Annotated in this window: 49 protein-coding genes and 1 riboswitch (1 of these 50 running past the window's edge); of the genes, 37 read left to right on the forward strand and 12 right to left on the reverse strand. The window is 65.5% G+C overall.

Translation table 11 applies throughout. The annotated features are described in order from the left end of the window. Positions 1 to 104: 104 nt before the first annotated feature. The gene (gene crcB, locus XarbCFBP7408_RS16875; RefSeq protein ID WP_099801706.1) at positions 105 to 506 is read right to left on the reverse strand and encodes a fluoride efflux transporter CrcB; all 402 of its coding nucleotides are present in this window, start codon (positions 504 to 506) and stop codon (positions 105 to 107) included. A gap of 109 nt (positions 507 to 615) precedes the next feature. Further along, a riboswitch (Fluoride riboswitch) is annotated at positions 616 to 683 on the reverse strand. Between the two features lie 2 nt (positions 684 to 685). After that, positions 686 to 2,059, reverse strand: coding sequence for a replication-associated recombination protein A (locus XarbCFBP7408_RS16880; RefSeq protein WP_104563941.1), 1,374 nt, complete (start codon positions 2,057 to 2,059; stop codon positions 686 to 688). A gap of 237 nt (positions 2,060 to 2,296) precedes the next feature. On the opposite strand from XarbCFBP7408_RS16880, the gene xopZ reads away from it, so the two are divergent. Next, positions 2,297 to 6,463 (forward strand): XopZ family type III secretion system effector, encoded by a 4,167-nt coding sequence (gene xopZ, locus XarbCFBP7408_RS16885; RefSeq protein ID WP_104563981.1) that lies wholly within the window; start codon positions 2,297 to 2,299, stop codon positions 6,461 to 6,463. A gap of 119 nt (positions 6,464 to 6,582) precedes the next feature. Here xopZ and lolA read toward each other — a convergent pair whose 3' ends face one another. The 3 genes from lolA to XarbCFBP7408_RS16900 form a co-directional block, all read right to left on the reverse strand. Next, the gene (lolA, locus tag XarbCFBP7408_RS16890; RefSeq protein WP_104563942.1) at positions 6,583 to 7,212 is read right to left on the reverse strand and encodes an outer membrane lipoprotein chaperone LolA; all 630 of its coding nucleotides are present in this window, start codon (positions 7,210 to 7,212) and stop codon (positions 6,583 to 6,585) included. 107 nt (positions 7,213 to 7,319) lie between these two features. Beyond that, complete coding sequence (locus XarbCFBP7408_RS16895; protein WP_104563943.1) at positions 7,320 to 9,263, reverse strand: DUF3857 domain-containing transglutaminase family protein; 1,944 nt, start codon at positions 9,261 to 9,263, stop codon at positions 7,320 to 7,322. A gap of 405 nt (positions 9,264 to 9,668) precedes the next feature. Beyond that, entirely contained in the window at positions 9,669 to 12,026 is a 2,358-nt protein-coding gene (locus XarbCFBP7408_RS16900; RefSeq protein ID WP_104563944.1) for a DNA translocase FtsK, read from the reverse strand. Between the two features lie 282 nt (positions 12,027 to 12,308). Between XarbCFBP7408_RS16900 and trxB the strand changes: the two genes are divergently transcribed. The 4 genes from trxB (at position 12,309) to infA (ending at position 15,748) form a co-directional block, all read left to right on the forward strand. After that, positions 12,309 to 13,277, forward strand: coding sequence for a thioredoxin-disulfide reductase (gene trxB / locus XarbCFBP7408_RS16905; protein WP_104563945.1), 969 nt, complete (start codon positions 12,309 to 12,311; stop codon positions 13,275 to 13,277). 60 nt (positions 13,278 to 13,337) lie between these two features. Next, positions 13,338 to 14,456 (forward strand): GNAT family N-acetyltransferase, encoded by a 1,119-nt coding sequence (locus tag XarbCFBP7408_RS16910; protein WP_104563946.1) that lies wholly within the window; start codon positions 13,338 to 13,340, stop codon positions 14,454 to 14,456. A gap of 243 nt (positions 14,457 to 14,699) precedes the next feature. Further along, positions 14,700 to 15,449 (forward strand): leucyl/phenylalanyl-tRNA--protein transferase, encoded by a 750-nt coding sequence (aat, locus tag XarbCFBP7408_RS16915; RefSeq protein ID WP_104563947.1) that lies wholly within the window; start codon positions 14,700 to 14,702, stop codon positions 15,447 to 15,449. Positions 15,450 to 15,529: 80 nt separating this feature from the next. Further along, entirely contained in the window at positions 15,530 to 15,748 is a 219-nt protein-coding gene (gene infA / locus XarbCFBP7408_RS16920) for a translation initiation factor IF-1 (protein ID WP_104563982.1), read from the forward strand. A gap of 284 nt (positions 15,749 to 16,032) precedes the next feature. On the opposite strand, the gene clpA is transcribed toward infA, so the two are convergent. Further along, positions 16,033 to 18,315: an ATP-dependent Clp protease ATP-binding subunit ClpA gene (gene clpA, locus XarbCFBP7408_RS16925; RefSeq protein ID WP_104563948.1), complete on the reverse strand. Its 2,283-nt coding sequence runs from the start codon at positions 18,313 to 18,315 to the stop codon at positions 16,033 to 16,035. Positions 18,316 to 18,457: 142 nt separating this feature from the next. Next, entirely contained in the window at positions 18,458 to 18,778 is a 321-nt protein-coding gene (clpS, locus tag XarbCFBP7408_RS16930; RefSeq protein WP_016901748.1) for an ATP-dependent Clp protease adapter ClpS, read from the reverse strand. An 89-nt stretch (positions 18,779 to 18,867) separates the two neighbouring features. Between clpS and XarbCFBP7408_RS22825 the strand changes: the two genes are divergently transcribed. From XarbCFBP7408_RS22825 to XarbCFBP7408_RS16955, 6 genes are all read left to right on the forward strand, one after another. Continuing rightward, positions 18,868 to 19,032, forward strand: a complete 165-nt coding sequence (locus XarbCFBP7408_RS22825; RefSeq protein ID WP_181106746.1) for a hypothetical protein — start codon at positions 18,868 to 18,870, stop codon at positions 19,030 to 19,032. Then, positions 19,029 to 19,487, forward strand: coding sequence for an NUDIX hydrolase (locus tag XarbCFBP7408_RS16935; RefSeq protein ID WP_104563949.1), 459 nt, complete (start codon positions 19,029 to 19,031; stop codon positions 19,485 to 19,487). Before XarbCFBP7408_RS22825 ends, XarbCFBP7408_RS16935 begins: the two co-directional genes overlap by 4 nt. Beyond that, positions 19,484 to 20,620, forward strand: coding sequence for a tRNA 2-thiouridine(34) synthase MnmA (gene mnmA / locus XarbCFBP7408_RS16940; RefSeq protein ID WP_104563950.1), 1,137 nt, complete (start codon positions 19,484 to 19,486; stop codon positions 20,618 to 20,620). The genes XarbCFBP7408_RS16935 and mnmA overlap by 4 nt, the downstream gene beginning before the upstream one ends. Then, on the forward strand, positions 20,620 to 21,234 hold the full coding sequence (gene hflD / locus XarbCFBP7408_RS16945; RefSeq protein WP_104563951.1) for a high frequency lysogenization protein HflD: 615 nt from the start codon (positions 20,620 to 20,622) through the stop codon (positions 21,232 to 21,234). The genes mnmA and hflD overlap by 1 nt, the downstream gene beginning before the upstream one ends. A 60-nt stretch (positions 21,235 to 21,294) precedes the next feature. Further along, positions 21,295 to 22,572 carry a methyl-accepting chemotaxis protein gene (locus XarbCFBP7408_RS16950; RefSeq protein WP_181106748.1) on the forward strand — a complete coding sequence of 426 codons (1,278 nt, stop codon included), beginning with the start codon at positions 21,295 to 21,297 and terminating at the stop codon, positions 22,570 to 22,572. 84 nt (positions 22,573 to 22,656) lie between these two features. Continuing rightward, positions 22,657 to 22,941, forward strand: a complete 285-nt coding sequence (locus XarbCFBP7408_RS16955; RefSeq protein WP_104563952.1) for a hypothetical protein — start codon at positions 22,657 to 22,659, stop codon at positions 22,939 to 22,941. Positions 22,942 to 23,837: 896 nt separating this feature from the next. On the opposite strand, the gene XarbCFBP7408_RS16960 is transcribed toward XarbCFBP7408_RS16955, so the two are convergent. Further along, positions 23,838 to 26,624: a sensor domain-containing protein gene (locus tag XarbCFBP7408_RS16960; protein ID WP_181106750.1), complete on the reverse strand. Its 2,787-nt coding sequence runs from the start codon at positions 26,622 to 26,624 to the stop codon at positions 23,838 to 23,840. A gap of 120 nt (positions 26,625 to 26,744) precedes the next feature. Here XarbCFBP7408_RS16960 and XarbCFBP7408_RS16965 point away from each other — a divergent pair, with 120 nt between their 5' ends. Both XarbCFBP7408_RS16965 and XarbCFBP7408_RS16970 read left to right on the forward strand, forming a co-directional pair. Beyond that, positions 26,745 to 28,877 carry a PAS domain S-box protein gene (locus XarbCFBP7408_RS16965; protein ID WP_181106751.1) on the forward strand — a complete coding sequence of 711 codons (2,133 nt, stop codon included), beginning with the start codon at positions 26,745 to 26,747 and terminating at the stop codon, positions 28,875 to 28,877. A 3-nt stretch (positions 28,878 to 28,880) separates the two neighbouring features. Continuing rightward, positions 28,881 to 30,602, forward strand: coding sequence for an EAL domain-containing protein (locus tag XarbCFBP7408_RS16970; RefSeq protein ID WP_104563954.1), 1,722 nt, complete (start codon positions 28,881 to 28,883; stop codon positions 30,600 to 30,602). Between the two features lie 149 nt (positions 30,603 to 30,751). On the opposite strand, the gene XarbCFBP7408_RS16975 is transcribed toward XarbCFBP7408_RS16970, so the two are convergent. The 4 genes from XarbCFBP7408_RS16975 to flgA form a co-directional block, all read right to left on the reverse strand. Further along, complete coding sequence (locus tag XarbCFBP7408_RS16975) at positions 30,752 to 31,978, reverse strand: ATP-binding protein (RefSeq protein WP_104563955.1); 1,227 nt, start codon at positions 31,976 to 31,978, stop codon at positions 30,752 to 30,754. A gap of 150 nt (positions 31,979 to 32,128) precedes the next feature. Next, positions 32,129 to 32,461, reverse strand: coding sequence for a hypothetical protein (locus XarbCFBP7408_RS16980; RefSeq protein WP_024939614.1), 333 nt, complete (start codon positions 32,459 to 32,461; stop codon positions 32,129 to 32,131). Between the two features lie 15 nt (positions 32,462 to 32,476). After that, positions 32,477 to 32,788, reverse strand: coding sequence for a flagellar biosynthesis anti-sigma factor FlgM (gene flgM, locus XarbCFBP7408_RS16985; RefSeq protein WP_016901729.1), 312 nt, complete (start codon positions 32,786 to 32,788; stop codon positions 32,477 to 32,479). Between the two features lie 66 nt (positions 32,789 to 32,854). Next, a complete protein-coding gene (gene flgA / locus XarbCFBP7408_RS16990) occupies positions 32,855 to 33,499 on the reverse strand; it encodes a flagellar basal body P-ring formation chaperone FlgA (protein WP_102584546.1) in 645 nt (214 codons plus the stop codon). A gap of 290 nt (positions 33,500 to 33,789) precedes the next feature. On the opposite strand from flgA, the gene XarbCFBP7408_RS16995 reads away from it, so the two are divergent. The 24 genes from XarbCFBP7408_RS16995 to XarbCFBP7408_RS17120 form a co-directional block, all read left to right on the forward strand. Then, positions 33,790 to 34,734 (forward strand): chemotaxis protein CheV, encoded by a 945-nt coding sequence (locus XarbCFBP7408_RS16995; protein WP_104563956.1) that lies wholly within the window; start codon positions 33,790 to 33,792, stop codon positions 34,732 to 34,734. Positions 34,735 to 35,083: 349 nt separating this feature from the next. Beyond that, entirely contained in the window at positions 35,084 to 35,485 is a 402-nt protein-coding gene (gene flgB, locus XarbCFBP7408_RS17000) for a flagellar basal body rod protein FlgB (protein ID WP_104563957.1), read from the forward strand. A gap of 3 nt (positions 35,486 to 35,488) precedes the next feature. After that, positions 35,489 to 35,896 (forward strand): flagellar basal body rod protein FlgC, encoded by a 408-nt coding sequence (flgC, locus tag XarbCFBP7408_RS17005; protein WP_005914451.1) that lies wholly within the window; start codon positions 35,489 to 35,491, stop codon positions 35,894 to 35,896. Between the two features lie 37 nt (positions 35,897 to 35,933). Further along, positions 35,934 to 36,605 carry a flagellar hook capping FlgD N-terminal domain-containing protein gene (locus XarbCFBP7408_RS17010; RefSeq protein WP_104563958.1) on the forward strand — a complete coding sequence of 224 codons (672 nt, stop codon included), beginning with the start codon at positions 35,934 to 35,936 and terminating at the stop codon, positions 36,603 to 36,605. A gap of 31 nt (positions 36,606 to 36,636) precedes the next feature. After that, positions 36,637 to 37,860, forward strand: coding sequence for a flagellar hook protein FlgE (gene flgE, locus XarbCFBP7408_RS17015; RefSeq protein WP_104563959.1), 1,224 nt, complete (start codon positions 36,637 to 36,639; stop codon positions 37,858 to 37,860). 150 nt (positions 37,861 to 38,010) lie between these two features. Then, a complete protein-coding gene (gene flgF / locus XarbCFBP7408_RS17020; protein ID WP_005921307.1) occupies positions 38,011 to 38,766 on the forward strand; it encodes a flagellar basal-body rod protein FlgF in 756 nt (251 codons plus the stop codon). An 882-nt stretch (positions 38,767 to 39,648) separates the two neighbouring features. Continuing rightward, the gene (gene flgG / locus XarbCFBP7408_RS17035) at positions 39,649 to 40,434 is read left to right on the forward strand and encodes a flagellar basal-body rod protein FlgG (RefSeq protein WP_016901723.1); all 786 of its coding nucleotides are present in this window, start codon (positions 39,649 to 39,651) and stop codon (positions 40,432 to 40,434) included. A gap of 38 nt (positions 40,435 to 40,472) precedes the next feature. Next, the gene (gene flgH, locus XarbCFBP7408_RS17040; protein WP_104563960.1) at positions 40,473 to 41,165 is read left to right on the forward strand and encodes a flagellar basal body L-ring protein FlgH; all 693 of its coding nucleotides are present in this window, start codon (positions 40,473 to 40,475) and stop codon (positions 41,163 to 41,165) included. Positions 41,166 to 41,175: 10 nt separating this feature from the next. After that, entirely contained in the window at positions 41,176 to 42,294 is a 1,119-nt protein-coding gene (locus tag XarbCFBP7408_RS17045; protein ID WP_104563961.1) for a flagellar basal body P-ring protein FlgI, read from the forward strand. A gap of 1 nt (position 42,295) precedes the next feature. Next, the gene (flgJ, locus tag XarbCFBP7408_RS17050; protein ID WP_104563962.1) at positions 42,296 to 43,486 is read left to right on the forward strand and encodes a flagellar assembly peptidoglycan hydrolase FlgJ; all 1,191 of its coding nucleotides are present in this window, start codon (positions 42,296 to 42,298) and stop codon (positions 43,484 to 43,486) included. A gap of 11 nt (positions 43,487 to 43,497) precedes the next feature. Then, positions 43,498 to 45,372 carry a flagellar hook-associated protein FlgK gene (flgK, locus tag XarbCFBP7408_RS17055; protein ID WP_104563963.1) on the forward strand — a complete coding sequence of 625 codons (1,875 nt, stop codon included), beginning with the start codon at positions 43,498 to 43,500 and terminating at the stop codon, positions 45,370 to 45,372. After that, complete coding sequence (gene flgL / locus XarbCFBP7408_RS17060; RefSeq protein ID WP_104563964.1) at positions 45,372 to 46,577, forward strand: flagellar hook-associated protein FlgL; 1,206 nt, start codon at positions 45,372 to 45,374, stop codon at positions 46,575 to 46,577. The genes flgK and flgL overlap by 1 nt, the downstream gene beginning before the upstream one ends. Positions 46,578 to 46,894: 317 nt before the next feature. Continuing rightward, entirely contained in the window at positions 46,895 to 48,094 is a 1,200-nt protein-coding gene (locus XarbCFBP7408_RS17065; RefSeq protein ID WP_104563965.1) for a flagellin, read from the forward strand. A 272-nt stretch (positions 48,095 to 48,366) separates the two neighbouring features. Continuing rightward, on the forward strand, positions 48,367 to 49,692 hold the full coding sequence (gene fliD, locus XarbCFBP7408_RS17070; protein ID WP_104563966.1) for a flagellar filament capping protein FliD: 1,326 nt from the start codon (positions 48,367 to 48,369) through the stop codon (positions 49,690 to 49,692). Positions 49,693 to 49,843: 151 nt separating this feature from the next. Next, complete coding sequence (fliS, locus tag XarbCFBP7408_RS17075) at positions 49,844 to 50,257, forward strand: flagellar export chaperone FliS (protein ID WP_104563967.1); 414 nt, start codon at positions 49,844 to 49,846, stop codon at positions 50,255 to 50,257. Between the two features lie 8 nt (positions 50,258 to 50,265). Next, entirely contained in the window at positions 50,266 to 50,559 is a 294-nt protein-coding gene (locus tag XarbCFBP7408_RS17080) for a hypothetical protein (RefSeq protein ID WP_104563968.1), read from the forward strand. Next, positions 50,559 to 51,125, forward strand: a complete 567-nt coding sequence (locus tag XarbCFBP7408_RS17085) for a PilZ domain-containing protein (protein ID WP_104563969.1) — start codon at positions 50,559 to 50,561, stop codon at positions 51,123 to 51,125. Before XarbCFBP7408_RS17080 ends, XarbCFBP7408_RS17085 begins: the two co-directional genes overlap by 1 nt. 69 nt (positions 51,126 to 51,194) lie before the next feature. Then, positions 51,195 to 51,827 carry a response regulator transcription factor gene (locus tag XarbCFBP7408_RS17090; protein WP_003482986.1) on the forward strand — a complete coding sequence of 211 codons (633 nt, stop codon included), beginning with the start codon at positions 51,195 to 51,197 and terminating at the stop codon, positions 51,825 to 51,827. Between the two features lie 220 nt (positions 51,828 to 52,047). Beyond that, the gene (gene rpoN / locus XarbCFBP7408_RS17095) at positions 52,048 to 53,448 is read left to right on the forward strand and encodes an RNA polymerase factor sigma-54 (protein ID WP_104563970.1); all 1,401 of its coding nucleotides are present in this window, start codon (positions 52,048 to 52,050) and stop codon (positions 53,446 to 53,448) included. Between the two features lie 8 nt (positions 53,449 to 53,456). Further along, positions 53,457 to 53,840 carry a response regulator gene (locus XarbCFBP7408_RS17100; protein WP_016904817.1) on the forward strand — a complete coding sequence of 128 codons (384 nt, stop codon included), beginning with the start codon at positions 53,457 to 53,459 and terminating at the stop codon, positions 53,838 to 53,840. After that, positions 53,833 to 55,317, forward strand: a complete 1,485-nt coding sequence (locus XarbCFBP7408_RS17105; RefSeq protein WP_104563971.1) for a sigma-54 dependent transcriptional regulator — start codon at positions 53,833 to 53,835, stop codon at positions 55,315 to 55,317. Before XarbCFBP7408_RS17100 ends, XarbCFBP7408_RS17105 begins: the two co-directional genes overlap by 8 nt. Before the next feature lie 118 nt (positions 55,318 to 55,435). Next, positions 55,436 to 56,545: a DegT/DnrJ/EryC1/StrS family aminotransferase gene (locus tag XarbCFBP7408_RS17110; RefSeq protein ID WP_104563972.1), complete on the forward strand. Its 1,110-nt coding sequence runs from the start codon at positions 55,436 to 55,438 to the stop codon at positions 56,543 to 56,545. A gap of 64 nt (positions 56,546 to 56,609) precedes the next feature. Further along, entirely contained in the window at positions 56,610 to 56,834 is a 225-nt protein-coding gene (locus XarbCFBP7408_RS17115) for an acyl carrier protein (RefSeq protein ID WP_104563973.1), read from the forward strand. Between the two features lie 5 nt (positions 56,835 to 56,839). Continuing rightward, on the forward strand, positions 56,840 to 57,671 hold the 5' portion of the coding sequence (locus XarbCFBP7408_RS17120; protein ID WP_104563974.1) for a ketoacyl-ACP synthase III. 209 nt of this gene lie beyond the right edge of the window; only the first 832 of its 1,041 coding nucleotides appear in the window; the start codon lies at positions 56,840 to 56,842; the stop codon falls past the right edge of the window.

Consider the following 57,671-nt stretch of genomic DNA (forward strand, 5'->3'; position numbering starts at 1 on the left):
CCGGAAACCTTGGCCGGTTTGCACTTTGTTGTCTTCACGATTCTGATGCTTGGAAATGCAGCCACGCTCTTTCAAAGTTCATAACACGCTCTAGGCGGCCGCGCTCAGCGCGTCACCAGCCATTGACCGATCCGCGCACCTGCGAAGACCAGCGCCAGTCCAGCCAGCAAGGTCACCGCCAGATAGATGCCGATCATCGTCGAGCGGTCGGTGCGCGCGAATACCAGGCACTCCATCATCAGCGACGAAAACGTGGTCAGCCCACCGATCACCCCAACGATCAACAAGGCCCGCAGCGGCCAGCTCGATGGCCCGCGCGCATCCAGCCAGACCAGCAACACGCCGGCAACGAACGACCCGAGCAGGTTCACCGTCAGCGTTCCCCACGGGAAGACGGTACCGAAGCGTTGGATCAACGAGGCACCGATCGCAAAACGCAAACCGGATCCCAGTGCACCACCGGTCATGGCCAGCAACAGCTGTTGCCACCACACCGGTGCGTTCATGCGCGTACCCCGCGACCGGAGCGTGCTTTCGAAAAAATAGTGTGCGACATCGGCGTCATCCTTCCTGAGTCAAGAGCGATGCCGGGGCACAGGCCTGCCGCCCCGGCGGGGGTGGGCAGGCATCATCAGCGCGCGGGTGCGTGCGGTTCGAGGAGGAATGCCATCTCCTGTGCGGCCGATTATGCCGCGGGCTTGCCGGCCTTGTCAGCCCGTGCCTGCGCGCGCGCCTCGCGCAGCCGATCGAGCTTTTCCTTCAGCTTGATCTCCATCCCGCGCGGCACCGGGTTGTAGTACACGCGCTCGCCCATGGCATCCGGGAAGCCGGTCTGATCCAGCGCGATACCGCCCTCGGCATCATGGTCGTACTGATAATCCTGGCCGTAACCCAGCGTCTTCATCAGCTTGGTCGGTGCGTTGCGTAGATGCAGCGGCACCTCCTGCGTGCCGGTGGCGCGCACTTCGGCCTTGGCCTGATTGAAGGCAGCATAGCCGGCGTTGGATTTGGCAGTGCTGGCCAGATACAGCACCAGCTGTGCGAATGCCAACTCGCCTTCCGGGCTGCCGAGGCGCTCGTAGATGTCCCAGGCTTCCAGCGCCATGCTCTGCGCGCGCGGATCGGCCAGTCCGATGTCCTCGATCGCCATGCGGGTCAAGCGACGCGCCAGATACGCCGGGTCGCACCCGCCATCGAGCATGCGCGTCAGCCAGTACAGCGCTGCATCCGGGTTGGAGCTGCGCACGGACTTATGCAACGCCGAAATCTGGTCGTAGAACTGCTCGCCGTTCTTGTCGAAGCGGCGCGTACGGTCGGCCAGCACCTGCAGCAACGTCTGCGGCGTAATCTCGCCACCCTCGCCTGCCGCCAGTTCCGCAGCAATTTCCAACAGCGTCAGGGCCCGACGCACATCGCCGTCGGCGGCGCTGGCGATTTCCAGCAGCGAAGCTTCGCTGACCTGGATCGTCTCGGTCCCCAAGCCGCGCTCGGCATCGCGCAAGGCACGCTGCAAGGCCTCGACGATGTCCTGCGGCGACACGCCTTCCAGCACATGCACGCGGCAGCGCGACAACAACGCTGAGTTCAACTCGAAGGACGGGTTTTCAGTGGTCGCACCGACGAACAGAATCGTGCCGCGTTCGATATGCGGCAAGAACGCATCCTGCTGCGCCTTGTTGAAGCGATGCACCTCATCGACGAACAACACGGTGCGGCGGCCACCGGCAAAACGCTGCGCCGCCTCTGCCAGCACCTGCCGCACTTCCGGCAGGCCGGACAGCACGGCCGAGATCGCCTTGAATTCGGCGTCTGCGTAGCGCGCCAGCAACAAGGCCAATGTGGTCTTGCCGCATCCCGGCGGACCCCACAGGATCATCGAGTGCACGCGCCCGGATTCGACCGCGCGCCGCAAGGCGCTGTCGGGAGCCAGCAAGCGCTTCTGCCCCACCATCTCGTCAAGCGTGCGCGGCCGCATCCGCTCTGCCAGGGGCCCCATGGCGCTGCGATCGACATGCAGCAGATCGGGTGTGATCGAGTCGGGACGTTTGGCTTTGCTCACCCCTTCATTCTACCGCCTGCGCCTGAGGGACGCTCCACAACGCAGTGTTCGACCATCGCTGGCAGCGACGCCGACGTTCTCTTTCCAAGCGACCACTTCGCGCAGGTGCACCGCATCGAATGCGCAGCGCAATACTGTTACTCAGTAACAAGTGATCGCATGTCATCGCTTGCCTGCACCCGCATCGGCCGCGAGCTGCGCCAGCGCAAGCGGAACGTTCAGCGTACGGATTTCACCATGCCCCGCATTCCGCTTCGCCCCTCTGTCATCACCGCTTGCCTTCCCGGGATGGCCGAGACCATCTCGCATCCATCCAGACCTTCGGCGAAGCGGCAGACGCACAACAAATTGGCGACTCCGGACCCATGCGCGTTCGAGGCGGAACTGATCCAGGCCCAGGACGATCCGCTGGGTTGGTCCGCGACGCTGCTTGAGCAAGCGAGACAGCCAAGCGTCTTGGAGCCCGGATTGAAGACCGCCCCCAAACGCAAACATGCTCTCCCGCGGCCCTGCAGGAAGGCCGCAGAGCGATTGGGCCTCAGTAGCGGTTCGCCAAAACCACATACGGCGCTGCTGCGCTACTCCTCGTTGCAGTGCGAGCAGGACAGACTAGCCGGTCCATCGGATCGCAACGCCGATCCCGCACGTGATCTGCGAGCGCCCCCGCTGCTGTCCAACGCCAGCCAGGATCTCAACGAGGCGCTGATCGCCCGCATGGAGCAATCCAACCTCGACTTGGCCGCACGCATCTCCCGGCGTCGCCAGGACGAACTGATCTACGCGCATGCACAAACGCTACAGGCTGCACGCGAGCAGTTGGCCTTGAGAGCCCGGCGCGCCGCCAACCTTAGCGACAGCATCCACGTGCTGACGCGCGAACGCGCCGAACTGCTGCAACAGCTGCAGGGATGTCATCTGCAAACTGATGCGGTGGCGGCCGCAATCCACGATCTCGAGTCGGACATTCTCTCCGCGCGCGCTGCATTGAACGCGCTACCGGGCGATCAGCCGTCGCGTGCTGTCGCAGCGCACGCCGGCCCACCCTCGGCCAACGCGCAGCAGGGCGTCGATCGCTTACAGCTGCAGCGCACCTGCACTCGGCTCGAACACGCAGTGCAGCAGGCGCGTGCGCGCGGCGATACGCTGGCCAAAGCGGTCTTTTTCGGCCGCGGCTCGGCGCAGGCAGCACAAGCAGAGCAAGCACTTGCGGATGCCAACGCGGAGATCGATCAATTGCGGAGCGCGTATGCGCAAGCGCGCGATGCGTTGCAGTCAGATCAAGCAAGCAGCTCTACCAACAGGCTGGCGCCTCGCACGCTCGGCTCGCACCTTGCTGCAGAGCGGAACCAGGAAATCGAGGCACTGCGCACACGGCTGGCACGCGACGAGAACATGCTGACCCTGCAACGCACGCATGCCGAGCGCTGTCAGCGAAATGCGCGGCGCCTACAGGAGCGCCTCGCCCAGGTCAACGCGAAACTGCAGCAGGCGCGGCATTCGTCGCGAATCAACACCGAGGAGTTGTGGCAGCACGAACAGACGGTCAGCGCGCTGGAAGCAGCGAACGGCGACATGCAGCGCGTGGTGGAACATGCAGCCGCACATCCGCCGGCCGAAGAGGCCCGGCCCGTCGCTGCCGATATCGTCGCCGACACCATGGAGGCACTGATCGAGACCCTACCCGGCTTTCGCGAGGAAACCATCGACCTCGTGAGTCGACAGGTTCTACGCGCCTGGACTGACGGTCTGCATGGCCGCAGCGCTGCGTTCGGGACCGACGCCTTGCAGCCGGTCGACGCATTGCGCATCGCCCTGCAGGCCTTGGCGATCGCCAGCGAGGGCGATGCCACGGCAGCGGCCAACGTGCTGCGACGCCTGGGCGTGGTGCGCTTGCGTGAGCTGATCCCGTCGCCACAGGTCTGCGTCGCTGCCGAGGCGGTCCAGCCGATGGAGACGGTCACCGCCTGCGTCGGCCTGTTGGCCAGCGTCCCGCGCGGCATGCAGGTTCTTTCGCACATGCTGCGCGAAGAACCCACGCCCCCCTCCAGGGAATGGCTGGAGGCAGCGCAGGTCCATCTGCGTGCCAGCCACCGGCTTGCACTGACGCCGGACGCAGAACAGGCTGAACGCACCTGGCTGGGCGATGCGCAAATGGGAGCGCGCCATGCCGTGCATGGGGACTCGCCGCTGCAGGGCCTGCAGTCTGCAACCGATGCCCAGCGCGGCGCCTTTCATGCGTTCCGCAACGGCTACGAAACCACCGCAGCAGGTTCACCCTATGCGCGCGCCAACGCATGCCTGCAGATGTTTGCGCAATGGGCGGTAGCAGGCAGCGGACGGCGCGGCAAGCGCGCCCTCAATCCCTTCAACGCCCTTGCGTTGGGAATGAAGGTCGGCGCCTCCGAAGCGCTTCCTACCGCTGAGCGGCGTGCCAACGACGCTTTTCGAGAGGCGGCCGGCCACTTGACCCGTTGGCTCGTCGCGCGCCGCCAGATCCAACTGGCGGGCGGGCGAATGCCGTCGCAGGACGAACTGGCAATGCAGGCGCTATTGGAATACGCGCAATGGCTCCCACACGAGCAGAACGCGACCGACCTGACCTTCACTGCGAAGGTGCTGGGCACGATCGAACGGCGTGCCCAGGAGCTTCAGCACTCGGTGGCTGCCTCCGTGAACGAGGCCGACGATCTGCAGCCGGCGGCGTGCCATCCGGCGATCGCGTCCGCCTGGGTTGCATTACGTGCGGGCCGCATGCGTCTGCCGGAAACGCTGCGTCTGATCCAACGCGGCCTGCTCGACCACGCCGGACAGCCGAGCGACCTGCCGGTCGGTGCAGCGCCCTTGGATGAAGAACGGGCGTCGGTCGCGCGCAACCACTTTCATCAGGCCGTTGGTCATGCCAGCCGCGTTCTGCATGAGGGCGACACCTCCCGCGTCAAGTCGCCACGCGCGCTATTCGAATGCCTGCGCAACCTGATGGAACGGCTGGAATGGCGCGACAAGCTGCGTCTCACCGAACAACGTGTGATCGGACTCAACACGACGCCGCTGTCGGCTGCGCTTGCGATCATCCCCAGCGGCCTGGGACTGAAACTCTCCGCGGGCGGTCAGACCAGTTCCGATCGCTCGGTGGAGATTTACATGGGGCGGACCGGGTTGTCGCTGCAGATCGGGCGGCAGAAGGCGCGGCAGTTCAACGCCAGTACCGGCATTAGCGCGGGCGTGCTGCTACCGGGCACCGAGCTCGCACCGGTGGGCATTACGGGCGCAGCCGAGTGGCGCATGAAAAAGGAATCGGGCATCGAGCACGGCGTGCAGATCCGCGTACCACGGCGGGGCAAGGGCCAGGAGCTGGAGCAGCGCGCGCAATTCCTGGCCATGTTTGAACACTTGCTGCAGCTCGCCGAGCAATCCGGCGGCGACGCAGGCCGGTTGACCGAGCGCGACTTTCTGGGGGAGCTGCTGGCGCACCACCCCAGCATCACCGTCGGCTTGATCGGCCATGCCGAGCGCAACGCTTCGGCCACCGAATCCAGCCTCAGCGTCGCTGCCGGCGTGCGCGTGGGAAACATGGACGGCCGACCGCGCCGCGCCACCCTGGGGGCATCGCTCGGCTTAAAAGCACGGCGGGAAACCTCCCGTTCGCAGACGCCGATCGAAGGCTACATGACGATGGTGCTGAAGGATTCGAGCGCGCAATCCAGGGTGGAGATTGCAGGACGCGCATCGGCCAGTCTCGTCGCCCGGCAGTGGACGCACCCAAGCACCGGCAATGCGCCGCCCACCCCAGTGGCGCGGCTGTCCATGGCCACGCTCGATCTCGGCTATAGCAGGGAACTGCGCTCGGCCGGCAGCAATACGTTCTCTACCTTGTGGATGTTCAACAACGAAATCGATCCTGTGCGCACGGATCGTGGCTTCGAATTCTTCAACTTCGCCGCATTCGAACGCGAGGTGAAACGCAACTGGCAGCTATGGACCCACTACGGAATCTCCAAGCTGCAGGGCAAGGTCGACGACCGGCGGCTCTATATGGTGGCCGAGCGCCAGTTACAGGACTTCATCGACCGGGTCCGTCTCCACATGCAAGACAACAAGTTCGCCTCGCTGATCGTGGACTGGGTGCTGCAGGCGGAGGCTGCACCGCGCCTGGACGCATTGCGCGCGCAGGCCCGGCTACTGCGGATCGCCGGATGCGAAGCGCAAGCGGCGGAAGCCGATCGCGCCTTCGATGAGCTGATCAGCCACCCAGCCATCTGGGAACCGACCATCCTGATCCTGCGCGAGAAGGGCAAACGCCAGCGCGAACGTGGCCTCGATTTCTTCATCAAACGCCAGACCAACCAGGCAGCGGAGGCGAGTCGGACGGTTGGTCAGTGGATCCCGTACGAGCCAGTCCCGTAGCGCTGCCGGCATCGTCCCTGTGTAGGGCGTCTCGGTCGCGCCACAGCGACTGCTGCGGCCCTCACAGTCACAGCCGCTCGCTGCACCATGCCTTCATCCCGAGCGTCCCGCAGACGCTTCTACTGCGCGTCGCCCACCACGTCCACGCCCTTGGCCGGCGTATAGCGGAAGGTGTCTGCAGCAAACGCCGGATTGCGCTTCCAGCCGCTGAAGCCGATCGCGGTGCGCTGGCCGACCGCGTCCACCACTTCCATCCTGGCCAGGCCTTCCCTGCCGAACCCCAGCGAGGCGATCTGGAAGCTGGCGTCGGTGTCCACCTTGGGCGTCAGCGACAACCATTGCAGGCCGTCGCGTGGCGCGGCTTCTTCGCTGACGTCGTACTTCTTGTCCAGAAGCGCCGGGTCGATCAATGCAACAAGCGGGCTGTTCTGTTCTTCGCTGCCCTGTGCGCGCACGGTGACCTGCTCCAGATCCGGATCGAACACCCAGACCTTCTTGCCGTCGGCAACGATCAGCTGCCTGTACGGCTTGGCGTATTCCCAGCGGAACTGACGCGGTGCGGCCAGCGCAACCCGCCCGCTCGAATTTTCCTTGACCCGGCCATTCGCATCGGAAACACGCTGGGTGAACTGCCCATCCAACCCCTTCAAGCCACGTGTGAACGTGTCCAGTTCCTGACGCGCACCGGCAAACGCGGTGCCGGCGAACAGGGCGGTGGCAAGAACGGCATAACGGAGCTGGCGATGCATCGCGGTGTTCCAGAAAGGGTATGCGGGAATTCTGATACTTCCTGGATGAATGGGCGAGCGCTATTGCACAAGGCGTTCAGATCGCGGCCGCCGGCAGTCGATTCATCTCACTGCGCCGTCTGCCCCCTGGACAGATCGCCGTACACGATCTGCCCGCGAAAGCCGCGCCGCACCTGCTGGTAGAGCTCGCGGAACGCGCGGTAGTCCTGCGGCTGACACAGCGCCTGCGGCCCACGTACTGCCGCGCGTTGCAGGCGATGCACCGCCGTCACCGTCTGGCCCTGGCGCGTCCACTCGACCGCGTACTCGCCAGCAGCGTTGCGAAAGCGGCTGCTGCGCGGAATCGCGATGATCGGCACCGTCGCCGGGAAGCTCACCACATAGGTCTCTTCGCGCACGCTGTCGTTGCAGTAGAACGGGGTCAGGTTGTCGTCGGCCGAGGTGGTCGTATAGATGCCTCGGGTGGATTCGGCACCGGGCATATCGGGCAAGGTCATGCCGCCGACCACCGAAAAATCCACCGCATCCTCGGCCTGGAAGGAGTAGCGATAGTTGAACGGCGCATCCAGATCCAAAGGGTCGCCCTGGATCAACAGATCGCCGGTGCCATCGAAGCCGGACTGCGCAATGATCGACTCCTCGATGCGGTTGCGGTTCTGCGCATTGAGCTGCACGAACATCGCACGCAAGCCCACTTCGCCGGTCTGCCCGCTGTCGAGCGTAGTCAGGCCGTGCAGCCCGCCCTGCGGGGTAAAGCGGTACTCGGTACGCGCGACGTAGCGGTTGACCCTGCGGTCGTTGGGCGGGGTATGCGTGACCTTGCCGTCCAGCGTATGCACCACCGGCGCCCCGAGGTCGCCGGCCGGCAACTGGCCGAAGCGCGCGTACGGATTGGTCGAATCCACATACAGATCGAACGCCGGGATGTAGGTGATGGCGTGATTGAAGCGGCCGAGCACCGGGATCGGCGGCAGCGTCGGCCCGCCTTCGGCACCGATCAGCACGGGGGTGCTGGCGATACCCTTGGCCGCCAGCAAGGCTTCCAGGATCACGGTGTGGTCCTTGCAGTCGCCGTAGTGGTTGGCCAGGATGCTGTCGGCGCTGTTGGGTTCCAGCCCGCCATTGCCCAGGTATACCGCCACATAGCGGATATTGCGCGCCACCCACGCGTACAACGCAGCGGCCTGCGCCCGCGGCGCGTCGATGCCGCGGGTGACCTCATCGGCCAGCGACTGGATCGCCGGCGTCACCGCCGCGGCGCGGCCGCCCTTGACGTGATAGGCCAGGCCCATCTGCGACCAGCTGTCGAAGGTACTGGCCATCAAGGTGGGGCTGAACTCCCAGGTCGCCGCGCTCCAGTTCTGGTTCTTCATCGGCGTGGCGCGCTGATAGCGCCACTCCCAGCGCGCCTGATCGCCACGCACCACCGGCCTGGTCCCGCCCTGCAAGCCGCGCACCGACACATGCATCGGCAATGCCTTCGGCGCCATCAGTGTGACCACCGCATCGTCGTATTGCGCGAATACGCTGAAGGTCTCCCACAGGCTGAAATAACCGGGGAAATACGGGGTGTTCTGCGCACGCCGTACGCGATAGACGATGCGCGCGCCCGGCGCCAGATTCGGGAACACCACCACCTTGACCTTGCGATCGGCATACATCGCCGCCGCCGCGCTGGAATAGCTTTCCTGGGTGTAGATCTTGTCGGGCGCCACGTCCTGGCGCAGCCCTTCGGCGGTGACGGTGTAGGCCTGCAGCACTTCGAGCGTTTCCATCTTCTCGCTATAGCTCAGCCGCACCTGGCTGAACTGCTCCACCGCCGATTTGGTCTTGAGCAGGATCTCGTACTCGTCGGTCTCCACGCTGCTGGCGTCGGCACGCACTTCGTAGTCGGCGCGATAGCGCACGAAGCTGTAGTTGGTGTCGGCCTGCGTGCGCGCTGTGGCTGCAGCAGGCGCGGCCTTTCGCTGTGACTCGGCCTGTGACTCGGCCTGGGCAAGCAGCGGAACGGAGAGAAGCAACACGAGCAACAACGCGGGACGATGCAGCATGGGTCTCGATCACGGCGGGCCGGAGCGCCCCTCACGCACAGGGTAGCCGTTGTGCTTGGCAATGACAGGCATGGAATTCCAACAATGCTGCATTGCTGCGCGCCGGCCTTCGTCGATCGACAACGCATCGGCAATGGGCCGGGCTGACGCCAGGCGGCGCAGGCTTGGCGGGCGCAAGCGTTTTGATGGAACAGACGCAGCCAGAGGCAATCACTCACCTGCACGCGACAGTCGCCCTGCCCAGCAATTGCGACGTCTGAGTCCTTTTTGAATCCTCAGCTTCTACACCGTTGCAGCCTTGCCACCTCGATCCCAGCCTGGACGCGAGAGTCAGAGCCGCGTCCTGCAACACGCAGCTTCGACGCTGCAGCCCAATAACCGGACGCATGGCGACGTCGCCGACGTTTACTTCGGCGGCGGCGGCGCCAGCACGGTGCGATCGCCATTGTGCTCGGGCGGGCTGACGACACCGGCCGCCTCCATCGCCTCGATCAGGCGCGCGGCACGGTTGTAGCCGATCTTCAAGCGCCGCTGCACGCCGGAAATCGACGCACGCCGGGTCTCGGTGACGATGCGCAAGGCTTCGTCGTACAACGGGTCCGACTCGTCGCCGCCACCGCCGCTGCTTTCCGGCAAGCCGGTCGCACCGACCACGGTGCCGTCGCCCATGGTCTGCACTTCGTCCAGCACGCCTTCGACGTAGGACACCGGTCCGCTCGCCTTGAGATGCTCGACCACGCGATGCACTTCCTCGTCGCTGACGAAGGCGCCATGCACACGATCAGGCAATGCGGTACCCGGCGGCAGATACAGCATGTCGCCGTTGCCCAGCAGCGCTTCGGCGCCGGACTGATCCAGAATGGTGCGCGAGTCGATCTTGGAACTGACCTGGAACGCCACGCGGGTCGGGATATTGGCCTTGATCAAGCCGGTGATCACGTCCACCGACGGCCGCTGCGTGGCCAGGATCAGATGGATGCCGGCCGCACGCGCCTTCTGTGCCAGGCGTGCGATGAGTTCTTCGACCTTCTTGCCGACGATCATCATCATGTCGGCGAATTCGTCGATGAAGATCACGATGAACGGCAGCGTCTCCAACGGCCGCGGCGCTTCGCCCAGTTCCGGGTTCGGCTTGAACAGCGGGTCCATCATCGGCTGGCCGGCGTCGATGGCGTCCTTGACCTTCTTGTTGAAGCCGGCCAGGTTGCGCACGCCCACCGCGCTCATCAGCTTGTAGCGGCGCTCCATCTCGGCCACGCACCAGCGCAGGCCGTTGGCGGCCTCCTTCATGTCGGTGACCACTGGCGCCAGCAGATGCGGGATGCCCTGGTAGACGCTCAGTTCGAGCATCTTCGGGTCGATCATCAGCATCCGCAGTTCCTTGTGCGAGGCCTTGAACAGCAGGCTGAGCACCATGGCATTGACCGCCACCGACTTGCCCGAGCCGGTAGTACCGGCGACCAGCAGGTGCGGCATGCGCGCCAGGTCGGCCACGGTCGGCCGGCCGGCGATGTCCTTGCCCAGGGCAAGCGTCAGCGGGCTGGCCGACTTGTCGTACTCCTTGGAGCGCAGCAACTCGGAGAGGAAGATCATCTCGCGGCTGACGTTGGGTATTTCCAGGCCGATCACCGACTTGCCAGGGATCACGTCCACCACACGCACCGATTTCACCGACAACCCGCGGGCGATGTCCTTGTCCAGCGAGCTGATCTGGCTGACCTTGATGCCCGGGGCCGGCTCGATCTCGAAACGGGTGATCACCGGGCCGGGATAGGCCCCGACCACTTGCGCCTCGATGCGGAAATCCTTGAGCTTGAACTCGATCTGCCGCGACAGCGTCTCCAGCGTCTCTTCCGAATAACCCTTGGCCTGCGGCTTGGGGTCGTCCAGCAGGGCCAGCGGCGGCAGGTCGGAGCCGTCGGTGCTCACGCCCTGGAACATCGGGATCTGGGTATCGCGCTTGGCGCGCTCGCTCTTCTCCACCACCGGTGCCGGCGGCGGCTCGATCCTGACCGGCTCGCGCTTGGCCTGCTTGACCGCATCGACCTTGCGCACTTCCTCGCGCTCTTCGCGCATCACGCGGGTCTGCTGCCACTCGGTGGCCTGGTGGGTCTTGCGCTGCATCAACGGCCCCAGCGCCAGCACCCAGGTGCCGATGCGCTCCATCACCGCAAACCACGACAGGCCGGTGGCCAGGGTGATCGACACCAGCAGCAGCACCAGCACGAACAGGTTGGCGCCCAAGGCCCCGAAACCGGCGCTCAGCGAATTGCTGACCAACCGCCCCAGGATCCCACCGGCGGCGGCCACGTCGCCGTTGAACAGGCGCAGATGCAGGAAGCCGGTCGAGGCGATCAGGAAACCCACCATGCCGACCAGCCGCAACGCCGGCCCCAGATCGGCCTCGGCCTGCCCTTCCTTGTCCATGCCGAACAAGGCGATCCAGGCCACCGCGCCCAGTACCACCGGCAGCAGGAAGGCCACATAACCGAACAGCTGCAGCAGCACGTCGGCCGTCCAGGCGCCGACGCGGCCGCCCATGTTGTGCACCGGCGCGACCACGCTGCCGGTCTGCGACCAGCCCGGATCGGCGCTCGAATAGGTGAACAGGCTGGCCAGCAGATACAGCAGCAGCGGCGCCACCGCGATCAATGCCAGATCGCGCCAGAGCTTCTGCCGACGCGGATTATCCGCCACCGCTGTCTTGCGCGAGGACGTCTTGCCCTCAGCGGGCTTGCTGCGTTCGGGAACCTGCTTTGCCACCTGTAGCCAGACCTTAGAAAAATGCTGTTAGTGGTTGATAATAAACGACTGAGGCCACGGTTTCAGCAGTCGCACGCGCATCGCTTGGCCATGCATGCGATGGTCAACAAAAACGCCGCACGGGGCGGCGTCGATAACGCGTACTGGGTGGACCATGCCATCTGCGGTTCAAGCAGTTCCATCGCGCCGCCTTGATTCACCGGGTGGGGACCGCCACTCTATGCCGCCACAGGGGCGCGAATTCACCCGCCTGCCCTGCCAATTCCCAGATCGCGAGTATACATGAGCGCCTCTTCTGCCAGTCCCGCCAAGCATTCCCGCCTGTTGATCCTGGGCTCCGGCCCGGCCGGCTGGACCGCCGCGGTCTACGCCGCCCGCGCCAACCTCAAGCCGGTGGTGATCACCGGCCTGCAGCAAGGCGGCCAGCTGATGACCACCACCGAAGTCGACAACTGGCCGGGCGACCCCCACGGCCTGATGGGCCCGGACCTGATGAGCCGCATGCAGGCGCATGCCGAGCGCTTCGAGACCGAGGTGATCTTCGACCACATCCACACCGCCGACCTGTCGCAGCGCCCGTTCCGGTTGACCGGCGACGGTGCCGAATACACCTGCGACGCACTGATCATCTCCACCGGCGCCACCGCCAAGTACCTGGGCATCCCCAGCGAGGAAGCCTTCAAGGGCCGCGGCGTGTCCGCCTGCGCCACCTGCGACGGCTTCTTCTACAAGGATCAGGACGTGGTAGTGGTCGGCGGCGGCAATACCGCAGTCGAAGAAGCGCTGTACCTGTCCAACATCGCTCGCAAGGTCTACCTGGTGCACCGCCGCGATACGCTGCGCGCGGAAAAGATCATGCAGGACAAGCTGTTCGCCAAGGTCGCCACCGGCAAGATCGAAACCGTCTGGCACCACGCCATCGATGAAGTGCTGGGCAACGATGCCGGCGTCACCGGCGTGCGGGTCAAGTCCACCCTTGACGGCAGCACCCGCGAGATCGTCGCGCACGGCTTCTTCGTTGCCATCGGCCATCACCCCAATACGCAATTGTTCGACGGCCAGCTGGCGATGAACAACGGTTACCTGGAAATCCGCTCCGGCCTCAACGGCGCGGCGACCGAGACTTCGGTAGCCGGCGTGTTCGCCGCCGGCGACGTCGCCGACCAGCACTACCGCCAGGCGATCACTTCGGCCGGCTTCGGCTGCATGGCCGCGCTGGATGCCGAGCGCTATCTCGACAAGAGCGCCTGAGGTGGCTGCTGGCCGCCGGCCGCGCCGCGCGGGCAGTGCCAAGACCAGCAGGCCGTGCGCATGAGCGTCACCGCCCGCTGGTGCCGCCGCCTGGACGAGCTTGCGGCCGGCGCCTGGGACGCGCTGCACGACGGCGCGCACCCGTTCATTTCTTATGCCTTCCTGGAAGGCCTCGAGCGGGAGGGCTGCCTGCGCCCGGACTGGGGCTGGAACCCGTTGCACCTGACGCTATGGGATGGCGACACCCTGGTCGCCGCCGCGCCGGGGTACCTGAAGAACAACTCGCATGGCGAGTTCGTGTTCGACCACGCCTGGGCGCATGCCTACGCGCGTTACGGGCAGGAGTACTTCCCCAAGTGGCTGTGCGGGGTGCCCTACTCGCCGGTGACCGGACCGCGCCTGCTGGGGGCGCCGCGCTGGCGCCCGCAGTTGCTTGCGGCGATGCGCACGCTGGTGGAGCGCAGCGGGCTGTCGTCGGCGCACGTCAACTTCCACCCGGCCGACGAAGACAGCGCCTTCGACCCCGACTGGCTGGAGCGCAACGATCTGCAGTACCACTGGCACAACGCCAGCGGCTGGAGCGATTTCGAAAGCTTCCTGGCGGCGATGGACCACAAGCGGCGCAAGAACATCCGCCAGGAGCGCGCCAAGGTGCAGCGGGCCGGCGTGCAGTTGCGCGTGGTGCATGGCGATGCAGCCAACGACGCCGACCTGGAAGCGATGTACGGCTTCTATCTCAAGACCTTCAACGAATACGGCAACTCGCCGGCGCTGACGCCGGAATTCCTGCATCACCTGGCGCGGCAGCTGCCGCGCCAGCTGGTGATGTTTCTGGCCGAGCTGGACGGGCAACCGATCGCCGGCGCGCTCTGCCTGCGCGGGCGCGACACGCTGTACGGGCGTTACTGGGGCGGCGAAGCCCTTCCGGGGCTGCATTTCGAAACCTGCTACTACCAGGGCATCGAATACTGCCTGCGCGAGGGCCTGGCCCGCTTCGAGCCCGGCGCGCAAGGCGAGCACAAGATCGCGCGCGGCTTTCTGCCGACACTGGTCCGCAGCCGTCACTGGATCGCCGACCCCGGCTTCCGCGAGCCGCTGGCGCAATGGTGCGCCGACGAGCGCGACGCGGTGGCCCGACACGCGCGCGCGCTGTCCGAGCACAGCCCGTTTCGCGACTGAGCCGCGCGGCGGGGACCTACGCGGCAGTCGCAGTCGATCGCAGGCCCGGTCCATCGCAGCGTTCGCGGCGCTGCAGCTCACGCCATCCAACGACCACTCCTGGCCGCGCGCTAACTGCACGCCCAGCCGCAGGCGTTCGTAGGCGCATGCCACGAAACGTGGCGACCATGCTGCGCACCGCCGCGTGCCGGTGATGCTCCTCGCCCTGGGCGCGAGGTGTACGACACGCCCTACACTGCGCGCATGTCCCGCGCCCTTCCCTACCTGCTGGCGGCCGATCCGGCCGCGCCGTTTCCGCCGGCCGAGTCCGCGTTGCGCGAGCCTGACGGCCTGCTCGCCATCGGCGGCGATCTGTCGCCGCAGCGCCTGCTCAACGCCTATGCCAGTGGCGTGTTTCCCTGGTTCTCGGAAGGCCAGCCGATCCTGTGGTGGAGCCCGGACCCACGCACGGTGTTTCGCACCGATGGCGTGCGCCTGTCCTCGCGCTTCCGCCGCCAGCTGCGCAGCAGCCACTGGATCGTGCGCGCCGATAGCGCCTTCGCGCAGGTGATCGATGCCTGCGCCTCGATTCCGCGTGCCGGCCAGGATGGCACCTGGATCACCACGCCGATGCAGCAGGCCTATCTCGAACTGCATCGGCTGGGCCATGCGCATTCGCTGGAGGTGTTCGATGGCACGCGCCTGGTCGGCGGCATCTACGGCGTGGCGGTCGGCCGGATGTTCTTCGGCGAGAGCATGTTCAGTGCCGACAGCGGCGGCTCCAAGGTGGCGCTGGCTGCGCTGGCCGCGTATCTGCACTCCTGCGGCTGGCCATTGCTCGACGCGCAGGTGGAGAACCCACACCTGATGCGCCTGGGCGCGCAACGCCTGCCACGTGCAGAGTTCCTGCAGCAGGTGCGGCCGCAGGTCGGCCAGGCGGCGGCGCCGGGCAGCTGGTCCGAGTGCTACGGCGAACGGCCTGCCAGCGCGCTCGCTGACGTCCGCTTAACATAAAATTTGCGCCGCAGGGAGATGGGGCGTAAAATCCCGTCCCTTACGGCCCTCCCGGGCCAGCCGTGATTGCACAGGATTACATGTCGAAAGACGACTCCATTGAATTCGAAGGCAGCGTCTGCGAGACGCTCCCCAACACCACGTTCCGGGTCAAGCTGGAAAACGGGCACGAGATCATCGCCCACATCTCCGGCCGCATGCGCAAGAACTACATCCGCATCCTGACCGGCGACCGGGTCAAGATTGAGATGACTCCCTACGACCTGACCAAGGGTCGTATTACCTACCGCATGAAGTAAGCGGTTCTGGTGTGAGACGCGAGGCGGCCAATGGCCGCTTTTTGTCGTGGCCGGGATTTGCGTAGCTGGATGGCAGCAGCGATCGGGTTTGTTGGCTTGCCTCACCCTCGCTTGCGCCCTTGCCGTCAGCGCTTGCCCCTTGGTGCTACATCGCCCAGCTTCGGAGGCGCAGCGTCGTGGCCGCTCGCGAGCTGCCCGGCCTCCGCAACCAACCGGGCCATGTTCCGAGGACATAAAAAAACCGCTCTTTCGAGCGGTTTTTTCGTTTCAGGACCGCAAGGCGATCAGTCCACCGTTGCCGGCAGCAGACGCTCCGGCTCCGGGTGCGCTTCCACCACCAGCTCGCCATCCTTGACGTCGATATTGACCCGGCCACCCTCCACCAGCTTGCCGAACAACAGTTCGTCGGCCAGCGGACGCTTGATCTTCTCCTGGATCACCCGCGACATCGGACGCGCGCCCATCAGCGGATCGAAGCCATGCTGGGCCAGCCAGTCGCGCGCAGTCGGGGTGGCCGACAGCGAGACGTGCTTTTCCTGCAACAGCATTTCCAGCTCGATGATGAACTTGTCCACCACCCGCAGGATGTGGTCGAAGCCCAGCGGCTGGAACTGCACGATCGCATCCAGGCGGTTGCGGAACTCGGGCGTGAACCCGCGACGGATCGACTCCATCGCATCGGTGGAGTGATCCTGCTTGGTGAAGCCGATCGACCGCCGCGATGCCTGGGTGGCACCGGCATTGGTCGTCATCACCAGGATCACGTTCTTGAAATTCGCCTCGCGCCCGTTGGTGTCGGTGAGGATGCCGCGATCCATGACCTGCAACAGGATGTTGAAGATGTCCGGATGCGCCTTCTCCACTTCGTCCAGCAGCAGCACGCAGTGCGGCGTCTTGACGACCTTCTCGGTCAGCAAGCCGCCCTGATCGAAGCCGACATAGCCCGGAGGCGCACCGATCAGACGGCTGATCGAATGCGCTTCCATGTACTCGGACATGTCGAAGCGCACCAGTTCGATCCCCAGCTGCAGCGCGAGCTGCTTGGTGACCTCGGTCTTGCCGACGCCGGTGGGGCCGGCGAACAGGAAGTTGCCGATCGGCTTTTCCGGATTGGCCAGACCCGAGCGCGCCAGCTTGATGGAGCCGGCCAGCGTCTCGATCGCCGGGTTCTGCCCGAAGATCACCATCTTCAGGTTGCGCTCCAGATGCTGCAGCACGTCCTTGTCGGTCGCGCTGACCTGCTTGGCCGGGATCCGCGCCATCTTGGCGACGATGGTTTCGATTTCCTCGATATCGATCAGTTCCTTGCGCTTGCCTTCCGGCAGCAGACGCTGACGCGCACCGGCCTCGTCGATCACATCGATCGCCTTGTCCGGCAGCAGGCGGTCGCCGATGTGCTTGACCGACAGGTCCACGGCCGCCTGCAGCGCGTCATCGGCATAGGTCACGCCGTGGTGCGCCTCGTACTTGGGCTTGAGGCCCTGCAGGATTTCGAAGGTCTCGCCCACGGTCGGCTCGACGATGTCGATCTTCTGGAAACGGCGCGCCAGTGCACGGTCCTTTTCGAAGATGCCGCGGTATTCCTGGAACGTGGTCGAGCCGATGCAGCGCAGCTCGCCTGACGACAGCGCCGGCTTGATCAGATTGGAGGCGTCCATGGTGCCGCCCGACGCCGACCCGGCACCGATGATGGTGTGGATCTCGTCGATGAACAGCACCGCGTTGGGCACCTTCTTCAGCGCCGCCAGCACGCCCTTGAGGCGCTTTTCGAAGTCGCCACGGTACTTGGTGCCGGCCACCAGCGCGCCCAGGTCCAGCGAGAAGATCACCGCATCGGCCAGCACTTCCGGCACGTCGTTGTCGACGATGCGCTTGGCCAGGCCCTCGGCGATCGCGGTCTTGCCCACACCGGCCTCGCCCACGTACAGCGGGTTGTTCTTGCGGCGGCGGCACAGCACCTGGATGGTGCGCTCGATTTCGTCGCCGCGGCCGACCAGCGGGTCGATCTTGCCGTTGCGGGCCTGCTCGTTGAGATTGGTCGCGAACTCGGCCAGTGCATCGCCCTTGACCTCGCCCTCCCCGCCCTCGCTCTTGGACTCGCCATCCGGCGCGGACGGCTGCTCGCCATCCTCACCCAGCTTGGCGATGCCATGCGAGAGGTAATTGACGATATCCAGGCGGGTGATGTCTTGCTGGTTCAGGAAGTACACCGCGTGCGAATCCTTCTCGCCGAAGATCGCCACCAGCACGTTGGCGCCGGTGACTTCCTTCTTGCCCGAGGATTGCACGTGATAGACCGCACGCTGCAGCACGCGCTGAAAGCCCAGGGTGGGCTGGGTGTCGCGGCCATCGTCTTCGGCCAGGCGCGAGACCGAAGCCTCGATCGCCTGCTCCAGATCGTTGTGCAAACGCACCTGGTCGGCACCGCAGGCCTTGAGGACGGCCTGGGCGGACGGGTTGTCCAGCAGCGAGAGCAGCAGGTGCTCGACGGTCATGAACTCATGACGTGCCTCGCGTGCTCGCTTGTAGCACTGGCCGATGGTTTGCTCTAGGTCTTTGCTGAACATTGGTAACTCCGAACGGCTGTTGCCAACAATATGCGGCTTTTGTTGGGATTTACCACAACCCTATCGGATAGGCATGTTCAGACGGCGTTAGCATATGATTGCAGCCACAGTGTTGCGCTGCTGGAATGATCGGTTTGCTGCCTCAGGTCTGTTCCATCGTGCACAGCAGCGGGTGCTGGTTCATGCGCGAGAATTCGTTGACCTGCGCCACCTTGGACTCGGCGACTTCGCGGCTGTAGACACCGCAGACGCCGCGCCCACGGGTATGGACATGCAGCATGACCTGCGTGGCTCGCTCCAGATCGAGGTTGAAAAACTGCTGCAGCACCGTCACCACGAAGTCCATCGGGGTGTAGTCGTCGTTCAGCAAAAGCACCTGATAGCGCGGCGGTGGCGCCACTTCAGGCTTGCTGGCTTCGACCGTGAGGCCGTGATCGTGTTCGTGTGAGGTCTTCCGAGGCATCCGGGCATTATACGGTTCATCGCCGCACGCATTGGACGATTTACGCCGCGCCCCGCACAATTTGTCTCCGATTCCACGGCTGGCCCTTGATGACCGATTTCCTGACCACGCCGTCGCTGGCGCCGTCGTTCACCGCCGACTTGCCCAGCTCCGTGCACCTTGCCGGGTCGCAGCGCCGCTTGACCCGGCTTCAAACCGTGCGGTTCGCCGCTAGCGCCAGCGCGGCCCCGATCACGCAGGACCTGCAGCGATGAGCGCTTGCGAGCAACGCTGGCATCCGGATGTCACCGTGGCCACCGTGGTGGTGCGCGACGGGCGCTTCCTGCAGGTCGAAGAAAGCATCGGCGACCGGCTGTTGTTGAACCAGCCTGCCGGGCATCTGGAACCGGACGAAAGCCTGCTCGACGCGGCGGTGCGCGAGACCCTGGAAGAGACCGGCTGGGACGTCCGCCTGACCCACTTCATCGGCACCTACCAGTGGGTCGCTCCGACCGGCCAGTGCTTCCTGCGGTTTGCGTTTGTCGCCGAGGCCGTGACCCACCATCCCGAGCGCAGCCTGGACACCGGCGTGGTGCGCGCGTTGTGGATGACGCCGGACCAATTGCGCTGCGCGACCGAGCGCCTGCGCAGCCCGTTGGTGTGGGAAGTGGTGGCCGACTACCTGGCCGGCCAACGCCATCCCTTGGCCCTGGTGCGGCACGTCGCATGAGTACGCCGCGGATCGTCGTCGGTGTCTCCGGCGGTGTGGATTCGTCGGTGGCGGCCTGGCGGCTGGCCCAGCAGGGCGAGTCGATCGCCGGGCTGTTCATGCAGAACTGGGCCGACGACGGCAGCGGCGATTGCCGCGCCGAGGACGACCGCCGCGATGCGGTGGCGGTCTGCGGGGTGCTGGGCGTCCCGTTCCACTTCCGCGATTTTTCCGGCGAATACTGGCGCGGCGTGTTCGAGCATTTCCTGGCCGAATACGCGGCCGGGCGCACCCCGAACCCGGACGTGCTGTGCAACCGCGAGGTCAAGTTCAAGCATTTCCTGGATGCGGCCCAGGCGCTGGGCGCCGAGCGCATCGCCACCGGCCACTATGCGCGGGTGGCGTACAGCGGCGGGCGCTGGCGCCTGCTGCGCGGCGCCGACCGCGGCAAGGACCAGAGCTATTTCCTGCATCAGCTGGGACAGGCCCAGCTGGCCGCGACGCTGTTTCCGATCGGCGACATGGAAAAAAGCACGCTGCGCCGGGTCGCCCAGGACGCCGGCCTGCCGACCCACGCCAAGAAGGATTCCACCGGCATCTGCTTCATCGGCGAGCGCGATTTCCGCGAGTTTCTGGGCCGTTACCTGCCCGCGCGCAGCGGCGAGATCCGCGATCCGCAGGGGCAGCGCATCGCCGAGCATCCGGGGGTGTTCTATTTCACCCTGGGTCAGCGCGAAGGCCTGAACATCGGTGGCGTGCGTGGGCGTGCCGCCGCGCCGTGGTACGTGGTCGGCAAGGATGTGGCGAGCAACGTGCTGTATGTGGACCAGGACCGCGACAGCCCGCTGCTGCAATCGCGCTGGCTGCAGTCCGAGCGGGCCCACTGGGTCACCGGGGCGCCGCCGGCGCGCAGCTTCGGCTGCACCGCACAGACGCGTTACCGGCAGCCCGACGAGCCGTGCACGGTGGAGGTACAGGACGATGGCAGCGTGCAGGTGCGTTTCGAGCGGCCGCAGCGGGCGGTGACGCCCGGGCAGTCGCTGGTGTTGTATGACGGCGAGGAATGCATGGGCGGCGCGGTCATTGCCGCCACCGATGCACCGCTGGAACGCCAACTGGCGGGATCTTCCTTTTCACCTGAGGTAGTGGCTTGATGAGTTCTTCCATGGATCACCGCGTGCTGGCGCTTGCCGGCGTCGCCCAGGCCCTGCAACAGGTGCGGCGGATCGCCGAAACCGGGCATTCGGAGGCTGCGACGGTGCGTACCGCCATGGACAGCGTGTTCCGGGTGGATGCGGCCTCGCCGGTGGCGGTGTACGGCTCGCCAGCGGACCTGGCGCCCGGCCTGCGGCTGCTGCACAACTATTTCCACAATCAGGGCCAGGACGAGGTCCTGCCGCGGCTGGCGCTGGCGGTGTTGCAGCTGGAGCGACGCTTCGTGCGCGATACCGCCACCGTGGCCACGGTCTCCAACGGCATCGAGGCGGCAGCGCGGCAGGCGCAGCAGCTGGGCGACAGCGGCCACCCGGACGTGCTGAGTTCGCTGGGAGGGCTGTATGCGCAGACCATCAGCCACCTGCGCCCCAAGGTCATGGTGCAGGGCAATCCGCATTACCTGGGCCAGGCCGGCGTGGTCGCGGAAATCCGCGCGCTGCTGCTGGCCGCGGTCCGCTCGGCGGTGTTGTGGCGGCAGATGGGTGGCAGCCTGTGGGATTTCCTGTTCGCCAAGCGCGCAATGATCGAGGCGGTGGACCGCGCGCTGCGCTAAACCAAGGACGAACCCGGCGTGCCGCACGCGTAGGCGGTCGCTGGCGCATGTCAACAAAGCTTGAACGGGCGGGACGATGTGGCGATCGTCGCTAAAGACACAGGGGGTACGGCCGATACAGCAACCGTGACTCTGCCGAGAACGCCCATGTATTCACGTCCACTTATCCGTCTGGCCGCCCCTTTGGCCCTGACCTTGCTGTTCCCCTTCGCTGTCGGATTCGACTGGCCCGCTTCGGTGCGCTGGGCGATCCTGGCGACCATGACGCTCAGCTGGCTCGGTTTCGCTGCCTGGGTGACCTACTCCCAGTTCCGGCCCAATCCGGACCAGGCCCGCATCCTGCGCGAGCAGGACCAACTGCTCAACGAACTGCGTACGTTCGTCAGCAACGAAGTCGACGGTTCGCGCTCGGAAGTCGAGCGTGCCCGCGAACTGATTCGCCAGGCCGTGTCCGGCCTGGGTGGCAGCTTCGAAGCGATGAATCGCAAGTCGCGCCAGCAAAGCCAGGCACTGGCCCGCATCGTCGACCGTGCCGGTGACGACGGCAGCGCCGGCGTCGACGTCGCCCGCTTCGCCCAGCACGCCAGCTCCCGCATGGAGCAGTTGGTGGAAGCGCTGGAACAGGTGAGCGGCCAGAGTACCAACACGGTGCACCACATCGATGAGATGGCGCAGCACCTGGATGGCATCTTCGCGCTGCTGGAAGACGTCAAGTCGATCGCCGACCAGACCAACCTGCTGGCCTTGAACGCCGCCATCGAAGCAGCCCGTGCCGGTGAAGCCGGTCGCGGCTTCGCGGTGGTCGCCGACGAGGTGCGCAATCTGTCCGAGCGTTCCACCACCTTCAACGAACAGATCCGCAAGCTGGCACACAGCTCCAAGGAATCGATCGCCAAGGTGCGTGAAACGGTCTCGCAGCTGGCCTCGCGTCATATGGATCGCTCCCGCGAAGCCCGCCACGAATCGGCGGCGATGCTGGAGAACGTCGCGCAGATCAACGCCTCGCTGGGCGACGGCATGCGCGAGATCTCCGAATGCGCGCGTTCCATCGACGGTAGCGTGGCCGAAGCGGTGCGTGCCCTGCAGTTCGAAGACATCGCCACGCAGACACTGAGCGGTATCCACACCCACCTCGATCGCCTCACCGCGATCAACCGTGAAGCGGTGGCGCTGCAGGAACTGCTGCATCGCAATGGCGGCGTGTACGACAGCGACCTGGTCGCCGCGCTGGCCAAGGTGTCCAACCGCCTGCGCGACATGCGAGTGGAATGGGAGCGCCCGCCGCACAAGCCGGTGGCGCAGCAAGGCATGGGCGCCGGCACGGTCGAACTGTTCTAAGACCGATGCCCTTCCCTGCTTGATTTCCGACATTCCCCGGGCTTCCGTGGATTTGTCGTTCCGCAACAATCTGGTATTTCGCTGATGACACTCCTTGCCCCGCCTACCGATGCACCCACGGCCGTGCTGGAATCAGCCGCACTGGCGGCTGCACACGCCCAGCGCATTGCGCAAAGCGACGCGGCCCGGCCCGCGCTGCGCAGCGTGCGCATGCCGGCCGCGCTGGAACGGCTGGAGCGTGCCGCCCGTGCGGAAGTGCAGGCAATGCAGAATCCGCGCCGCAGCTGCAGCGAAGAACAACTGCTGTTCGCGACCGTGGCCTGGGACCTGGGTCTGGATGGCGCCGCTGTCGACGTATCCGGACGCTGACGTCGTTGTACGACGGCGGGGCGTGCCTCGGCAGGCGCCCCGCTGGCTGTCTCCACTGCCCGACCTTTGGCGTCCCTGCATCAGGCCGTGCCACCCGGCGTGGCTCCGAACACACAATGCCATGCGATTGCAGCACCAGGGTGAGGTCTCCCCTGCCGGCCTGCTCGACGACTTCTACGACACCACGTCGGATGTAGAGCGCCTAGCTCTGTAGCTTGGCAGCAGGGCCCTTGCCTGCCCACCGTTGCGGGACACGCCGTGAATCCGTCCCTCGATGCTCTTACTGCGGCATCCATGCCGCACAAGGTCCCGCGATGATGAGCGGGCTGCACCGGCACGACGCTACTGTTGCCCAGAATCCCGGCGTGTACCTTTTCGGTCCTCTGGCGCGTGCTGGATCAGGTGTAGAGCGCCTGGCTTTGCAGGTTGGTTGCAGGGCCCTTGCCCGCCTACCATCGCAGGACACGCCGCAAGTACATCCATGTAGGCTCTTACGCGGCATCCATGCCGCGTAAGGTCCCGCGACGGTAGGCGGGCAAGGACCTGTCGAGATGGTCGGTGTGTGTGGTTGCAAGCAGAGCATGAGGTGCATTGTTCGGATCACCTTGCGTCCGAAAATCCTCCTCACGCAAGCCGAATAACAGGCAGGCTTTCGACAGGCAGGCTATGGACTTCTCAAAGTCTCAAGGCCTTGCAATATATGTGTCTTTGTCCGGCCACCGACCAACTCTCTGGTGCAGTGCCCCTGTCGGTTGCTGGGCCCCGAGGAGCCTCCATGAACGGATTCACGGCGTGTCCCGCAAGTGGCGAGGGCATCGCGCCCTCGACTCGCTGAGCTTCTGAGCGGCGCATTTCAATAGCCGGGCGGGCGACGCCCGGCACTGCGACAGCTTGCGTCAGTTGGCGATGACCATGCGCGCGCCAAGGCGCATGCCGGCTTCGGCTTCGCGCAGCCACTGCGCCATGTCGCGCGGCGACAGCGGCCGCGAATAGAAGTAGCCCTGGATTTCGTCGCAGCCCTGCTGGCGCAGCAACGCGTCTTCCTGCACCGTTTCCACGCCTTCGGCGACCACCTGCATGCCCAGCGCGTGGCCCAGATGCACGATGGCCTGGGTCACTTCGGCGGTGTTGGCGTCGTCGAGCATGCCTTGCACGAAGCTGCGGTCGATCTTCAGACGCTGCACCGGGAAGCGGTTGAGGTAATGCAGGTTGGAGAAACCGGTACCGAAGTCGTCCACCGCCAACAGCACACCATTCTGTTCGAACAGCTCGAAGCAGCGGCGCAGCGCGTCGGAATCGCGGATCAAGGCCGACTCGGTCAGTTCCAGTTCCAGGCGTGACGGCGACCAGCTGTTGTCGCGGCAGATTTCCAGCACGCGCTCGGCAAAGCCGCGCTCGCGCAGCTGCACCGCAGACACGTTGACCGCGATGCGGCTGAAATTGAGCCCGGCGCGATCCCAGACCACGGCCTGGCGACAGGCCTCGCCGATCACCCACTCGCCCAGGCGCACGATCTCGCCACACTCCTCGGCAATCGGAATGAACTCGACCGGGCTGCACTGGCCATGGCCGGGACGATTCCAGCGCATCAGCGCCTCGATCGCGGGCGAGGATTCGCCCACCGTATTGACCACCGGCTGATACACCAGGGTGAACTCTTCGCGTTCCAGCGCACCTTGCAGCGCGTGTTCCAGCTCCAGGCGACGCTGGGCGCGCATCAGCACGTCCTGGCTGTAGTAATGGAAGGTGTTGCGGCCCGATTCCTTGGCGGCATACATCGCCGCATCGGCGGCGCGCAGCAGGCTGTCGAAATCCGACAAACCTTCACCCTGCAGCGCGATGCCGATGCTGGCCCCGAGCTTGAGGGTGACGTGGTCCTTGCGCAGCGGCTCGCCCAGCGCGCTGATCAGCTTGCGCGCAACATGGCCGGCATCTTCCGGCTCGGAGAGATCGCGCAGCAGCACGATGAATTCATCGTCGCTGAAGCGGCCGAACAGGTCGCTGTTGCGCAGATGCTGGTGCAGGCGTGCGGAGGCCAGCTTGAGCAGATTGTCGCCGGTGGCGTGACCGAACGAATCGTTGATGCTCTTGAAGCCATCCAGATCGATCAGCAGCATCGCCAGCACATGGCCGCGCTCGTGCGCTTCGCGAATCGCGTTCTCTGCCTGCTCGCGCAGCAGGAAGCGGTTCGGCAGACCGGTCAGGCGATCGTAGTGGGCCAGCAGCTCGATGCGCTCGTTGGCTTCGCGTTCGCGGGTGACGTCGCGGAACAAGGCGACGAAGCGTGGCGGCAGGCCTTCGCGACGGTCCAGCTCGATCAGCACCTGGACCCAGACCCGCTGGCCGGAGTTGCGGTAGAAGCACAGCTCCAGCTGCTCGGGCAGGCCGCCGTCGGAAATGCGCAGCAGCGCCGCCTCGAAGGCGTCGCGCGAATCCTGGGTGTACAGCGACAGTGCCTGCTCCAGGGTGATGTTTTCCTTGCGCAGGCCGTGGATGCGGTAGCACTCCTCGGTCCACTGCATACGCCGGGTGTCGACCTCGATCTCGCAGCCGCCGATCTTGCCCAGCGCAGACACGCGGTTGAGCAACTCGGTGCGCCAGCGGATCAATGCATCGGTCTGGCGCTGCTCGGTGACGTTCTGCAACTGGCCTAGCAGACGCACCATGCCGCCATTGCGGTCCAACACCGGCTGCGCCCAGACCCGCAGGTGATGCGGATTGACGCCGGCAAGCCCGTTGATTTCCAGCTCGAAATGCACCGGCAGGCCTTCGTGCTTGATCTTGCGCCAGGCACTGCGCAGATGCGCAACCGACGGCCGGCCCAGCAGGCGCAGGATGTCGCGAATGCCCTGCAGGCGCTGCTCGGTCATGCCGAGCTGGTGCAGGAAATCCGGCGACACCCACAGCACGTCATCGAGCGTGTCCCAGCTCCAGCTGCCCATGCTGGCGATGCGCTGGGCCTCTTCGAGCTGGGCCTGCTGCTCGCGCAGCTGCTGCTCGAGCAACTTGTGGTGGTGCACATCGGTATGCGTGCCGACCATGCGCAGCGGGCGGCCGTCGGCGGTCCGCGATACCACGCGGCCGCGATCCAGGATCCAGCGCCATTGGCCATCGTGCTGACGCAGGCGGAATTCGGCGGTATAGGTATCGGTGCGGCCGTCCAGGTGGGCCTGCACGGCCGCACTGACCAGCGCATGGTCGTCGGGATGGATCAGCCCGGACAACGCGGTGAGATTGTTCGGCAGCGGCTGCTCGGAATAACCGAGCATGCGGGTCCAGCGCTCGGAGCGGTAGACCACATCGGCTGGAATGTCCCAGTCCCACAGACCGTGATCGGCGCTGTCCAGACCCATTTCCCAGCGGCTGGTACCGTCGGCGCCCATCGGCTCGGGGATGCTCAGGGTGTAGGCCATGACCTGGCCGTGTTCGTCGCTGACCGCGCGCAGCCAGCCTTCCAGACGCCCGCCACCGGTGCCCGGCAGCACGCAGGCGGTCATGCCGCCGCTATTGGCCACCTGGACCCGACTGCTTTCCAGGACTTCGGCATAGGCGCCAAGGGTGGACGGCAATCCCAGCGATTGCGCAACCCGGTTGGCCGCCAGAGGCTGACCATGCGCATCCAACAACACCACCGCCGAGGTCAGCGGGTGCTGCAGCATGCTTGCAATGACGCCTGAGTCCACTCTGGAACACTCCGAAGAATCGACCCCGGCCTTCGGAGTCGCAATGGATAACGGCCGTTTCCCGGATTAGTTGAGGCGCGTGTTTCCGGCTCGACCGAACCGGGCCGAGTTGCGGCTAAGATGGTTGCATCGTCAGCACCAAAGGTCGTCCGCGGACCCATGCCTCATCCTGTCGCCGCGCCCGCGTTTTCGTCCGCTCCCGTTTCCCGTCTTCGCCTCGCCAAGCGCCTGCAACAAGGTCTGTGGACCCTGACCGGGCTGTACCTGCTGGTCGGGGTGATCTGGCTGCTGCTGGGCAACCGGCTGCTGCACCTGGCCGGCGCCGCCATGCCGGAACGCTGGTCGGACGCCAGCTTCCTGCTGGTGTCGAGCATCGTCATTCATCTGGTGCTGCGCCGCTTCATGACCTTGATCGTGGACGAGCACGCGCAGCTGGCGCAGTCCGAGGCATTGCTGCAGGCCAAATTCCTGGCCCTGCCCAGCCCGGCCTTCATCTACGACCTGGCCACCATGCGCATCCTCGATGCGAATCCGGCGGCACTGGAATTCTTCGGGTGGGAACGTGACGAATTCCTGCAGCAGACGCTGCAGGCGATCTGGCCCAACGCCGATGGCGACCGGCTGGAAGAGATCATCACGCAGATCCGCGGCAAGGGCGACACCACCTGCGTATTGAACGAAGACCTGCTGACGCGCAGCGGGCCGCGGCATGTGGAGGTGCGTAGCAATCAACTGCATCTGTCCAGCGGCCCTGCCCGCCTGGTGGTCACCGTGGACCGCAACGAAGAGCGCCAGGCGCAGCATCTGCGCGACGAGGCGCTCGAACGCCTGGAGGAAGCGCAGAGCATCGCGCGGCTGGGCTCCTGGCAGCTGGACCGCACAACCGGCCTGGGCCGCTATTCGCCGGCGGTGTATCGCCTGCTCGGCCGCAGCGTGCCCATGCATCGGCGCGAACATCGGCTGGAAGAGCTGCTGACCGCCTCCGACAGCGCCACCCAGGCGCGCATCGAGCGCATGATCGAGGACATGTGCACCGGTGGCGACGTGCAGATCGATGTGCTGCTGCCGCTGACCGGCGGCGACTCGCAGCCGCGCACCGTACATCTGCGCGCCGAAAGCGTGACCAGCCCGAACGGCGCCCGGCATATCCACGGCACGCTGCAGGACGTCAGCGAGCGCGAGCAGTCGCGCCGCTTGCTGCGCGAGCGCGAGGAGCAGTTCCGCGAGCTGGTCAGGGTGCTGCCCGATGGCGTGCTGATCCTGGCCGACGAACACGTGATGTATGCCAATGCCGCCGGTTCCGTGCAATTCGGCTTCCAGGGCGAAACCATCCTGGGCGAACCGTTGCAGACCCTGGTGAGCGACGGCGACCTGCCGGTGGTGCGCGAGTACCTGCGCGCGGGCAGCGATCGCAACGAGCCGGTGTCCAGCGCACGCGCGATGCGCCGCCGCGATGGCAGCACCTTCTATGCCGGCCTGTCGGCCGGCGATATCCGCTATGGCGGACGCAGCTGCAAGTTGCTGGTGGTGCGCGACCTGAGCGAACCCGAACGCATGCGCGATGCGCTGGCCGAGAGCAATGCCGAGTTGCAGGCGATGGCCAAGCGCCTGTTCTCGCTGCAGGAGGACGAACGCCGCGCGATCTCGCGCGATCTGCACGACGACATCGGCCAGGCGATCACGGCGATGAAGCTGTCTGCGCATGCGGCGCTGGACGAGCCGGATCCTGACGCGCGCCGCGAAGACCTGCTGGAAGTGGTGTCGCTGGCCGACAGCACCGTGACCAAGCTGCGTAACCTGTCGATGCTGTTGCGTCCGCCGCAGCTGGATGCGCTGGGTCTGGAAGCGGCACTGCGCTGGCAGGCCTCGATGCTGTTTCGCGCATCGCCGGTGCGGCTGGAGCTGGATATCCAGGCGCTGGACGTGCGCCCGGGCAACGAGATCGAGCAGGCGTGCTTCCGGATTGCGCAGGAAAGCCTGACCAACGCGTTGCGCCACGCCTGCGCCGGCGAGGTGCACATGCGGCTGTACTCGATCGACAGCGAGAGTTTCCGCCTGGAAGTCAGCGACGACGGCGATGGCTTCGAACCGGAGGGCCCGCGTGGGCTCGGGCTCATCGTGATGCGTGAGCGTGCGCAAACCGTCGGCGGTACGCTCGCGATAGAATCAGCACCCGGAGCAGGCACGCGCGTGACGTTGCGCCTGCCCTATCACCCGGTCGGCGAACCCGTCCACGACGATGGTGGACGTTAAGTCATGTGGAGCCCCGTAATCCCGCCCGGACTGGAAATCGTCAAACCCACCCGCCTGGGCGCGGGCAATCCCGAACTGCTGCACCTGGTGGACGCTGCCGCATCCGGCGGCCCGCCGTTGATGGTGTTCCATATCGACATCGATCACTTCGCCTCGATCAACGAGAACATGAGCGCCGAAGTCGGCGATCAGGCGCTGACGCTGGTGGCGCGCCGGCTGCAGGATTTTCTCGGCACGCGCGGCAAGCTGTGGCGTCACGGCAGCGATGAAATGGTGGTGGTGGCGGTGCGTCGCGAAGACACCCCGCTGCCGGAGGATTTTGCCGAAGAGATCCGCCAGCAGCTGGAACTGCCGCTGTCGGTGCTGCCGTACACCTTGTTCATGACCGGCAAGGTCGGCATCAGCCTGTGTCCGGAACACTCCACCTCGCTGTCGATCCTGCTCGACTACGCCGAAGAAGCCAGCTACCAGGCCGCACGCGAAGGCGGCAATACGGTGCGGCTGTACACGCGCAACTCGGCCACCAACGCGCATAGCGAAAGCATCATTGCGCGGCAGATCGTCGATGCGATCCCGCATGGCGAACTGCGGCTGCGCTACCAGCCGCTGGTGAGCGCGCGCGACGGCCGCATCGTCGGCATGGAGGCGCTGCTGCGCTGGCAATCGCCCACCCTGGGCATGCTGGTGCCGGAGCGCTTCATGCGTACCGCCGAGCGCCTTGGGGTGATCGTGCAGATCGGCGAATGGGTGCTGCAGAACGCGGTGCGCCAGGCGCGGCTGTGGCGCGACCAGGGCTTCGACGATTTCAGCATCGCGGTCAACGTCTCCACGCTGCAGCTGTTGCGCCCGGGCTTTTTCAACGAAGTGATGGCGATGCTGCAGACCGCCGGCGTGCCGGCGCAGTTCGTCACGCTGGAGATCAACGAAAGCGCGTTGACCAACAACGTCAACTTCGTCCACGAGACGATGGCCAACCTGCGCAACGAAGGCATCAGCCTGAGCCTGGACAACTTCGGCACCGGCGATTCCAGCCTGAGCGCACTGGTGCGCTATCCGGTGGACCGGCTGAAGATCGACCGCAGCTTCATCAAGAGCGCACCGGCCGGCAGCCGCGAGGCGGCGATTGCGCGCGCGATCATCGCGATGGGCCACCAGCTCGGCATGACGGTGATCGCCAATGGCGTGGAATCGCAGGCGCAACTGGGCTTTTTGCGGCGCAACGATTGCGACATCTTCCAGGGCTACCTGTTCGGCGAACCGATGTCGGCCGAGTCGGCCGGCATGGCGCTACGCCGCCGCTACCTGCGTCCGGAATCGTTCGCCGAAAGCCGCCCCGACCGCACGCTGCTGCTGCTGGACGACGAAGAGAACGTGCTGCGCTCGCTGGTGCGCCTGTTCCGCCGCGACGGCTACCGCATCCTGGCCGCCGGCAACGTGCGCGACGCCTTCGACCTGCTCGCCACCAACGACGTGCAGGTGATCCTGTCGGACCAGCGCATGAGCGACATGAGCGGCACCGAGTTCCTGGGCCGGGTCAAGATGCTCTACCCCGACACCGTGCGCCTGGTGCTGTCCGGCTACACCGACCTGGCCACGGTGACCGAGGCGATCAACCGCGGCGCGATCTACCGCTTCCTGACCAAGCCCTGGAACGACGACGAGCTGCGCGAGCATATTCGCCAGGCATTCCGCACGCATGATGAGCTGCGTAACGGCAGGGAATAGGGAATCGGGAATGGGGAATGGGGAATTGGTAGAGCAGATCTCTACCGCTTGATTCTCCGCGTGCCAAATCGTGCCTCAAAACCAAAGCACCAGCGCATGCCGCTCTCCCGATTCCCTACTCCCGATTCCCCATTCCCAGCGCGCCAGCGCTACCGCGGCTGCCGCACCGGCAGCACGATCCGGAAACTGGCGCCCTGCCCCGGGATGCTTTCGACGTCGATGCGGCCGTGGTGCTTGTTGATGATGCCGTAGGAGATCGACAGGCCCAGGCCGGTGCCGCTGCCGACCGGCTTGGTGGTGAAGAACGGGTCGAAGATGCGTTGCAGCAGGTCCGGGGCGATGCCCGCGCCGCTATCCTGGAACTGGATCCAGACATGCTCGGCCTCGTCGCGGCCGGTGGTGACGGTGATCGTGCCGCGCTCGACGATCGCCTGGCCGGCGTTGAGCAGCATGTTCATGTAGACCTGGTTGAGCTCGGACGGCAGGCACTCCACCAGCGGCAGCTCGGCATAATTGCGCTCCAGCGTGACCTTGTACTTGAGCTCGTTCCAGATGATGTTGATCGTGGATTCGAGACCGGCATGCAGGTCGACCATCTTCCACGACTCGGAACGGTCCGAATACGAGAAGTCCTTGAGGTCGCGCACGATGCGGGTGACCCGCTCGATGCCCTCGCGCGACTCGGCCATCAACTGCGGCAGGTCGCGGCTGATGAAGTCGATGTCGGCGCGGTTGCGGATCTCGTCGATCTCCGGAATGAGCGCCTTTGGGTCCGGCGCCTGCAGCGCGCGTTCGTAGGCTTCGATCAGCGTGAACAGGCTGCGCAGGTATTCCTGCAGGCTGCCGAGATTGGAGTGCACGTAACCGATCGGATTGTTGATTTCATGCGCCACGCCGGCGGCCAGCTGGCCGATGGAGGCCATCTTTTCCGACTGCAGCAGCTTGTCCTGCGCGCCGTTCAAACGCAGGTAGGCCTGGCGCAGTTCGGCATGGCGCTGCTGCAGCTCGCGCTCGTAGTCCTGCTGGCCTTCGATGTTGTGGAACAGTGCCAGGAAATGCCCGACGCCCTGCTCCTCGTTGTAGTACAGATGCGCGATGACCACACGATCGGCCACCGGCAGGCTGCCGGTCCAGCTGCCCTTGCTGCGCGCCTGATTCAGCGCATCCGACGGCAGCACCTGCGAGATCCGCTCGCCGAGATTGCGGTCGTCGGCAGGATCTTCCTTGCACAGGCTCTGGCGGGCGATGGCGTTGGCCAGGATCAGCTGCCCGTCGGCGCGGAACAGCAGCACACCCTCGAGCATCTGGTCGCCGAAGGCGCGTAGCATGGTCGAGGACGGTAACAGGGTTTGATTGAGAAAAAACTTGGCAGTCACGGGACACGGCGGCGGAGAGGACGCTGCAATATACGCCGAACCGCCCAGGCCTCGTATTGCGCGGGTCCACGCTCTTGCACGCCGGGCAGCTCGGCGCTGCGCCACACACACCTGATCCGACCTGCGCGCGCTCGGGCGCGCGGCGGTGCTTCAGGCCACGGCCAGCGAACGACCGCCGCGCAGCACGCTCGATTGGCCCTTGGCGTCGTAGGACGGCGCACTCTCGGTGCGGCCCAGATGACGCAGTGCCCAGTTCACTTCGCGGCGCCGGCGTGCCAGCAGCGCGCCATTGGCACGATTGGCTTCGGCCAGTTCGCGCAGCCGCTCTTCTTCGCCCTGGGGCATTGCCGCTTCCAGCGCGCGCAGTGCCGACAGCTTGTCCTGCGTGTGGCGCATCAACCCATCGATGTCGTTCTCGAGTAATGCCTGGCGTTCGCCGGCCAGCGCATCGCTGAGACGTTGCAGGAACTCGTTCACGTTCATCCTTTGGGTCGGGGATTAACCCGCCAGTTGCTGATTCAGATCCATCATGCGGCTGGCGATGGCATCCGGGTTGATGGAATAGCTGCCGTTTTGCAATGCATCCTTCACTGCCTGGACGCGACCGGTGTCGATCGCCGAGGACTGCGACAGCGTGCGCTGCAGGTTCTGCAGGTTGGTCGCCTCACCGGTCAGCTTGACGCTGTCGGTCGGCGGCAATGCGGCGATCGGGGACGCGCGATCTTCACCGGCCGAAGCGATCTTGCTGCTCGTGGCCGCGGTGCGAAGGGTTGCAGCGGTCGGTAGATTGCCTTCGATTTTCTGGCTCATGTCGGGAACTCCTCTACAGGTCGTAGGGGATAACGGCAGGCCAAAAAAAAACTTTATAGCGATTTTCTATCTGGACACCACAACGGTCCCGCTCGCTTCGACGATCCCCTGCACCACCCGGCGCGAAGAGGAATTTTCCACCGAAACCCGCTCGTTTTCGCCGGCATCGGACAGCGCGCGCCCGCTCATGCGCACCTCCAGACCACCATTGCGCGACACCAGCGGCACGGTGTCGCCGCGCCGGACCAGCCGCTGCGTGACCAGATCGTTGGACGACAGCAGCGAGCCGGCCGGCAGGATGCGCCGGGCAGTCTTGCCCACCGCCGCCACCGGATCGGCCAGCACCGCGCCGACGATGCGCGCGGCATCGCGCTTCTCGATACTGATATCGGCCAGCGAAATGACTTCTCCAGCGCTGATGCCGCGGCGCAGCACCAATACATCCTGGTTGCGGCGCACCTTCAGCGGCACGAACAGGCGCCAGCCGGCCGGCTGCGGGCAGGCCACTTCCACCGTATTGGTGCCGGTCGGCTGCGCCTGCAGCGCGATCGGACAGGCCGGCATGCGCAAGCCCGGATCCAGCGTGGCCTCGGCCTCGGCATCCGGGCCAACGGTGGCCAGTGCCGCAGCGCGGATGGAATCGACAGACTGATAGCTCTGGGCCCAGGCCGGAGCGGCAGCCAACAAGATGACAAGCAGGAGCAGGCGCATGGGACCAGATCCGGAGGGAGACGGAATAGGCAGTGCAAGAGGCGTGCCTGTTTTTGAATCGGGAATCGGGAATCGGTCGGGGGCTGAGCCTTGATCGGTCTTCGCTGCTGATGTGCGATTTGCTTAGTGAACACCTTAGGTACGTCACAACACGGTCCTTCGCCTCGGGCTTGCTGCAAAAAGCCCTCCGCTTTTGCGATTCCCCATTCCCGACTCACGATTCCCGACAGCGCCCCACGCCAACCGTAAAACCGCTCAAGTTTTCCGAGGGCGCTGTCGATATCTGCCCCATGACCCACGATCTGCTCAACCGCATCGACCAGCGCACGCGTCTGGCTGGCCACAACCGACTGGCCCTGCTGCTGTTCCGGCTGGGCGGGCGCCAGCTTTTTGGCGTCAACGTGTTCAAGGTGCAGGAAGTGCTGCGCCGTCCGGAGCTGTTCCAGGTGCCCGGCCTGCCGACCGAGTTCGCCGGCGTGGCCGACGTACGCGGGCGCTCGGTGCCGGTGCTGGACCTGGGCCTGGCGATCGGCCACCCGGAGCGCGACGCGCACTCGGAAAGCGGCCCCGGCTACCTGGTAGTGGCCGAATTCAACCGCTCGGTCCAGGGCTTTCTGGTCAGCGGCGTGGAGCGCATCGTCAATATCGCGGTGGAAGATATCCACCCGCCGCCGGAGCTGGGTGCCGAAGCCACTTATTTGACGGCGGTGACGCGCTTCCAGGGCGAGTTGATCCAGGTCATCGACGTGGAAAGCGTGCTCGCCGACATCGCCAAGGTCAGCAAGGACGTGCAGCTGGATCCCTCGCTGCAGCTGGTCGCCTACGACCGGCAGTTCCAGGTGCTGGTGGTGGACGACTCGCGGGTGGCGCGCCAGCAGATCCGCAGCGTGCTCGACCAGCTCGGCGTCTCGGCGACCTTGTTGTCCGACGGCCGCCAGGCGCTGGACCACCTGTTGCAGGTGGCGGCATCAGGCGAGAATCCGGCCGACCGTTATGCGATGGTCATCTCCGACATCGAAATGCCGGCCATGGACGGCTACACGCTGACGACGGAAATCCGGCGCACGCCGGGCCTGCAAGGCCTGTACGTGCTGCTGCACACCTCGCTGTCGGGCGTGTTCAACAACGCCATGGTCGAACAGGTCGGCGCCAACGCCTTCGTGGCCAAGTACAGCGCCCACGAACTGGCCGACTATGTGCTGGCGCGCCTGAAAGTGGTCGCCGAAGCGGCCTGAGCAAGGCCAGGCGGCTGCCGGGTCGGAGCCGACGGCAGCGACAAGGCGCCGCGCCGGGCGTCCAGGAGCACGGCAACATTGACGTTGGCTCGGTATGCGTCAGCCCGCTTTCAAACTGACATCCGCCAAGGCCGGACGTCGCCGGGCAGCCCTGCGTCATGCCGAACCTTCCGGCCTGGCGTGTCTGATTGAAGCAGCGCCGCGACCGATACGATGCCCACCGCGTTCCCGGGACGGTCAAGCTGCCGTTCGTCGGCAGCGCCGAGCATTCGCCGCGTTCCGTAGCCCGTACCACCTCGATTGGCACAAACCTTGCTTCCTCCCTTGCAACACTTCGCGGGAGAGCACCGTGTCCAGTCCCTTCTCTTCGTTTCTCGGCGTCCACGGCGACGCGTTGGCGCTGCGCGAGCAGCGCATGAAGCTCATTGCCAGCAACCTGAGCAATGTGGACACCCCTGGCTACAAGGCCAAGGACCTGAACTTCGAGGCGGCGCTGAAGTCGGCCCAGGGCGTACAGGATGGCGGCTCACTGCAAACCACCGACGCCAAGCATTACGAGGTGGGTGGCGGCGCCGGACTCAACCCGTTCCAGATCACCCGCGAATCCGACCAGCCCAGCCTGGACGGCAATACCGTCGATCCCGATGCCGAACGTGCTGCCTACGGCCGCGCCGCGCTGGAATACCGCGCCTCGCTGAGCTTCCTCGAATCCAAGGTGCGCTCGATGCTCACCGCGATCACCGGCCAATAAGTCATGAGCAATCTTCCCATCTTCGATGTGGCCGGATCGGCGCTGCACGCGCAGTCGGTCCGCCTGAGCACCATCGCCTCCAACCTGGCCAATGCGGATTCGGTCGCAGGCTCGGCCGAGGCGACCTACAAGCCGATCGAGCCGATCTTCCAGGCCCAGCAAAGTCGCCAGGACCCCAGCCTGACCTCGGTGAACGTCAAGGAGATCACCACCACCAACGCGCCGCCGATCCGTCGCTACGAGCCCGGCCACCCGCTGGCCGATGCCGATGGCTACGTGTTCTCGCCGGACGTGGACCCGGTCTCGCAGATGGTCAACATGATCTCGGCCTCGCGCAACTACCAGGCCGGCGTGGAAATGCTCAACACCGCCAAGGAACTGGCGCTCGCCACCCTGACCATGGGTCGCTGACCCGCCTAGCTGACCCTTCCCTTACGGACCCTTTCACATGAGCACGATCGGTAGTGACCTCTACACCAGCCTCGGGCTGACCTCCAGCAGCGCCGCAGCGACCAAGAAGAAGGAGGAATCGCTCGGCCAGGCCGACTTCCTCAAGCTGATGACCGAGCAGCTGCAGCACCAGGACCCGCTCAAGCCGATGGAAAACAGCGCGTTTCTGGGCCAGTTGGCGCAGTTCTCCACCGTCCAGGGCATCGGCGACCTCAATACCAAGGTCAGCAGCTTCTCGGCAGCGCAGAGCAGCGATCAGGTGCTCAAGGGTGCCGCGCTGGTCGGGCACAACGTGCTGGTGCCTTCCGCGCAGCTCGCCATCGATGCCACCAACTCGGCCAAGGGCGTGGTCGCCGCGACCTCGGCCGGCACCGTCAATTTCGAAATCACCGATGCCAACGGCGCCTTCGTCAAACAGCTCAGCGTGCCGGCCAGCGCCGCCGGCGAAGTGGCGTTTGCCTGGGACGGCACCGATGCCAACGGCAACCGCATGGCCGCCGGCAAGTACGGCGTGACCGCCACCCAGACCGACACCGCCGGCTCCAAGAGCAAATTGTCCACCTATGTCGACGCACCGGTGGACAGCGTCACGATCGGCTCGGACGGCCTGTATCTCAACCTGACCGGGCTAGGCACTTCCCCGCTCGCCAACGTGCTCCGCGTCAGCTGAGCCGGCAACCGACACTCAAAGGACCTCATCCATGGCTTTCAATACCTCGTTGTCCGGCATCAACGCAGCCAATGCCGATCTGAACGTCACCTCCAACAACATCGCCAACGTCAACACGACCGGTTTCAAGGAATCGCGTGCCGAGTTTGCAGACATGTTCCAGAGCACCAGCTATGGCCTGTCGCGCAATGCGGTGGGTTCGGGCGTGCGCGTCAGCAACGTGGCGCAGCAGTTCTCGCAGGGCAATATCGATCCGACCGGGCGCAGCCTGGACCTGGCGGTGTCCGGCGAGGGCTTCTTCACCGTGACCTCCAACGGCGCCAAGATGTACACCCGCGCCGGCAACTTCCAGACCGATGCCAACGGCTATGTGATCAATCCGCAAGGCGCGCGCCTGCAGGTCTTCGCCCCCAATCCGAGCGGCAACGGCTTCGACGTCGGCCGCCTGTCGGACCTGCAGCTGCTGACCACCGACAGCCCGCCCAAGTCGACCTCCACGGTCAACCTGGCCTTCACCCTGCCCGGCAATGCCACCGCCCCGTCGGTGACCCCGTTCAGCCCGGCCGACGACAAGACCTACAGCCACTCCACCGGCGGCATCAACGTCTACGATTCGCTGGGCGTCAGCCATGTGCAGACCTCCTACTTCGTCAAGACCGCCAACCCGAACGAGTGGCAGGTGCACAACTACGTGGACGGTACTGCGGTCGGCGCGCCGACCACGCTGCAGTTCTCCGATACCGGCGCGCTGACCACCCCGGCCAACGGCATCATCACGATGGACCCGTTCACCCCGAGCACCGGGGCCGGCGTACTGAACATGCAGCTCAACGTCAGCGGCTCGACCCAGTACGGCGAAGCCTTCGCGCTGCGCGACACCCGCCAGGACGGCTATGCCAGCGGCAAGCTCAACGAGATCAGCATCGACACCAGCGGCGTGGTGTTCGCGCGCTACTCCAACGGCGCCGACAAGCCGCTGGGCCAGGTCGCGCTGAGCACCTTCGTCAATCCGCAGGGCCTGCAGTCGCAGGGCAACAACATGTGGGCCGAAAGCTATACCTCCGGCGCCGCCCGCACCGGCGCACCGGACACCTCGGACCTGGGCCAGATCGAATCCGGCTCGCTGGAATCGTCCACGGTGGACCTGACCGAGCAGCTGGTGAACATGATCGTGGCCCAGCGCAACTTCCAGGCCAACTCGCAGATGATCTCGACCCAGGATCAGGTCACCCAGACGATCATCAATATTCGTTAACGGCTGGGAATCGGGATTGGGGAATGGGGAATCGTAAGAGCTGGCATTGCGTGTATCGGATGCCGGCCTTGCTTCCCTCTTCCAGTCTCCAGCAATCCCGCCTTTGCGATTCCCGATTCCCGACTCTCCATTCCCCAATCCCGGTGCCTCATGGACAAAGCTCTCTACGTTGCGATGACCGGCGCCCGCGCCTCCCTGCAGGCGCAGGGCACCGTGTCGCACAATCTCGCCAACGTCGATACGGTGGGGTTCAAGGCTGCGTTGGCCAATACCGAGGCGTTCAAGATCCAGGGCAAGGGCTATCCGTCGCGGATCGATGCGCTGCATGTGGACCAGGGCTTCGACCGCAGCCAGGGACACCAGAAGGTCACCGGCAACCCGCTGGACGTGTCGCTGCAGCAGGACCGCTGGCTGGCGGTGCAGTCGCCCGACGGCAGCGAGGCCTATACCCGCAACGGCGAATTGGCGCTCACCGCCAATGGCCAGCTGGTGACCGCCAACGGGCACGCCGTGCTGGATGAGGGCGGCAACCCAATGACGATCCCGCCGCACCAGGCGATGGAGATCGGCAGCGACGGCAGCATCTCGATCATTCCGCAGGGCGAAGGCCCGCAGACCATGGCCATCGTCGGCAAGATGAAGGTGGTCGACGCCCCCGCCGACCGTTTGACGCGGCGCCCGGACGGGCTGATGCGCAACACCAGCACCGACCCGGCGCAGGCGTTTGCGGTGGCCACCGGCAAGACCATCAACAGCGGCATGCTGGAGGGCAGCAACGTGGACGCCGCCGGCGCGCTGGTGGAGATGATCCAGCTGCAGCGGCAGTTCGAAATGCAGGTCAAGATCATCAAGAACGGCGACGACAACGCGCAGTCGGCCAATTCGCTGCTGCGGGTCAGCGGCTAAGCGTCACTGGCGCCCGCTGCGGCACCGCCGGTTGGCTTGCCGCGCTGCCGAGCACCTGGATGGCGGCCGCCCGGGGGACGTGGCTCGCGAGCGAAGTGACATGTCGTTCGACTCTGACTCCTGCGGTCTCGCGGGTGGTTTGTACGCGCTTGACGCTGACTACCGATGGTTTGTCGGTCAGGTGTGTGCGGTTGGCAATGCTGTTGATCTGGGCCTTCGCTGCAGAGCGGCTGGTTTGTGACTTGGCTGCAGGGCCCTTGCCCGCCCACCCTCGCGGGACACGCCGCAAGTACGTCCGTGTAGGCTCTTACGCGGCATCCATGCCGCGTAAGAGCCCGCGACGGTGGGCGGGCAAGGACCTGTCGAGATGGTCGGCGTGCATGGCGCAAACAATGCCTGACGTGGGTTGCTTGGATAACGGCGCGTCCAATGATCTTCTCAATGCAAGCCGAGCAATGGACAAGCTTTAAGAAAGCAACCTTCAAACTCTCTGGTGCGGTGGCCTCGCCGATTGCGGGACCGTGTGGCGGCATGGATGCCGCCACCGAGCCTACATGGACGTACTTGCGGCGTGTCCCGCGGGCGGTGAGGACACCGCGCGCTCCCAAGAACCCTTCCGCACGCAGCGCCAAGGGTTCACACGTCGTCGCACATATCGCTGACCGGGGAACGATCTAGCGCACCTGATCTGCCGCGCAGGTGTCCACCGCTTCCGCTTCGCCGCTGCCTGTCCGCCGCCACCCCTGCCCCGCGCAGGCCGCCGCGCCCGCTTCGCGTGATCCAGTGCACAGCCGGCAAAAATCCGACGCGGGTTTGGCACGGCACGTGCATATCCCCACCCGTACCCGGAACACGTCCCCGGGTCTAACGAGGAATCGGGTCATGAATCAGGCTTTGTGGGTCGCCAAAACCGGACTGGATGCGCAGCAGACGCGCATGTCGGTCATTTCCAACAACCTGGCCAATACCAATACCACCGGCTTCAAGCGCGATCGTGCGGCGTTCGAAGACCTGTTGTACCAACAGGTGCGTGCGCCGGGCGGTTCCACCTCCGCGCAGACGCAGCTGCCGACCGGCCTGCAGCTGGGTACCGGCGTGCGGGTGGTCTCCACCTTCAAGGGCTTCGACCAGGGCAGCCAGCAGCAGACCGGCCGCGCGCTCGACGTGATGGTCAACGGCCGCGGCTTCTTCGAAGTGCAGATGCCCGACGGCACCTCGGCCTATACCCGCGACGGCACCTTCCAGATCAATGCGCAGGGCGAGCTGGTCACCAACAGCGGCTACCCGCTGCAGCCGGGCATCCAGATCCCCGAAGGCGCGCAGTCGCTGACCATCGGCAACGACGGCACCATCAGCGTGACCCTGGCCGGCCAGGCCGCCGCGCAGGAAATCGGCGCGTTGACGCTGACCGACTTCATCAACCCCTCGGGCCTGCAGTCCAAGGGCGAGAACCTGTTCGTCGAAACCACCGCCTCCGGCCCCGCGCAGAACGGCACCCCCGGCCTCAACGGCCTGGGCAACACCGTGCAGGGCGCGCTGGAAGGCAGCAACGTCAACACGGTGGAAGAACTGGTGAGCATGATCGAGACCCAGCGCGCCTACGAAATGAATGCCAAGGCGATCTCCACCACCGACTCGATGCTCGGTTACTTGAACAACAACGTCTGATCGGCCCGCCGGTCGCTGCCCTCTCAGGAATCCACGCCATGTCCCGCCTGCCTTCTCTCTCCTCCCTGTGCCTCGCCATTGCCTGCAGCGCGCTGCTGGGCGGCTGCGTGGCGGCCGGCGATGTGCGGCCGTTCGCCGAACTGGCGCCGATCGTGCCGGTGGTCGCGCCGGTGGCACAGCCCACCGCCGGCGCGATCTACGCCGCCGGCCCGAGCCTGAATCTGTATGGCGACCGTCGCGCCCGCGATGTCGGCGATCTGCTGACGGTGAACCTGGTCGAAAGCACCACCGCCTCGTCCACCGCCAACACCAGCATCAGCAAAGCCGACACCGTGGACATGAGCACGCCGACGTTGCTGGGCGTACCGCTTACCGTCAACGGCACCGATGTGTTGCGCAACTCCACCAATGGCGACCGCACGTTTGCCGGCAAGGGCAACACCGCGCAGAGCAACCGTATGCAGGGCAGCGTCACCGTGACCGTGATGCAGCGTCTGCCCAACGGCAATCTGGTGATCCAGGGGCAGAAGAACCTGCGCCTGACCCAGGGCGACGAACTGGTGCAGGTGCAAGGCATCGTGCGCGCCGCCGACATCGCCCCGGACAACTCGGTGCCCTCCAGCAAGGTGGCCGACGCGCGCATCGCCTACGGCGGTCGTGGCGCGATCGCGCAGTCCAATGCAATGGGCTGGCTGAGCCGCTTCTTCAATTCCCGTCTGTCGCCTTACTGAGCCTGCGACCATGAACCTGTCTTCCCTGCCCTTCCGTCTGCTGGCTGCCACTGTTGCGTTGTGCGCGATCGCCGCGCCGGCCAGCGCCGAGCGCATCAAGGATCTTGCCCAGGTCGGCGGCGTGCGCGGCAACGCGCTGGTCGGTTATGGCCTGGTGGTCGGCCTGGACGGCAGCGGCGACCGCACCAGCCAGGCGCCCTTCACCGTGCAGAGCCTGAAGAACCTGCTCGGCGAACTGGGCGTCAATGTTCCGGCGAACGTCAACCCGCAGCTGAAAAACGTCGCGGCCGTGGCCATCCATGCCGAACTGCCGCCGTTCGCCAAGCCCGGCCAGCCGATCGACATCACCGTGTCCTCGATCGCCAACGCGGTGTCGCTGCGTGGCGGCTCGCTGCTGATGGCACCGCTGAAAGGCGCCGATGGCCAGGTCTATGCGATGGCCCAGGGCAACCTGGTGGTCGGCGGCTTCGGTGCGCAGGGCAAGGACGGTTCGCGCGTCTCGGTCAACATTCCCAGCGTCGGTCGCATTCCCAACGGCGCCACCGTGGAACGCGCATTGCCGGACGTGTTTGCCGGCAGCGGCGAGATCACCCTCAACCTGCACCAGAACGACTTCACCACCGTCTCGCGCATGGTCGCGGCGATCGACAGCAGCTTCGGCGCCGGCACCGCGCGTGCGGTGGATGGCGTGACCGTGGCAGTGCGCTCGCCGACCGACCCGGGCGCGCGTATCGGCCTGCTGTCGCGGCTGGAAAACGTCGAACTCTCGCCAGGCGATGCACCGGCCAAGGTGGTGGTCAACGCACGCACCGGCACCGTGGTCATCGGCCAGCTGGTGCGGGTGATGCCGGCGGCGATCGCGCATGGCTCGCTCACCGTGACCATCAGCGAGAACACCAACGTCAGCCAGCCGGGCGCGTTCAGTGGCGGCCGCACCGCGGTGACCCCGCAGTCGACGATCACGGCCACCTCCGAAGGCAGCCGCATGTTCAAGTTCGAAGGCGGCACCACGCTCGATCAGATCGTGCGCGCGGTCAACGAAGTGGGCGCCGCTCCCGGCGACCTGGTGGCCATCCTGGAAGCGCTCAAGCAAGCCGGTGCGCTCACGGCGGAGCTGGAGGTGATCTGACATGCGTATCGCAGCCTCGCCCATTGATCTCAACCCGAGCACCAAGGCCGATCCCGCCAAGATCGACAAGGTCTCCCGTCAGCTCGAAGGCCAGTTCGCGCAGATGCTGGTCAAGAGCATGCGCGATGCGAGCTCCGGCGACCCGATGTTTCCGGGCGAAAACCAGATGTTCCGCGAAATGTACGACCAGCAGATGGCCAAGGCGTTGACCGAGGGCAAGGGGCTGGGACTGTCGGCGATGATTTCCAAGCAGCTGAGTGGCGACACCGGCGGCCCGGCCTTGAACACCTCGTTGAATACCGCCGAAGCGGCCAAGGCGTATGCCCTGGTTGCGGGCAGGCGCGATGCCTCGTTGCCGCTGCCTGCCCGCGATGGCGCCGCAGGCAGTGTCGGTGGGGCGATCGGCAGCCTTGTCGGCGCGGCTGCAGGTCTCGGCGCAGGCGCTCTGGGCGGCATCGGCATGAGTCAGGTGCTGGATCTGATTGCCGGGCGTAGCGGCGGTGGCGAATCCGGCAGCGACGATGCGGCCGCACTGAACTGGCCCTCGGCCAACGATCGCTGGGCCGATGTGGCTGCCAGCGACGCGGCCGACGCCAACGCCGCGGTCACTGCGAGCGCCGCCAGCAGCGCGGCGGCCAGCCTGGGCGAGCGGACCCCGGAAGGCTTCGTCGCCAAGATCTGGACGCATGCGCAGAAAGCCGCGCGCGAACTGGGCGTGGATCCGCGCGCGCTGGTGGCACAGGCCGCACTGGAAACCGGCTGGGGCCGGCGCGGTATCGGCAATGGCGGCGATTCCAACAACCTGTTCGGCATCAAGGCCACCGGCTGGAGCGGCGACAAGGTCACCACCGGCACCCACGAATACGTCAATGGCGTCAAAACCACCGAAACCGCCGATTTCCGTGCCTACGGCTCGGCCGAGGAGAGTTTTGCCGACTACGTGCGGCTGCTGAAGAACAACAGCCGTTACCAGCCCGCGCTGCAGGCCGGCACCGATATCAAGGGTTTTGCACGCGGCTTGCAACAGGCTGGGTACGCCACCGATCCGGGCTACGCGGCCAAGATCGCGGCGATCGCCAACGGTCCGACCATCGACCGTGCGGTGGCCGCAATTGGCAACGCGGCGGCCGACCTGTCCAACCGCTACGCCAGCACCGCCGAGCCGGCCGGGCTCGGCACCATCCGTCGTTGAGGTAAACGCCCATGTCCATCATGTCCACCGGGACCAGCGCGCTGATCGCCTTCCAACGGGCGTTGTCGACCGTTAGCCATAACGTCGCCAACATCAATACCGAAGGCTATAGCCGCCAACGTGTGGAATTCGCAACGCGCACGCCCACCGACATGGGCTACGCGTTCGTGGGCAATGGCGCCAAGATCACCGACGTGAGCCGGGTGGCCGACCAGCTGGCCACCTCGCGCCTGCTCGACAGCGGCGGCGAGCTGTCGCGGCTGCAGCAGCTGTCCTTGCTGTCCAACCGCGTCGACAGCCTGTACTCCGACACCGCCACCAACGTGGCCGGGCTGTGGTCGAACTTCTTCGACTCCACCAGCGCGGTGTCGTCCAATGCCTCGTCCACCGCCGAGCGCCAGAGCATGCTCGACAGCGGCAGCTCGCTGGCCACGCGCTTCAAGCAGCTCAACGGGCAGATGGACAGCCTGAGCAACGAGGTCAACAGCGGCCTGACCTCCGCGGTGGACGAGGTCAATCGCCTGACCCAGCAGATCGCCAAGATCAACGGCACCATCGGCAACAGCATCGACAGCGCCTCGCCCGACATGCTCGACCAGCGCGACGCGCTGGTGAGCAAGCTGGTCGGCTACACCGGCGGTACCGCGGTGATCCAGGACGGCGGCTTCATGAACGTTTTCACCTCCGGCGGCCAGGCCCTGGTGGTGGGAACCACCTCGTCCAAGCTGACCACCGTCGCCGACCCGTACCAGCCGAGCAAGCTGCAGGTGGCGATGCAGACCCAGGGCCAGAACGTCAGCCTCAGCGCCAGCTCGCTGGGCGGGCAGATCGGCGGCCTGCTGGAATTTCGCAGCAGCGTGCTGGAACCGACCCAGGCCGAACTCGGCCGCCTGGCGGTGGGCATGGCCAGCACCTTCAATGGCGGTCACGCGCAAGGCATGGACCTGTACGGCGCGATGGGTGGCAATTTCTTCAACATCGGCTCGCCCACCACCGCCGCCAACCCCGGCAACACCGGCAGCGCGTCGCTGAGCGCCAGCTTCAGCAACATGGCGGCGGTGGATGGGCAGAACGTCACGCTCAGCTTCGACGGCACTGCGTGGAAGGCCACCAATGCCAGCACCGGCTCGGCGGTGCCGATCAGCGGCACCGGCACCCCGGCCAATCCGCTGGTGCTCAACGGCGTCAGCCTGGTGGTCGGCGGCACGCCGGCCAACGGCGACAAGTTCCTGCTGCAGCCCACCGCCGGGCTGGCCGGCACCTTGTCGGTGGCCATCACCGACCCCTCGCGGATTGCCGCGGCCACCCCGGTCAAGGCCTCCGCCACGCTCGCCAACCTGGGCACCGGCAAGATCAGCGACGTCAAGGTCACCAATGCGCAGAATCCGGCGCTGCTGACCCCGGCGTCGGTGGAGTTCATCGACGCCAACCAGTACACCATCGACGGTACCGGACCGTTCGCCTACACCGCCGGCCAGACCATCAGCGCCAACGGCTGGAGCTTTGCGCTGGACGGCGCGCCCAAGGCCGGCGACAGCTTCGGCGTCGGTCCCACCGGCGCCGGCTCCAGCGACAACGGCAACGCCAAGTTGCTGGCCAATCTCGACGATGCCAAGGCGCTCAGCGGCGGCACGGTCACGCTCAACGGCGCACTGTCGGGCCTGACCACCTCGGTGGGCTCGGCCGCGCGTGCGGCCAGTTACGCCTCGGATGCGCAGAAGGTCATCAACGACCAGGCACAAGCCAGCCGCGACTCGATTTCCGGCGTCAACCTCGACGAGGAAGCCGCCAACATGCTGAAGCTGCAGCAGGCCTACCAGGCCGCCGCACAGATGATCTCCACCGCCGACACCATCTTCCAAGCCATCCTGGGTGCCGTACGCTGATGACCGACCGTATCTCCACCAGCATGATGTACAGCCAGTCGGTGTCGTCGATGACGGCCAAGCAGTCCCGGCTGAACCAGATCCAGGCCCAGCTCGCCAGCGGGCAGCGCCTGGTCACCGCCAAGGACGACCCGGTCGCCGCCGGCACTGCGGTCGGCCTGGATCGCGCCCTGGCGGCAATCACAAGGTTTGGCGAAAATGCCAACAATGTGAAAAATCGGCTCGGTTTGCAGGAAAACGTGCTGGCGCAGGCCGGCGACGCCATGGCCCGCGTCAACGAACTGACGATCCAGGCCAACAGCTCCGCGCTGGCGCCCGACGATCGCAAGGCGATTGCCTCGGAACTGACCGCGCTGCGCGACAGCATGGTGAGCCTGGCCAACAGCACCGACGGCACCGGGCGCTACCTGTTCGGCGGTACTGCCGATGGCAGCGCACCGTTCATCAAGAGCAGCGGCGGCGTCACCTACAACGGCGACCAGACCCAGAAACAGGTCGAAGTGGCGCCGGACGCCTTCGTCAGCGATACCCTGCCCGGCAGCGAAATCTTCATGCGTATCCGCACCGGCGACGGCACCGTGGATGCGCACCCCAACACCGCCAACGCCGGCACCGGACTGCTGCTGGACTTCAGCCGCGATGCCAGCACCGGCAGCTGGAACGGCGGCAGCTACAGCGTGCAGTTCACCGCCGCCGACACCTACGAGGTGCGCGACAGCACCAATACGGTGGTTGGTACCGGCACCTACAAGGATGGCGAAGACATCAACGCGGCCGGCGTGCGCATGCGCATCAGCGGCGCACCGGCGGTGGGCGACAGTTTTCAGATCGGCGCCTCCACCACCAAGGACGTGTTCTCCACCATCGACGACCTGGTCGGCGCGCTCAACTCCGACACGCTGACCCAGCCGCAGAAGGCGGCGATGATCAACACGCTGCAGTCCTCGATGCGCGACATCGCACAGGCCTCGTCGAAGATGATCGATGCGCGCGCCTCCGGCGGTGCGCAGCTGTCGGCGATCGACAACGCCAACTCCCTGCTCGAGTCCAACGAGGTCACCCTCAAGACCACCCTGTCGTCGATCCGCGATCTGGACTACGCCTCGGCGCTTGGGCAGTACGAACTGGAGAAGGCCTCGTTGCAGGCCGCTCAAACGATTTTTCAGCAGATGCAGTCGTCGTCGTTGTTCAACCTGATCCGCTGATTTGCAGCAGAAAACCGGCGTTTTCTGCACTCCTGCGCACCAGCACTTGCGCAGGCCGACGGAGTTTATTCGTCGAAATTTATACCAACGCTAAAGATCTACGGGGTGCTGCCGAATAAACCAAACCCCTTGATACACAACGCTTCCGTATTTCGTCCCGCGGCAGAAAGACAGTAAAAAAACACTGGATTTCGCTAAAGGTTCCCGACGCAACGCCGTTATTCATCTCAGCAGCGGCAACGGCCAACTTGATGGCCCCCCTGCGGAGGCTCCGGGCAAGTCCCCCTTGCCGGAAAAATCGCTTAGGAGAAATCAAAATGGCACAGGTAATCAACACCAACGTAATGTCGCTGAACGCTCAGCGTAACCTCAACACCAACAGCTCCAGCTTGGCGCTGAGCATCCAGCAGCTTTCGTCGGGCAAGCGCATCACCAGCTTTGCCGTAGACGCGGCCGGCGGCGCAATCGCCGAGCGCTTCACTACCCAGATCCGCGGCCTGGACGTTGCCTCGCGCAACGCCAACGACGGCATCTCGCTGTCCCAGACCGCCGAAGGCGCGATGCAGGAAATCGGCAACAACCTGCAGCGTATCCGCGAGCTGTCAGTGCAGTCCGCAAATGCAACCAACTCGTCCACCGACCGCGAAGCGCTGAACTCCGAAGTCAAGCAGCTGACCAGCGAAATCGACCGCGTCGCCAATCAGACCAGCTTCAACGGCACCAAGCTGCTTGACGGCTCCTTCTCTGGCGCGCTGTTCCAGGTCGGCGCCGACGCCGGCCAGACCATCGGCATCAACAGCATCGCCGACGCCAACATCGATACGCTGGGCAAGGCCAACTTCGCCGCCGCCGTTTCCGGCGCTGGCGTCACCGGCACCGCCACCGCGTCTGGTTCGGTCAGCGGCATCAGCCTGTCGTTCAACGACGCCAGCGGCGCGGCCAAGAGCGTCACCATTGCCGACGTCAAGGTCGCTTCGGGCGACACCGCTGCCGATGTCAACAAGAAGGTGGCTGCGGCGATCAACGACAAGCTCGACCAGACCGGCATGTACGCCTCGATCAAGACCGACGGGACGCTGCAGATCGAATCGCTCAAGGCTGGCCAGGACTTCACCTCGCTGTCGGCTGGTACCTCCAGCGCTGCTGGCATCACCGTCGGCGCCGGCATCACCACCGCTTCGGCCGCTTCGGGCTCCACCGCTTCGACCCTGGGCAGCCTGGATATCTCCACGTTCTCGGGCGCACAGCAAGCACTGGAAATCGTCGACAAGGCGCTGACTACGGTCAACTCCTCGCGCGCCGATATGGGTGCGGTGCAGAACCGCTTCACCTCCACCATCGCCAACCTGAGCGCAACCTCGGAAAACCTGTCCGCCTCACGTAGCCGGATCGCCGATACCGACTACGCCAAGACCACCGCAGAACTGACCCGCACGCAGATCCTGCAGCAGGCCGGTACTGCGATGCTGGCCCAGGCCAAGTCGGTTCCGCAGAACGTGCTGAGCCTGCTGCAGTAACCTGTGCAGTCAGCTGCCGCCGCAATGCGGCAGTGCTGCGCAGCAAGTACAAAGCCCCTCTTCGGAGGGGCTTTTTTGTGGCCGCAGCCTGCCGCAGATGCCTGCACAGTTTATTGACGCGAACCATCACCTTCGGTGGGCATGGAATTTGCATCGCTACATTTCGTGAGCGTGACGAATCGCTGCCGCTAAAGTCCTCGCGGACGCGGCCGATATCCGTCACGTAATCCCATGCGTCCGTCTGTTTCGGACGCCCAGACGAGGAATGCAACATGGCATCGGTGATCAGCACTTCCGCCTCCGGGTTGGACATCCCTACCGTGGTGTCCACCCTGGTGTCCCGGCAGAAAGACCCCGAGCAGGCACGCATCAACAAGGCCGGCACCGCCGCGACCACGCAGCTGTCGGCGATCAGCCAGATCAAGAGCAGCATGACCACGCTCAAGTCTGCGCTGGACAAGGTCATCAGCAGCGCCGACACCAACGCCTACAAGGCCACGCTGCCGACCGACGCCGGTTTCACCGCCACCACCACCAGTTCGGCCGCGCCCGGCAACTATTCGGTGGAAGTGGTTTCGCTGGCCAGCGCGCAAAAGCTCGCCTCCGGTGCATTCGTCGCCGATGCCACGGTCGGCAGCGGCACGCTGACGATCGGGTATGGCGACAAAAGCATCACCGTGGACATCAGCGGCACCGACAAGCTCACCGACATCGCCGCCGCCATCAACAAGGCGGCCGGTGGCAAGGGCGTCACCGCCAGCGTGGTGGCCGCCAACGACGGCCAGCACCTGGTGTTCAACGCGGTCGACACCGGTACCAAGGGCGCATTGACCGTCAGCGCCAGCGACCCCAGCCTGAGCAGCCTCACCTACGGCCCCGGCGTCAGCGGCGGCCTGACCCAGTCCGTGGCGGCAACCGACGCGCTGGTGCGCGTGGACGGCTTCGAACGCACCTCCAGCTCCAACACCATCACCGACATCGTGCCGGGTGTGGTGCTCAACCTCACCAAGGCCGCCGAAGGCACCAAGGTCACATTGGGCGTTGCAGCCGACACCAGCGGCCTCAAGGGCAATCTCACCGCCTTCGCCGCTGCCTACAACACCGCCAACACGCTGTTGAAGAACAGCAGCAGCTATAACACCACCACCAAGACGGCCTCGGCGTTGACCGGCGATTCGCTGGTACGCAGCTTGCAGCAGCAGCTGCGTAGTCAGTTCAGCGGCAACGTCAATGAACTCAAGGCGCTGGGCCTCGCCATAGATAAGGATGGCGTGATGAGCTTCGATGGCGGCAAGTTCGATACCGCCCTCGCCGCCGACGGCGGTGCCGCCACCGACGCGCTTGGCAAGGACAGCAAGTTCGGCTCCGGGATGACCAAATTGCTGGAAAGCAATGTCAACGTCACCACTGGCACGCTGACCTTGCGCTCGGACAGCCTGAACAAGCAGATCAAAGGCTACGAGGCCGATCTGGACGATCTCGATGCACGTATGGTGAAGTTCAGCGACCGCCTGACCGCGCAGTTCACCGCGATGGAAGCCATGGTCAGCAAGCTGCAAAGCAGTAGCAGTTCGCTCAGTGGCCTGCTGACAAGCTGATTTCCGTGATCGCAGTCCTCAAGTCGTACGTCGGTGTTGCCGATACAAGTAGTACCTATCGTGATGTCGGCCTTGCCTCTTGGCAGGAGCGTTGTCGCAGGAGCACCCCGCTCCGGGACCCGCGAAGGCCAGCCAATTGAGGGAGTCATCCATGTACGGTTCCAATCGTCAGTATGCCGAGCAATACCGCAAGGTCGGCGTGTCCACCAGCGTGACCGAAGCCGACCCGCACAAGCTGGTGTCGCTGCTGTTCGCCGGTGCCTGCCAGCGCATCCGTCTGGCCCAGGCCTGCCTGGCGCAGGGCGACCAGGCGCGCAAGGGCAAGGCCATCGGCGAAGCCTGCGCGATCGTCGGTCACTTGAACGGATCGCTGGATCACGAAGCCGGTGGCGAGATCGCGGGTAACCTGTCGGCGCTCTACGACTACGTGATGCAGCGGCTGACTGCCGCCAACCTGCACAACGACGAAACCGCGTTGACCGAAGCGCTGGACCTGCTCAGCGAGATCGACTCGGCGTGGAATTCCATTCCCCTGGACCAACGCGGCCTTTCTGCCGTTTCGTGAGTCATACCATGCATAGCGCGCAGAGCCTTCAGGCCGAAATTGCCAACATCCGCCTGGCCATGGCGCAGGAGGAATTCGAGGTGATGCCGTTCATGCTGGACGCCCACGATCTGCACTTGCGCGAGTACGCGCAGCAGGCGGACCTGAGTCAGGACCGCGACGCGTTGCAGACGCTGCAGGTCATGCAGCAGGACCTGATGCGGATGATGCTCGAGCGTCGGCGCAAGCTACTGGATCTGATCCGCGCGCAACGCACGTCCTCCTCGGCCAGCCGCGCCTACGCACGGGTCGGACGGATCTGATGTCCGCGCTCGGCACACTCGCGGCATCGGCCGATGCCGCGCTGTTCGCCGACACGCTCAGCTGCGAGGTACGCCTGCCGGCCGGCTTCCGTGTCGGCAGCGACGCCGGCACGCATGGCGCCGCAGAGACCCTGCTGCGCAGCCTGGGCCAGGTCGAAGACCTGCGCAGCGAGGACACCAGCGAAGACCGTGGCGAGCTGCCGCTGCTGGTGCAGCGCATGGACGCCAAGCTCGACCTGATGCTGGCCCTGATCGGTCGCCTGATGCGGCAGGGCGACACCGGACTGATCCAGGCGAGCGTGCACTGGTCGGTGCGCGGCATCCGCCTGAGCTGCGCAAGCAGCCATCCACCAGGTACCCAGGGCAGCGTTTGCCTGCAACCCTCCGACTGGCTTCCTGAACTGGTACAGCTTCCTGCCGAGGTCCTGGCAAGCGCAAGCGATGGCCACGATCACTGGCTCTGGCTGCGGTTTGCGCCGCTTTCCCCAGGCTTGCAGGAGGCGCTGGAACGTCATCTGTTCCGCCTGCATCGCCGTCAGATCGCCGACGCCCGCCGCCAGCGCTGATAGCGCCTGTTGGCGTGGGGCGCCGGGTCGGCTAAGGTGCCCTTTACTGAAAAAGGTCTCTTCTGCGCCGTGCGAGTCATCATCGTCGACGATCACACCCTTGTCCGTGCCGGCCTGTCCAGGCTGCTGCAAACCTTCGCCGGCATCGATGTCGTGGGTGAGGCCAGCAACGCCCAGCAAGCCCTGGACATGACATCCCTGCACCGGCCTGATCTGGTGTTGATGGACCTGTCCCTGCCCGGCCGCAGCGGCCTGGATGCGATGACCGATGTGTTGCGCGCTGCGCCGCGTACCCACGTGGTGATGATGTCGATGCACGATGACCCGGTACACGTGCGCGACGCGCTCGATCGCGGCGCGGTCGGCTTCGTGGTCAAGGATGCGGCGCCGCTCGAGCTGGAATTGGCATTGCGTGCAGCCGCGGCCGGCCAGGTGTTCCTGAGCCCGCAGATTTCGTCCAAGATGATCGCGCCGATGCTGGGCCGGGAAAAACCGGTCGGTATCGCCGCCTTGTCGCCGCGCCAGCGCGAGATCCTGCGCGAGATCGGCCGCGGCCAGAGCAACAAGGAAATCGCCGCCGACCTGGGCATCAGCGTCAAGACGGTCGAAACCCACCGCGCGCGCATGATGGAATCGCTCGGTTGCCGCCGCGCCAACGACCTGGTGCTGCTGGCCGCCAAGCACCACAACGAACTGGTCTGAGCAAGCCGCTGCGCCGACCGAACATGGCCGCCAGCGACGAAAACAGTGACGGAATTCCGGCGGGCACGCTTGAGTCCGTATTGAACGTCAGGGAATTCCCCACACCCTGTCAGGAAAATCACGAATTGCCTCGCGCGATTCCCTGATTAGAAACCCGTCGCCTTGTCCTGCAAGATGCGTTCCATCGCTGCCACGTGCGGCGCCTTCCGGAAGCGCTTCGATGAAGACGACCATTTCCGCCCAGCTTGGCCAGCAACTGCACCTGACCCCGCAGTTGCTGCAGTCGATCCGTCTGTTGCAATTGGACGGCATGCAGTTGGAACTGGAAATCCGTCGCGCGCTGGAAACCAATCCGCTACTGGAACTGGAAGAACTGGCCGACAGCGACGCCGCCGCGACCAGCGACGATGGCGCTTCCGATGTCGCCGCCTTCGATGAACTGCCGGAAAGCACGATGTGGGACGTGCAGGGCAGCAGCTGGAACGGCGACGACGACGACCGCATGCAGCGCGTGGCAGCCGGCGAATCCACCGACCCGCACGTGCGCATCCTGCGCGCTCTGGCGCTGGACCTGGACGAGGCCGCATTGGGGGCCGCCGCGTTCTGGCTGGAGCAGACCGACGACGCCGGCTATCTGACCGAGGCCATCGCGACGCTGCAGCAGCTGGGTGCCACCCGTCTTGGTATGACCGTGCAGGCAGTGGAAGTGGTCCGTCAGCGCCTGCTGCACGGCGACCCGGCCGGCCTGGCCGCCTGCGACCTGCGCGAGTGCCTGCAGGCCCAGCTGAGCACCCTGCCCGGCCGCGTGCCGGCGCGTCATCTGGCCGCGCGCATCCTTGCCGGCGACCTGGACCTGCTGGCCAGCCACGACTATCCGCTGCTGGCGCGCGCACACGATGCCGAGGTGGACGATGTGCGCGAAGCGGTACGGCTGATCCTGTCGCTGCAGCCGCGCCCCGGCGACGACCTGTTGCAGGAAAGCAACGCCAGCGTGATTCCCGACGTACTCGCCTGGCATGCCGATGGCAGCTGGCGGGTGGCGTTGAACCCGGCCACCACGCATCGGGTGAGCATCAACCCCGTGCATGAGCGCGCACTGGCCGAGGCCGGCGACGCCGCCCAGCCGCTGCGCGACATGCTGCAGGAAGCGCGCTGGCTGACCCGCGGCCTGTCGATGCGCTACGAGACCCTGCTGCGCGCCACGCGCGCCATCGTCGAACGCCAGGCCGCCTTCCTGGTGCGCGGCGAAGAAGCGATGGCACCGCTGACGCTGAAGGAAATCGCCGATGAGATCGGCATGCACGAATCGACGATTTCGCGCATTACCACCGGCAAATACATCCAGACCCCGCGCGGCACCTTCGAGCTCAAGCACTTCTTTGCGGTGCGCCTGGAAGGCGCCAGCGTCTCCGGCCAGGCGGTCAAGGCGATGGTGCGGCGACTGATCGAAAGCGAGCCGGCCGGGCGGCCGCTGGCCGACGAAGCCATCGCCGGGCTGTTGTCGCGCCAGGGCGTTAATATTGCCCGTCGCACTGTGGCCAAGTACCGCGAACAACTCGACATCGCCCCGGCACGCGAGCGCCGCCGCATCAACAAACCGCTGCTTGCCCGGGCAGGATAAGGACTACTATGAGCAAACTCACCGTGCTGCTGGTCGACGACCACGAGGGCTTCATCAACGCTGCGATGCGTCATTTTCGCAAAGTGGAGTGGCTCGATATCGTGGGCAGTGCCGCCAATGGACTGGAAGCGATCGAGCGCTCTGAGTCGCTGCGCCCCAATGTCGTGCTGATGGACCTGGCCATGCCGGAGATGGGCGGGCTGCAGGCAACGCGTCTGATCAAGACGCAGGACGATCCGCCGTATATTGTCATCGCGAGCCACTTCGACGATGCAGAGCATCGTGAACATGCTCTTCGCGCGGGTGCTGACAATTTTGTTAGCAAGCTGTCCTATATCCAGGAAGTCATGCCAATCCTGGAGGGCCTGACGGAAGGAGCCAGGAATGAGTGAGTCCCGCATTCTGTTGATCGACAGCGATGCCGTGCGCGCCGAGCGCACGGTCTCGCTGCTCGAGTTCATGGACTTCAATCCGCGCTGGGTCACCGACGGCGCCGACATCAATCCCGGCCGCCATCGCCACGACGAATGGATGGCGGTGATGGTGGGCTCGGCGCAGGACGCTGCCCAGGCCGACAAGTTCTTCGACTGGCTGGCCGACGCCAAGCTGCCGCCACCGGTGCTGCTGATGGAAGGCAGCCCGAGCGCGTTTGCGCAGGCCCATGGCCTGCACGAAGCCAATGTCTGGACGCTGGACACCCCGCTGCGGCATACGCAGCTGGAAGCCCTGCTGCGCCGTGCCAGCCTCAAGCGCCTGGACGCCGAGCACCAGGCCGGCGTCCAGCAGGACACCGGCCCGACCGGCAACAGCGAGGCGGTGACCCGCCTGCGCCGGCTGATCGACCAGGTGGCCGCGTTCGACACCACGGTGCTGGTGCTGGGCGAATCGGGCACCGGCAAGGAAGTCGTGGCGCGCGCCATCCACCAGCATTCGCCGCGGCGCGACGGGCCGTTCGTGGCGATCAACTGCGGCGCGATCCCGCCGGATCTGCTGGAAAGCGAGCTGTTCGGCCACGAAAAAGGCGCCTTCACCGGCGCGCTGAGCACCCGCAAGGGCCGCTTCGAAATGGCCGAGGGCGGCACCCTGCTGCTGGACGAAATCGGCGACATGAGCCTGCCGATGCAGGTCAAGCTGCTGCGCGTGCTGCAGGAGCGCAGCTTCGAGCGCGTCGGTGGTGGCCAGACCATCCGTTGCAACGTGCGCGTGATCGCCGCGACCCACCGCAACCTGGAAACCCGCATCAGCGACGGCCAGTTCCGCGAGGACCTGTTCTATCGCCTCAACGTGTTCCCGATCGAGATGCCGGCGCTGCGCGAACGCGTCGACGACCTGGCCATGCTGGTGCAGACCATCGCCGGTCAGCTGGCGCGCACCGGACGCGGCGAAGTGCGCTTCGCCGACGAAGCCCTGCAGGCGCTGCGCAGCTACGACTGGCCGGGCAACGTGCGCGAGCTGACCAACCTGGTGGAGCGCCTGGCGGTGCTGCATCCGGGCGGACTGGTGCGCGTGCAGGACCTGCCGGCGCGCTACCGCGGTGATTTCGCCGCAGCCGTGCTGGTCGAGCCTGCGCCCGAACCGGCACTGGTTGCCGCCGCGGTCGAAGACAGCACGCTGCCGGGCAATGTGGTGACCCTGCCACCCACCACAACCGATGCCGAGCCGGCCACCAGCTCCAGCCTGCCCGACGATGGCATCGACCTGCGTGGCCACATGGCCAACATCGAGCTGGCGCTGATCAACGAGGCGCTGGAACGTACCCAGGGCGTAGTGGCGCATGCGGCGCAACTGCTGGGCCTGCGCCGCACCACGCTGGTGGAGAAGCTGCGCAAGTACGGCATCGATCGCGAGCAGACCGAGCTGGCGAACTGAGCGGGCCGATCTCCTGGCCCGGCTCGCTGGCATAGCGCTTGCTTCAGCAGGATCGCCCCGTCCGCAGCCGTCGGCTGCGGCGGAATCCCGACATTCACCAGCACCTGCCGAGGCATTGATGCCCATCCCTGTCACCAGTCCGCTGCTGCCGCCGCTGGAAGAATTTCTGCCCTATCTGGAGCAGATCTGGTCCAGCCGCATTCTCAGCAATGGCGGTGACATGCATCACGCGTTCGAACGCGCGTTGTGCGAATACCTGGGCGTGCCGCACCTGGCCTTGCTCACCAACGGCACCACCGCGTTGATCACCGCGCTGCAGGCGCTGCGCATCACCGGGGAGGTCATCACCACGCCCTACTCGTTCGTGGCCACCGCGCATTCGCTGCTGTGGAAAAGCATCACGCCGGTGTTCGTGGATATCGACCCGCTGACGCTCAACATGGATCCGTCCAAGATCGAGGCGGCCATCACCCCGCAGACCACCGCCATCATGCCGGTGCACTGCTACGGCACCGCCTGCGATACCGCTGCCATCACGCGCATCGCCGACATCTACAACCTCAAGGTGATCTACGACGCGGCGCATGCCTTCGGCGTGCGCGATGAGGGTGGCTCGATCCTGCGTCATGGCGACCTGAGCGTATTGAGCTTCCATGCCACCAAGGTGTTCAACACCTTCGAAGGTGGCGCCATCGTCTGCCCGGACGAAAGAACCTATCAGCGCATCGGGCATCTGAAGAACTTCGGCTTCGTCGATGAGACCACGGTGGTGGCGCCGGGCATCAACGGCAAGATGAACGAAATCAGCGCGGCCTTCGGCCTGCTGCAGCTCAAGCACATCGATCACGCCATCGCCCAGCGCAGCGCCATCGATGCGCAGTATCGGCAGCGATTGAGCGATGTTCGCGGCGTGCGCTGCGTGGCGCGGCCCGATCACGCCAGTGCCAACTACGCGTACTTTCCGATCCTGGTGCAGGACGACTACCCGCTGTCGCGCGATGCGCTGTACCAAGTGATGCGCGAGCACGGCATCCTGGTGCGGCGGTACTTCTATCCGTTGATCAGCGATTTCCCGATGTATCGCGCCCTGCCCTCCTCGGCGCCGGCATGGCTGCCGGTCGCGCGCTCAGTGGCCGCACAGGTATTGTGCCTGCCAATCTTTCCTGGCCTGACCCGCGACCAGGTCGATACCATTGCCGATCTGATCGCCGGCGCACAGGCAACATGATCGCAACACGCTGCAGCTGCATTCCAGACTCCCATCTCTTCAACAGGCAACCAGGCGAGCTCGCATGACCCAGGCAACGTTTATCGAGAACTTCCTCTCCGCCACCGACTTCCAGGAGCCGGTGGAGGTCACGCTGGACACCGTGCTGCTGGAATTGCCGGAGTGGGATTCGCTGGCGGCGCTGGGGGTGATCGTCATGTTCGACATGGAGTACGGCAAGACCATTACCGGCGAAGATCTCACCGCTGCCATCACCGTCGGCGATCTCTACAAACTGACCGAGGCGTAAGCACCATGCCGACCTCCACGCTGCACAACGTCCGCTTTGCCGGCATGGCGACATGCGTGCCCAAGCGGGTGGTGTCCAATCTCACCGACTGCCGGCCGCAGATCCGTTCCGAACGCGAGCGCCTGGTGCGCAACATCGGCATCGAGACGCGCCGTATGGCCGCGGAGTGGCAGTGTTTTTCCGACCTGGCCTTCGATGCGACCGAAGTGCTGCTCGAGAAGCTGCAGTGGAAGCGCGAGGAGATCGATGCACTGATCGTGGTGACGCAGTCGCCGGACTATCCAATTCCGGCCACCGCAATCATCCTGCAGGACCGGCTGGGGCTGTCGCATGCCACCGTCGCCTTCGACGTCAACCTGGGCTGCTCGGCCTACCCGTTCGGCATCAACCTGCTCGGCTCGATGATCGCCGCCGGCGGCGTCAAGAAGGGCCTGCTGCTGGTCGGCGACCGCAGCGCGAACCTGGAAGACCCGATCTTCTCTGACTCCGGCACCGCCACCGCGCTGGAGTTCAGCGCCGACGCGCCGCCGATGTACTTCGACCTCAACAGCGATGGCAGTGGCTACAAGGCGATCATCCTGCCGGTGGGCGGCCAGCGCGAGCCGGTGACCCTGCAGCACCTGATCCCGTTCCGCGAAGAGCCCGATGGTCAGTGGCGACGTGCAACTGACCTGATCCTGGACGGCGTGGCAGTGTTGAGCTTCTCCACGCAACGTATCCCACCGGCGGTACAGAAACTTCTCGACTACACCGGCGTATCCAAGGATGAGATCGATTACTTCGTGTTCCATCAAGCCAACCGCATGATCAACGAGACCATTCGCAAGAAGCTCGGCC

This window comes from Xanthomonas arboricola pv. guizotiae (assembly GCF_002940205.1).
Taxonomy (GTDB): domain Bacteria; phylum Pseudomonadota; class Gammaproteobacteria; order Xanthomonadales; family Xanthomonadaceae; genus Xanthomonas; species Xanthomonas arboricola_C.

Bases quoted from the DNA above. Each gene is read 5' to 3' on its own strand.
- flgC (WP_005914451.1), top strand. From the start codon at position 35,489: ATGAGCAATCTTCCCATCTTCGATGTGGCCGGATCGGCGCTGCACGCG.
- aat (WP_104563947.1), top strand. From the start codon at position 14,700: ATGTCCCGCGCCCTTCCCTACCTGCTGGCGGCCGATCCGGCCGCGCCG.
- xopZ (WP_104563981.1), top strand. From the start codon at position 2,297: ATGCCCCGCATTCCGCTTCGCCCCTCTGTCATCACCGCTTGCCTTCCC.
- mnmA (WP_104563950.1), top strand. From the start codon at position 19,484: ATGAGTACGCCGCGGATCGTCGTCGGTGTCTCCGGCGGTGTGGATTCG.
- flgG (WP_016901723.1), top strand. From the start codon at position 39,649: ATGAATCAGGCTTTGTGGGTCGCCAAAACCGGACTGGATGCGCAGCAG.
- XarbCFBP7408_RS17045 (WP_104563961.1), top strand. From the start codon at position 41,176: ATGAACCTGTCTTCCCTGCCCTTCCGTCTGCTGGCTGCCACTGTTGCG.
- rpoN (WP_104563970.1), top strand. From the start codon at position 52,048: ATGAAGACGACCATTTCCGCCCAGCTTGGCCAGCAACTGCACCTGACC.
- XarbCFBP7408_RS22825 (WP_181106746.1), top strand. From the start codon at position 18,868: ATGACCGATTTCCTGACCACGCCGTCGCTGGCGCCGTCGTTCACCGCC.
- fliS (WP_104563967.1), top strand. From the start codon at position 49,844: ATGTACGGTTCCAATCGTCAGTATGCCGAGCAATACCGCAAGGTCGGC.
- XarbCFBP7408_RS17080 (WP_104563968.1), top strand. From the start codon at position 50,266: ATGCATAGCGCGCAGAGCCTTCAGGCCGAAATTGCCAACATCCGCCTG.
- XarbCFBP7408_RS17010 (WP_104563958.1), top strand. From the start codon at position 35,934: ATGAGCACGATCGGTAGTGACCTCTACACCAGCCTCGGGCTGACCTCC.
- flgF (WP_005921307.1), top strand. From the start codon at position 38,011: ATGGACAAAGCTCTCTACGTTGCGATGACCGGCGCCCGCGCCTCCCTG.
- lolA (WP_104563942.1), bottom strand. From the start codon at position 7,212: ATGCATCGCCAGCTCCGTTATGCCGTTCTTGCCACCGCCCTGTTCGCC.
- flgK (WP_104563963.1), top strand. From the start codon at position 43,498: ATGTCCATCATGTCCACCGGGACCAGCGCGCTGATCGCCTTCCAACGG.
- clpA (WP_104563948.1), bottom strand. From the start codon at position 18,315: ATGTTCAGCAAAGACCTAGAGCAAACCATCGGCCAGTGCTACAAGCGA.
- XarbCFBP7408_RS16965 (WP_181106751.1), top strand. From the start codon at position 26,745: ATGGTTGCATCGTCAGCACCAAAGGTCGTCCGCGGACCCATGCCTCAT.
- XarbCFBP7408_RS16980 (WP_024939614.1), bottom strand. From the start codon at position 32,461: ATGAACGTGAACGAGTTCCTGCAACGTCTCAGCGATGCGCTGGCCGGC.
- fliD (WP_104563966.1), top strand. From the start codon at position 48,367: ATGGCATCGGTGATCAGCACTTCCGCCTCCGGGTTGGACATCCCTACC.
- XarbCFBP7408_RS16895 (WP_104563943.1), bottom strand. From the start codon at position 9,263: ATGCTGCATCGTCCCGCGTTGTTGCTCGTGTTGCTTCTCTCCGTTCCG.
- XarbCFBP7408_RS17115 (WP_104563973.1), top strand. From the start codon at position 56,610: ATGACCCAGGCAACGTTTATCGAGAACTTCCTCTCCGCCACCGACTTC.
- XarbCFBP7408_RS17085 (WP_104563969.1), top strand. From the start codon at position 50,559: ATGTCCGCGCTCGGCACACTCGCGGCATCGGCCGATGCCGCGCTGTTC.
- flgM (WP_016901729.1), bottom strand. From the start codon at position 32,788: ATGAGCCAGAAAATCGAAGGCAATCTACCGACCGCTGCAACCCTTCGC.
- hflD (WP_104563951.1), top strand. From the start codon at position 20,620: ATGAGTTCTTCCATGGATCACCGCGTGCTGGCGCTTGCCGGCGTCGCC.
- flgL (WP_104563964.1), top strand. From the start codon at position 45,372: ATGACCGACCGTATCTCCACCAGCATGATGTACAGCCAGTCGGTGTCG.
- flgJ (WP_104563962.1), top strand. From the start codon at position 42,296: ATGCGTATCGCAGCCTCGCCCATTGATCTCAACCCGAGCACCAAGGCC.
- XarbCFBP7408_RS16935 (WP_104563949.1), top strand. From the start codon at position 19,029: ATGAGCGCTTGCGAGCAACGCTGGCATCCGGATGTCACCGTGGCCACC.
- infA (WP_104563982.1), top strand. From the start codon at position 15,530: ATGTCGAAAGACGACTCCATTGAATTCGAAGGCAGCGTCTGCGAGACG.
- flgA (WP_102584546.1), bottom strand. From the start codon at position 33,499: ATGCGCCTGCTCCTGCTTGTCATCTTGTTGGCTGCCGCTCCGGCCTGG.
- XarbCFBP7408_RS16910 (WP_104563946.1), top strand. From the start codon at position 13,338: ATGAGCGTCACCGCCCGCTGGTGCCGCCGCCTGGACGAGCTTGCGGCC.
- XarbCFBP7408_RS17065 (WP_104563965.1), top strand. From the start codon at position 46,895: ATGGCACAGGTAATCAACACCAACGTAATGTCGCTGAACGCTCAGCGT.
- flgH (WP_104563960.1), top strand. From the start codon at position 40,473: ATGTCCCGCCTGCCTTCTCTCTCCTCCCTGTGCCTCGCCATTGCCTGC.
- XarbCFBP7408_RS16955 (WP_104563952.1), top strand. From the start codon at position 22,657: ATGACACTCCTTGCCCCGCCTACCGATGCACCCACGGCCGTGCTGGAA.
- crcB (WP_099801706.1), bottom strand. From the start codon at position 506: ATGAACGCACCGGTGTGGTGGCAACAGCTGTTGCTGGCCATGACCGGT.
- XarbCFBP7408_RS16995 (WP_104563956.1), top strand. From the start codon at position 33,790: ATGACCCACGATCTGCTCAACCGCATCGACCAGCGCACGCGTCTGGCT.
- XarbCFBP7408_RS17110 (WP_104563972.1), top strand. From the start codon at position 55,436: ATGCCCATCCCTGTCACCAGTCCGCTGCTGCCGCCGCTGGAAGAATTT.
- flgE (WP_104563959.1), top strand. From the start codon at position 36,637: ATGGCTTTCAATACCTCGTTGTCCGGCATCAACGCAGCCAATGCCGAT.
- clpS (WP_016901748.1), bottom strand. From the start codon at position 18,778: ATGCCTCGGAAGACCTCACACGAACACGATCACGGCCTCACGGTCGAA.
- XarbCFBP7408_RS17105 (WP_104563971.1), top strand. From the start codon at position 53,833: ATGAGTGAGTCCCGCATTCTGTTGATCGACAGCGATGCCGTGCGCGCC.
- trxB (WP_104563945.1), top strand. From the start codon at position 12,309: ATGAGCGCCTCTTCTGCCAGTCCCGCCAAGCATTCCCGCCTGTTGATC.
- XarbCFBP7408_RS16970 (WP_104563954.1), top strand. From the start codon at position 28,881: ATGTGGAGCCCCGTAATCCCGCCCGGACTGGAAATCGTCAAACCCACC.
- XarbCFBP7408_RS17100 (WP_016904817.1), top strand. From the start codon at position 53,457: ATGAGCAAACTCACCGTGCTGCTGGTCGACGACCACGAGGGCTTCATC.